General features: G+C 65.8%; 53 protein-coding genes and 1 pseudogene (1 of these 54 running past the window's edge). 22 read left to right on the top strand and 32 right to left on the bottom strand.

The features are described 5' to 3' along the window. The 3 genes in view from WG923_RS26790 to WG923_RS26780 are tightly spaced (at most 5 nt apart) and all read left to right on the top strand, a layout consistent with a single transcriptional unit that may run on beyond the window. A protein-coding gene (locus WG923_RS26790; RefSeq protein WP_340354082.1) for an ornithine cyclodeaminase family protein crosses the window boundary here: on the top strand, positions 1-506 show its final stretch. It extends 508 nt beyond the left edge of the window; only the last 506 of its 1014 coding nucleotides appear in the window; its start codon lies off the left edge, out of view; the stop codon is at positions 504-506. A 5-nt stretch (positions 507-511) separates the two neighbouring features. After that, positions 512-1315: a phosphate/phosphite/phosphonate ABC transporter substrate-binding protein gene (locus tag WG923_RS26785; protein ID WP_340354081.1), complete on the top strand. Its 804-nt coding sequence runs from the start codon at positions 512-514 to the stop codon at positions 1313-1315. A 1-nt stretch (position 1316) separates the two neighbouring features. Continuing rightward, positions 1317-2282 (top strand): Bug family tripartite tricarboxylate transporter substrate binding protein, encoded by a 966-nt coding sequence (locus tag WG923_RS26780; protein WP_340354080.1) that lies wholly within the window; start codon positions 1317-1319, stop codon positions 2280-2282. 505 nt (positions 2283-2787) lie between these two features. Here WG923_RS26780 and WG923_RS26775 read toward each other — a convergent pair. Next, entirely contained in the window at positions 2788-3735 is a 948-nt protein-coding gene (locus WG923_RS26775) for a PDR/VanB family oxidoreductase (RefSeq protein WP_340354079.1), read from the bottom strand. A 757-nt stretch (positions 3736-4492) separates the two neighbouring features. Between WG923_RS26775 and WG923_RS26770 the strand changes: the two genes are divergently transcribed. Continuing rightward, the gene (locus WG923_RS26770; RefSeq protein WP_340354078.1) at positions 4493-4951 is read left to right on the top strand and encodes a MarR family winged helix-turn-helix transcriptional regulator; all 459 of its coding nucleotides are present in this window, start codon (positions 4493-4495) and stop codon (positions 4949-4951) included. A 6-nt stretch (positions 4952-4957) separates the two neighbouring features. Here WG923_RS26770 and WG923_RS26765 read toward each other — a convergent pair whose 3' ends face one another. The 3 genes from WG923_RS26765 to WG923_RS26755 form a co-directional block, all read right to left on the bottom strand. Beyond that, positions 4958-5950 carry a Bug family tripartite tricarboxylate transporter substrate binding protein gene (locus tag WG923_RS26765; RefSeq protein WP_340354077.1) on the bottom strand — a complete coding sequence of 331 codons (993 nt, stop codon included), beginning with the start codon at positions 5948-5950 and terminating at the stop codon, positions 4958-4960. Between the two features lie 118 nt (positions 5951-6068). Next, positions 6069-7346: a Rieske 2Fe-2S domain-containing protein gene (locus WG923_RS26760; RefSeq protein WP_340354076.1), complete on the bottom strand. Its 1278-nt coding sequence runs from the start codon at positions 7344-7346 to the stop codon at positions 6069-6071. Between the two features lie 96 nt (positions 7347-7442). Then, positions 7443-7787, bottom strand: coding sequence for a hypothetical protein (locus WG923_RS26755; protein ID WP_340354075.1), 345 nt, complete (start codon positions 7785-7787; stop codon positions 7443-7445). A 46-nt stretch (positions 7788-7833) separates the two neighbouring features. Between WG923_RS26755 and WG923_RS26750 the strand changes: the two genes are divergently transcribed. Then, positions 7834-8202, top strand: coding sequence for a DUF4148 domain-containing protein (locus WG923_RS26750; protein ID WP_340354074.1), 369 nt, complete (start codon positions 7834-7836; stop codon positions 8200-8202). A gap of 240 nt (positions 8203-8442) precedes the next feature. Here WG923_RS26750 and WG923_RS26745 read toward each other — a convergent pair. From WG923_RS26745 to WG923_RS26690, 12 genes and pseudogenes are all read right to left on the bottom strand, one after another. After that, positions 8443-8666: pseudogene (locus WG923_RS26745) on the bottom strand (LysE family translocator); the annotation flags it as partial. Between the two features lie 217 nt (positions 8667-8883). Next, entirely contained in the window at positions 8884-9840 is a 957-nt protein-coding gene (locus tag WG923_RS26740) for a cupin domain-containing protein (RefSeq protein WP_340354073.1), read from the bottom strand. Positions 9841-9905: 65 nt separating this feature from the next. Further along, the gene (locus WG923_RS26735; protein ID WP_340354072.1) at positions 9906-10349 is read right to left on the bottom strand and encodes a GNAT family N-acetyltransferase; all 444 of its coding nucleotides are present in this window, start codon (positions 10347-10349) and stop codon (positions 9906-9908) included. A gap of 112 nt (positions 10350-10461) precedes the next feature. Beyond that, positions 10462-11379 (bottom strand): NADP-dependent oxidoreductase, encoded by a 918-nt coding sequence (locus WG923_RS26730; protein ID WP_340354071.1) that lies wholly within the window; start codon positions 11377-11379, stop codon positions 10462-10464. A 23-nt stretch (positions 11380-11402) separates the two neighbouring features. After that, a complete protein-coding gene (locus WG923_RS26725; RefSeq protein ID WP_340354070.1) occupies positions 11403-11948 on the bottom strand; it encodes a carboxymuconolactone decarboxylase family protein in 546 nt (181 codons plus the stop codon). 70 nt (positions 11949-12018) lie between these two features. Beyond that, positions 12019-12720, bottom strand: a complete 702-nt coding sequence (locus WG923_RS26720) for a nitroreductase family protein (RefSeq protein ID WP_340354069.1) — start codon at positions 12718-12720, stop codon at positions 12019-12021. A 673-nt stretch (positions 12721-13393) separates the two neighbouring features. Next, a complete protein-coding gene (locus tag WG923_RS26715) occupies positions 13394-13612 on the bottom strand; it encodes a hypothetical protein (RefSeq protein WP_340354068.1) in 219 nt (72 codons plus the stop codon). After that, complete coding sequence (locus WG923_RS26710) at positions 13602-14573, bottom strand: TauD/TfdA family dioxygenase (RefSeq protein WP_340354067.1); 972 nt, start codon at positions 14571-14573, stop codon at positions 13602-13604. Before WG923_RS26710 ends, WG923_RS26715 begins: the two co-directional genes overlap by 11 nt. Before the next feature lie 2 nt (positions 14574-14575). After that, complete coding sequence (locus WG923_RS26705) at positions 14576-15652, bottom strand: ABC transporter substrate-binding protein (RefSeq protein ID WP_340354066.1); 1077 nt, start codon at positions 15650-15652, stop codon at positions 14576-14578. Beyond that, the gene (locus tag WG923_RS26700) at positions 15645-17639 is read right to left on the bottom strand and encodes an acetoacetate--CoA ligase (RefSeq protein WP_340354065.1); all 1995 of its coding nucleotides are present in this window, start codon (positions 17637-17639) and stop codon (positions 15645-15647) included. The genes WG923_RS26705 and WG923_RS26700 overlap by 8 nt, the downstream gene beginning before the upstream one ends. Beyond that, a complete protein-coding gene (locus tag WG923_RS26695) occupies positions 17636-18373 on the bottom strand; it encodes a CoA-transferase (RefSeq protein ID WP_340354064.1) in 738 nt (245 codons plus the stop codon). Before WG923_RS26695 ends, WG923_RS26700 begins: the two co-directional genes overlap by 4 nt. Continuing rightward, positions 18370-19188 carry a CoA transferase subunit A gene (locus tag WG923_RS26690; RefSeq protein WP_340354063.1) on the bottom strand — a complete coding sequence of 273 codons (819 nt, stop codon included), beginning with the start codon at positions 19186-19188 and terminating at the stop codon, positions 18370-18372. Before WG923_RS26690 ends, WG923_RS26695 begins: the two co-directional genes overlap by 4 nt. A gap of 45 nt (positions 19189-19233) precedes the next feature. Here WG923_RS26690 and WG923_RS26685 point away from each other — a divergent pair, with 45 nt between their 5' ends. Further along, a complete protein-coding gene (locus tag WG923_RS26685; protein WP_340354062.1) occupies positions 19234-20670 on the top strand; it encodes an aminotransferase-like domain-containing protein in 1437 nt (478 codons plus the stop codon). A gap of 4 nt (positions 20671-20674) precedes the next feature. On the opposite strand, the gene WG923_RS26680 is transcribed toward WG923_RS26685, so the two are convergent. Further along, complete coding sequence (locus WG923_RS26680; RefSeq protein WP_340354061.1) at positions 20675-21637, bottom strand: tripartite tricarboxylate transporter substrate binding protein; 963 nt, start codon at positions 21635-21637, stop codon at positions 20675-20677. A 1334-nt stretch (positions 21638-22971) separates the two neighbouring features. On the opposite strand from WG923_RS26680, the gene WG923_RS26675 reads away from it, so the two are divergent. The 5 genes from WG923_RS26675 to WG923_RS26655 all read left to right on the top strand — a co-directional run bounded on the left by WG923_RS26675 (position 22972) and on the right by WG923_RS26655 (position 28542). Continuing rightward, positions 22972-23724, top strand: coding sequence for a response regulator transcription factor (locus WG923_RS26675; RefSeq protein WP_340354060.1), 753 nt, complete (start codon positions 22972-22974; stop codon positions 23722-23724). Between the two features lie 76 nt (positions 23725-23800). Beyond that, positions 23801-24490: a response regulator gene (locus WG923_RS26670; protein ID WP_340354059.1), complete on the top strand. Its 690-nt coding sequence runs from the start codon at positions 23801-23803 to the stop codon at positions 24488-24490. A 4-nt stretch (positions 24491-24494) separates the two neighbouring features. Then, a complete protein-coding gene (locus WG923_RS26665) occupies positions 24495-26654 on the top strand; it encodes a PAS domain-containing hybrid sensor histidine kinase/response regulator (protein WP_340354058.1) in 2160 nt (719 codons plus the stop codon). Between the two features lie 251 nt (positions 26655-26905). Continuing rightward, positions 26906-27820, top strand: a complete 915-nt coding sequence (locus WG923_RS26660; protein ID WP_340354057.1) for a LysR family transcriptional regulator — start codon at positions 26906-26908, stop codon at positions 27818-27820. Between the two features lie 110 nt (positions 27821-27930). Further along, positions 27931-28542: an MEDS domain-containing protein gene (locus WG923_RS26655; protein WP_340354056.1), complete on the top strand. Its 612-nt coding sequence runs from the start codon at positions 27931-27933 to the stop codon at positions 28540-28542. 154 nt (positions 28543-28696) lie between these two features. On the opposite strand, the gene WG923_RS26650 is transcribed toward WG923_RS26655, so the two are convergent. From WG923_RS26650 to WG923_RS26630, 5 genes are all read right to left on the bottom strand, one after another. Then, positions 28697-28831, bottom strand: coding sequence for a hypothetical protein (locus tag WG923_RS26650; protein ID WP_340354055.1), 135 nt, complete (start codon positions 28829-28831; stop codon positions 28697-28699). A gap of 300 nt (positions 28832-29131) precedes the next feature. Further along, the gene (locus WG923_RS26645) at positions 29132-29614 is read right to left on the bottom strand and encodes a hypothetical protein (protein WP_340354054.1); all 483 of its coding nucleotides are present in this window, start codon (positions 29612-29614) and stop codon (positions 29132-29134) included. Between the two features lie 10 nt (positions 29615-29624). After that, a complete protein-coding gene (locus WG923_RS26640) occupies positions 29625-30314 on the bottom strand; it encodes a haloacid dehalogenase type II (RefSeq protein ID WP_340354053.1) in 690 nt (229 codons plus the stop codon). 73 nt (positions 30315-30387) lie between these two features. Beyond that, on the bottom strand, positions 30388-31923 hold the full coding sequence (locus WG923_RS26635) for a solute symporter family protein (RefSeq protein ID WP_340354052.1): 1536 nt from the start codon (positions 31921-31923) through the stop codon (positions 30388-30390). Further along, positions 31920-32297: a DUF485 domain-containing protein gene (locus tag WG923_RS26630; RefSeq protein ID WP_340354051.1), complete on the bottom strand. Its 378-nt coding sequence runs from the start codon at positions 32295-32297 to the stop codon at positions 31920-31922. The genes WG923_RS26635 and WG923_RS26630 overlap by 4 nt, the downstream gene beginning before the upstream one ends. A 335-nt stretch (positions 32298-32632) precedes the next feature. On the opposite strand from WG923_RS26630, the gene WG923_RS26625 reads away from it, so the two are divergent. The 6 genes from WG923_RS26625 (at position 32633) to WG923_RS26600 (ending at position 41677) form a co-directional block, all read left to right on the top strand. Further along, positions 32633-34027 (top strand): sigma-54 interaction domain-containing protein, encoded by a 1395-nt coding sequence (locus tag WG923_RS26625; RefSeq protein ID WP_340354050.1) that lies wholly within the window; start codon positions 32633-32635, stop codon positions 34025-34027. Positions 34028-35643: 1616 nt separating this feature from the next. Continuing rightward, positions 35644-36189 carry a hypothetical protein gene (locus tag WG923_RS26620; protein ID WP_340354049.1) on the top strand — a complete coding sequence of 182 codons (546 nt, stop codon included), beginning with the start codon at positions 35644-35646 and terminating at the stop codon, positions 36187-36189. Between the two features lie 719 nt (positions 36190-36908). Next, the gene (locus WG923_RS26615) at positions 36909-37421 is read left to right on the top strand and encodes a spore coat protein U domain-containing protein (protein WP_340354048.1); all 513 of its coding nucleotides are present in this window, start codon (positions 36909-36911) and stop codon (positions 37419-37421) included. Between the two features lie 11 nt (positions 37422-37432). Further along, entirely contained in the window at positions 37433-38215 is a 783-nt protein-coding gene (locus WG923_RS26610) for a fimbrial biogenesis chaperone (protein ID WP_340354047.1), read from the top strand. Between the two features lie 226 nt (positions 38216-38441). After that, a complete protein-coding gene (locus WG923_RS26605; protein ID WP_340354046.1) occupies positions 38442-41174 on the top strand; it encodes a fimbria/pilus outer membrane usher protein in 2733 nt (910 codons plus the stop codon). Continuing rightward, the gene (locus WG923_RS26600) at positions 41171-41677 is read left to right on the top strand and encodes a Csu type fimbrial protein (RefSeq protein ID WP_340354045.1); all 507 of its coding nucleotides are present in this window, start codon (positions 41171-41173) and stop codon (positions 41675-41677) included. Before WG923_RS26605 ends, WG923_RS26600 begins: the two co-directional genes overlap by 4 nt. Before the next feature lie 235 nt (positions 41678-41912). Here the strand turns inward: WG923_RS26600 and WG923_RS26595 are convergent, their stop codons facing one another. Beyond that, positions 41913-42191: a hypothetical protein gene (locus WG923_RS26595; RefSeq protein WP_340354044.1), complete on the bottom strand. Its 279-nt coding sequence runs from the start codon at positions 42189-42191 to the stop codon at positions 41913-41915. A gap of 613 nt (positions 42192-42804) precedes the next feature. Between WG923_RS26595 and WG923_RS26590 the strand changes: the two genes are divergently transcribed. Next, a complete protein-coding gene (locus WG923_RS26590; RefSeq protein ID WP_340354043.1) occupies positions 42805-43431 on the top strand; it encodes a response regulator transcription factor in 627 nt (208 codons plus the stop codon). A 33-nt stretch (positions 43432-43464) separates the two neighbouring features. After that, positions 43465-43863, top strand: a complete 399-nt coding sequence (locus WG923_RS26585) for an Hpt domain-containing protein (RefSeq protein WP_340354042.1) — start codon at positions 43465-43467, stop codon at positions 43861-43863. A gap of 374 nt (positions 43864-44237) precedes the next feature. Here the strand turns inward: WG923_RS26585 and WG923_RS26580 are convergent, their stop codons facing one another. Both WG923_RS26580 and WG923_RS26575 read right to left on the bottom strand, forming a co-directional pair. Then, positions 44238-44876 carry a hypothetical protein gene (locus tag WG923_RS26580; protein WP_340354041.1) on the bottom strand — a complete coding sequence of 213 codons (639 nt, stop codon included), beginning with the start codon at positions 44874-44876 and terminating at the stop codon, positions 44238-44240. 119 nt (positions 44877-44995) lie between these two features. Then, positions 44996-45628, bottom strand: coding sequence for a response regulator transcription factor (locus tag WG923_RS26575; protein WP_340354040.1), 633 nt, complete (start codon positions 45626-45628; stop codon positions 44996-44998). A gap of 287 nt (positions 45629-45915) precedes the next feature. On the opposite strand from WG923_RS26575, the gene WG923_RS26570 reads away from it, so the two are divergent. Beyond that, positions 45916-46299 carry a response regulator gene (locus tag WG923_RS26570; RefSeq protein WP_340354039.1) on the top strand — a complete coding sequence of 128 codons (384 nt, stop codon included), beginning with the start codon at positions 45916-45918 and terminating at the stop codon, positions 46297-46299. Here the strand turns inward: WG923_RS26570 and WG923_RS26565 are convergent, their stop codons facing one another. Further along, on the bottom strand, positions 46300-47547 hold the full coding sequence (locus WG923_RS26565; RefSeq protein ID WP_340354088.1) for a sensor histidine kinase: 1248 nt from the start codon (positions 47545-47547) through the stop codon (positions 46300-46302). Between the two features lie 391 nt (positions 47548-47938). Between WG923_RS26565 and WG923_RS26560 the strand changes: the two genes are divergently transcribed. Next, on the top strand, positions 47939-50623 hold the full coding sequence (locus WG923_RS26560; RefSeq protein ID WP_340354038.1) for a PAS domain S-box protein: 2685 nt from the start codon (positions 47939-47941) through the stop codon (positions 50621-50623). A 218-nt stretch (positions 50624-50841) separates the two neighbouring features. On the opposite strand, the gene WG923_RS26555 is transcribed toward WG923_RS26560, so the two are convergent. From WG923_RS26555 to WG923_RS26535, 5 genes are all read right to left on the bottom strand, one after another. Further along, complete coding sequence (locus tag WG923_RS26555; RefSeq protein WP_340354037.1) at positions 50842-51735, bottom strand: LysR family transcriptional regulator; 894 nt, start codon at positions 51733-51735, stop codon at positions 50842-50844. Then, positions 51726-52496: a hypothetical protein gene (locus WG923_RS26550; RefSeq protein WP_340354036.1), complete on the bottom strand. Its 771-nt coding sequence runs from the start codon at positions 52494-52496 to the stop codon at positions 51726-51728. Before WG923_RS26550 ends, WG923_RS26555 begins: the two co-directional genes overlap by 10 nt. Before the next feature lie 1400 nt (positions 52497-53896). Then, positions 53897-54217, bottom strand: coding sequence for a hypothetical protein (locus WG923_RS26545; protein ID WP_340354035.1), 321 nt, complete (start codon positions 54215-54217; stop codon positions 53897-53899). A gap of 187 nt (positions 54218-54404) precedes the next feature. Further along, a complete protein-coding gene (locus tag WG923_RS26540; protein ID WP_340354034.1) occupies positions 54405-55709 on the bottom strand; it encodes an MFS transporter in 1305 nt (434 codons plus the stop codon). 102 nt (positions 55710-55811) lie between these two features. Further along, positions 55812-56435, bottom strand: coding sequence for a glutathione S-transferase family protein (locus tag WG923_RS26535; protein ID WP_340354033.1), 624 nt, complete (start codon positions 56433-56435; stop codon positions 55812-55814). A gap of 311 nt (positions 56436-56746) precedes the next feature. Here WG923_RS26535 and WG923_RS26530 point away from each other — a divergent pair, with 311 nt between their 5' ends. After that, positions 56747-56935: a hypothetical protein gene (locus WG923_RS26530; protein ID WP_340354032.1), complete on the top strand. Its 189-nt coding sequence runs from the start codon at positions 56747-56749 to the stop codon at positions 56933-56935. 503 nt (positions 56936-57438) lie between these two features. Here WG923_RS26530 and WG923_RS26525 read toward each other — a convergent pair. Continuing rightward, positions 57439-57671: chlorhexidine efflux transporter (locus WG923_RS26525; protein WP_340354031.1), on the bottom strand; the 233-nt coding region annotated here is incomplete at its 5' end.

The raw sequence follows: 57671 nt of genomic DNA, 5'->3' as shown, positions 1-57671 counted from the left end.
CGCGCCGGCCGGAAAGCCGCGACGCGTTTGCCGCCCGGCTGCAGCGCGACCTGGGCAAGAAGGTCATCGCCACTCCGGACTGGGAGTCCTGCGTGCGCGACGCTGATATCGTGGTGGAGGCCTCGCGCCTGGACAAGCCGACGCCCTTGCTGAAGACCGAGTGGATCAAGAAGGGCGCGCTGGTCATCCCCTACGGCACCAACAGCGCAGTGGAGCTGTCGCTGACGGACATCATGGACAAGATGGTGATGGACGACTGGGGCCAGGCGAAGGCCGGACCCTTCGGCGCACTTCGGGCGCACGTCGATAGCGGACGCCTGAACGAAGGCAACCTGCACGCCGAACTGGGCCAGATCGTCGCCGGCGTGAAGCCGGGGCGCGAAAGCGACCACGAGACCAACCTGTTCTGGCACCGCGGGCTGTCGCTGTCGGACATTGCCCTGGGTGCCTTCATGCTGCAGAAGGCCCACCGCATGGGCCTGGGGCAGACCCTTCGCTTCCGCTGAGCGCCATGCCCGTCGCCAACGCCCGCATGTACTCCGCCACTCCGCGTGTGAAGCATGCGTGGCAGCGGCTGCTGTGCTGGGTCCTCGCCGACGCTGCGCTGCCTTGGGAGGTCGTCGACCACGACGCTCCCGCGCCGCTGAACGCGTTGTGGGCGCGCGACGACCTCGGCCTCGCCATGATGTGCGGACTGCCTTGCGCCCGGCGCACTCCGGCGCCCCAGGTCATCGCCGCGCCGATTCCGAGTCCGCCGCGGTACCAGGGGCTGGCCCGGTACTGCACGGACCTGGTGGTGCGCGCCGATGCTCCATTCCAGCGGCTGGAGGACACCTTCGGCGGCATCGCCGCCTACACCCTGGCGGACTCGATGTCGGGCGGCGTCGCATTCAATGCGCACCTGCAGGCCTTCCGCTCAACTGATCGCCCGCGCCTGTATGCCCGCAGCGTCGGCAACCTCGTCAACGCGCGCGGCGTGATCGATGCGCTGGCGCGAGGCGAGGTCGACGTCGGTCCCCTGGACAGCTACTTCCACGACCTGCTGCGCCAGGACGATCCCGCTTACGCCGGCCAGGTGCGGACGATCGCGTCGACGCGCTGGACACCGATTCCCCCACTGGTGGCCACGGCCACCCTTCCGCTCGAGCAGGTCATGAGCCTGCGGGCCTCGTTGCGCCACGCGCTGGCGCATCCGGATCTGGCGCCCGAACGCGCTTGCCTTCTGCTTGCCGGCTTCGCGACCCCCGAGGCGTCCGAATACGACGTGCTCGGACGCATGGCCGACGAAGCCTTACCGCCTTTTGAGGAGCTTTGACATGAAGAGACGACTGCTGATCGCCCTCGCACCCATGCTGGCCTGCGCCCCGTGGCTCGCGCACGCCGACAACTGGCCGGCCAAGCCTGTGCGCATGGTGGTCCCGTTCCCGCCGGGTGGTCCAGCGGACCTGCTGGGTCGCATCGCCGCCCAGGCGATTACCGACAGCCTCGGCCAGCCCGTGGTGGTGGAGAACAAGGCGGGAGCCGCAGGCAACATCGGTGTCGACGCCGTCGCGAAGTCCGCGCCGGACGGGTACACGCTCGGCATCGTACCGGTAGGCAACATTGCGGTGAACCCATCGCTGTTCGCCAACCTGCCCTACAAGGCGTCGGATCTGGCCCCGGTGGCTCTGCTCGCCACGGTCGAAAACGTACTGGTCGTCAACACCGCGCTTGCGGTGGCAAACCTGCAGGACCTCATCGCGGCCGCCCGGAAGAAGCCGGACACCCTCAGCTTCGCATCCCCCGGAGCGGGCAGCCAGGCGCACCTGGCGGGTGAACTGATGGCGCTGCGCGCCAACTTGAAGCTGGTGCACGTCCCGTACCGGGGCGTCGGCGCGGCCCTCACCGACGTGGTCGGCGGCCAGGTCAGCATGATGTTCGTGCAGACTGCCGCAGCCGTGCCGTTCGTGCGCGAGGGCAAGCTCAAGGCGCTCGGGCTCGCCAGCCCGCGGCGCTCGACCGCGCTGCCGCAAGTGCCCACCATCGCCGAACTGGGGTTCCCTGACTTCCAGGCGGTCTCCTGGTACGCCTTGATGGCGCCGGCGGGCACGCCCAGGCCGATTGTTGACAAGCTGAACGAACAGATGAACCGGATGCTGGCCAAGTCTGATACCCGGGAGCGGTTCGTCGCACTGGGCATGGAACCAGGCAGCGGCACGCCCGAGCAGCTGGCGCAGCGCATCGCCACCGAGACCGCACAGTGGTCGGAAGTGGTGCGCAAGCGGAACGTGAAGGTCGATTGAGGCAGGTCTGGCGCGCTCCGAGTCTCAACATAGGTGGCGTGACGCTCCTCAGATTCGGCTTGGTGCACTTGCCGGGTTCGATTCGCGCCCTGCGCCCTGCTCCACCTGCGGTTGAATGGAGTCATCGCCCCGCCGACTTCCGCCCTTGATGCATGCCATCACCCTGCGCATGCCCAAGGAACACCGCGATCGCCACTACGCAGTCTGCGCAACGACAGCAGTCGCCGTGAGATCACCGTTGACCAGCGGATAGCGCTGCCTCGAGAGCAGCGCCGAATCCGCCTCCACTGCATACCGCCAGCGCTGAGGGGGCGAAGGCCAGACTCCGCAAGCTGAAGCCCCTGCACCGCCGACGCCGACGTGGCGACCGACGTCGGGGGAAACCCCAGCCAGGCGGCAGTTCGGCTGTGGCGCCATTCGTTTGCACCAGAACGAAAGGAACAAGCGCTCGGCCACCGCCATGCGTCCATGGCAGCGGCGCAAGCATGCGCGTGGGGCGCAGGGCTCAGAGGTCCAGTGTCAGGCGATCGCCGCAGGCGCGCGAGACACAAACCATCATCGTGTCGCCGCGCTCCTTCTCCGCGTCGCTCAGGATGGAGTCCCGATGCTCGATGCGGCCGGCGCACACCCGCGTTTCGCAGGAGCCGCACACGCCTGCGCGGCACGAGGTCGGTACAAACACTCCGCGCGCGTCGAGCACGTCGACGATGCTCTCTGCAGCGCCGACCTCGAGTGTCACGCCGCTTCTGGCCAGCACCACGGAGAAGGCTCTGTTCTCGCCCCGCCGGCCCGCAGGTGCTGCCGAAAACCGTTCGAAGTGCGGCACCGCACGGCCCAGGCGTTCGCTCTCCGCCTGGACGGCGGCAATCAGACCTTCAGGGCCGCAGCAGTACACCGCCGTGCCGTGAGCGGCCTCGGCGAGCAGCGCGCTTACCGGCAGCACGCCCGCTTCGTCCTGCGGGAACAGCCGAACGCGGTCGGAGCGTGCCGCGAGTTCGTCCGCGAAGGCCATCGCGGCCCGGCGACGCCCGCCATAGGCGAGCCGCCAGGGCGTGCCAGCCGAATCCGCGGCCTCGATCATCGCCCGGATCGGCGTGATGCCAATGCCGCCTGCGATGAACAGATATTCCGGCGCCGGCTCGAGCGAAAAATGATTTCGCGGCAGCCCGACGCGGATGCGGTCGCCCGGCCGCAGGGCACCATGGATGTGGCGCGACACGCCCCGCCCCTGGGGCTGATGCAGCACGGCGACGCGCCAGCAGCGGTCGCCGCGCGGGCCGCACAACGAGTATTGCGCGGTGCCGATACCTTCGAAGACCAGGTCCACATGCGCGCCTGCGCTCCAGGGCGGCAACTCGCCGCCTTGCGGATGCTCCAGCGTGAGTGACAAGACCCCATCCGCCGCGCGCTCCATGCACCGCACCCGCAGCTCGAGCGTCGCTTCAGCTTGCATCACGCCGCCTTCGCGATTCGCGCCGTGCGCGCAGGCGCGGCGTCAAGGCTCCCTCGCGCAACCAGTTGCAGGTACTCATTCGTCGGCCAGCTTGCTCGTCCTGGACATCTGCTTCCGGCAAACCAGCAGTCGCGTTGCGCGACGGCTTGACCTGGCTGTGCAAACCGGCCCGACGAGTGATCCGCCAAGCCAGTCGCGGCCAGCGTTCGCAGCGGGAACGCTGGCCCGAGCGCATTGACGCTCATGGGGCCGACTCCGGCGCGCACCCGATTTGCAACTCCAGGCTTCAACCCAATGCCTGCAGTTCTGAAGTCGGACTTCCGCACTGAAGATCCTTCCTCCGCCGCAGGACTGCGCACTCCTGCCGGTGCGCCGCAACGTGCCCGTGGTAGCTGTGAGCGTTCCCGCCATGCCTTGTCACTTTGCAATTCAATCCGATGGCGATGATCGTTCCGGCGTGACTCGCAGCCGGCTTGGCTCACCACCAGCACCTTGGTGACCAGGTCCGGGGCCAGCTCCGCTCCTGGAGCGTGACAGGCGCGTACCGGCGTGCAATGTCTTCGGGCCCATCCAGGTCGATGTGGGAGCCGGCGGAAAACGGTCGCGACCATCATTGCTTCGCGCGATCAAAACAAGAACAGGGTGAAGTCGGGGCGGCGCACGCTGCGCGCCCGAGACACTCGCGAGCACGCTGTCATGGCTTGCCTCTCGTTCCCATGGACGCCGTGCGCGATGCCTCGCTCCTTACAATCCAGACATGCCCAAGGCTGCCCGTGTCCTTCTTGAAGACAGAATTTCATACCGATGTCTTTCAGTTGCCGCCCGCATCACGCGCTATCTTTCGCCGCGGTGGAAGGCCGAGTTCGGTCTGACCGTCATCGGCTGGCGAGTCATGGCCGTCATCGGCCGGTTCGAACCGATCTCAGCCACACAGCTGGCGGCGCGCACGAGCACGGATGCATTCTTCGTCGCCCGCGCCATAGAGAAGCTGGTGGAACAAGGCTACGTGCTGAGAGGCGTAGATGCGGAAGACAGGAGACGCCTGCGACTGAGCCTCACGATCGCGGGAAAGAAGGTCCACAGGCAAGTGGAGGACATGATCAATCAGGTGGAGGCCGACCTGCTTGCCGGGATTCCCGAGGCCGATGCCGAGATCTTTTTTCAAGTCATGTCACTGCTGGAAGACCGAGCCGCCGCGCTGGGCACCACCGCATGATGGCGTTCAATTGTTCACGGTGATTCCGGCCTTCTGGATCACGGCACCCCAGCGCCTGTACTCCGCCTTCAGGTAGGCGTCAAACTGCTCGGGCGTTGGGTCGCGGCTTTCGACACCAAGTTCCCTGAACTTCTCCTGCACCTCACGCTGGCCGAGCACGTGACGCATTTCATCGGCAAGCTTTCGACGGATCTCGATGCTGGTCCCCGCGGGCGCGAGCACCGCATACCACGGGCCTGACACAATCTCCGGATAGCCTGCCTCGGCGAACGTGGGCACGTCGGGAAGTACGGCACTACGTTTCGCGGACGCGATGGCAATCGGCCGCAGCTGGCCGGAGTGGATCCGCGGCAACAGGTTGATGGTGTCGCCGATCATCATCCCTACCCGTCCCGCAAGAACATCGGTCAGCGCCCTGGGAAAGCCTTGGTAGGCAACATGAGTAAGACCGATTCCGGTTCGCTGGTTGATCAATTCTCCGGTGACGTGGCCCGTCGTTCCAACGCCCTGGGTTGCGAATGTCATCTTGTCGGGATTGGACTTCGCGAAAGCGCGCAGCTCGACGAAACTCGAGACGGGGAAGTCCAGGTTCGAGACCAGCACGTTCGGCGCTTCGGCCACCATCGTGACAGGCGTGAAGGCGGTTTCGGCCCGGTACGGTAGGTGCTTCATCAGGAACGGGTTGAGCACCAGTGGCCCTTGCGCAGTGAACAGGAAGGTGTACCCGTCCGCGGGCGCTCTCGCCACAAAATCTGCCCCGACCGTTCCCCCGGCGCCCGTGCGGTTTTCAATGATGAAGGACTGTCCCAGTCGCGCCTCAAGGTGGCGACCCATCAGGCGCGCGAGGACATCAATCGAGCCACCGGCCGCGAACGGCACGACAAAGCGGATCGGCTTCGAAGGCCACGCGTCCTTGCCTTGAGCTTTAGCGCCAAAGGCACAAAGGGGCACCAGCACGATCGCTAGGAGCCTGAACATCCAGCCGAACGTCGTATTCATTCTCACTGTAGTGGCCTTCAAGGTTGAATGGGTGAGGTCCCGACCGGGCAGTTGCCGACTTCACGGCGGGACCCCGCCCGAAGCGCCGCGCAGCGGCAGATTGCGTGCTGGAGCGGCATCAGGCCGTCGGGACCGTGGCCGGGTGAGTGCCTGCCTGTTCCGCCGTCACTTCCTTTGGAAGCAGCATCGCCACGGCCCTGCGCTTGTAGAGATCGCCGCGGGCAACCGCGACGGGGACGACCCCCTCGTTGAGGAACGTTTTTGCGGAGGCGATCAGACGCCGGCGGCACCTGACGATTGCGGTGTCAGAGGTACCCAGGTGCTCCTTGGTTCGGTCCGCAATCGCCCCCTGACTCTCCTGCACAGCGATGTCCTGCAACTGCGCGCTCGGAATGCCCGTGAAGGATCCGCTCTTCTGAAGGCCGCGATCCATCAGGTAGTCGTTGGCCCGGCTGCCCTCCGGGACGTAGGTTCCCGGCACCAGCTTCGCGTAGTCCAGCGTTCCGTGCTTGTACTCGGCGAGCTCATCGCCGGTGAGAGGGCGGCGGACGTGGTAGCGCACGCGATACCACCAGCAGTTCTCGTCGTCGATAGGAATGAACAGATTCGCCCTGCAGACCAGGTCCTCGCCGGTGGGAACCAGGACCGTCGTGGGCATCAACCATTGCGTGATGCGCCAGTAGTAGGAGTCCAGCCCTCCTTCCCGGCGCGCCGAGATCCGCATGCCGTAGTCGGTGTCCTCGCAGAAGAATCGGGGCGCCCCATCGGCATCGCCGAACTCCTGCAGCTCGCCAACGGCGAACACGTCCTTTTCCATGGGCGCCATGGACCGATGGAGGAAGGTCAGGTGGGCGGTATCGATGCTGCCTTCCAGTGCCTGCTGGAAGTTGCACCTCATCAAGCACTTTGAGACATACACGTTCTCGGCCGGCAGGCTCATGAACTCCATCTCGGGGAGGGGAGGAATCGATTCCCGCGGGCCGAGATAGGCCCACACGAGGCCACCGGCCTCATGCACTGCGTACGCCCTCGCGCGGATGTTGGGGTTGCAGCGCATCGGGCTTCCCGCGGGCTCGCACGGGATGTCCAGCACTTCGCCCGTGACGCTGAATTTCCAGCCGTGGTACACGCAACGAAGCCCGCCTTCCTCGTTGCGACCAAAGAAGAGGTCGGCGAGACGATGAGGGCAATGTGCGTCCAGCAGGCCGACCTTTCCGGCGGAATCGCGGAACGCTACGAAGTTCTCGCCCATCAGGCGTACGCGCACCGGCGGGCAATCTGGGGCCGGCAGCTCTTCGGACAGAAGGGCCGGCTGCCAGAACTGGCGGAACAGGCCACCCATCGCAGTGCCAGGGCCCACCCGGGTCAGGATTTCATTGCTCTCGGAATTCAACAAGGCCTGTCTCCATCGAATATTACTTGCGATTCGCTATTATTGCTTCGGCCCTCCGAGACTGTCAACGGTGAAGGGGTGGGACGGCACTTTGTGCGCCTACCCCTCGAATCCGGCCGCCGTACTGACGATCTCGTGCTCGCCGTTGCGCATTCGAAAGATCGGCGCTTCGACGCGCGCCTGCCGTCCGCGCATCTCGTCGTGCCCCCTTCCCCGCAGCACATCCACATGGCGAACATGGCATGGGGGCAGCGACCTGCGCGCGCTGTACATCGTGGATTCGATGTCAGGGCACGTGCTGCGATCACGCCTGCCGGAGAGCGGCCTGCCCCTGTTCGGGCGGTCGGCGCCGGGCCGCTCCTGCGGATGACGCGGTGGATGGAATTCCTGCGGTGTGATCCTTTCGAGCACCTTATTGAGCTGATTGCGCATCGACAGTTGCATTGGTCAACCCTACAGTAGCGGCTCCCAAGCACTGAAAGGAAATTCCATGAACCGCTATGCCGCCGCCCTCCTCGCCGTCTCTGCTGCCGCCCTCTGCGGCCAAGTGCTGGCGGAAACCCCCACCGCCGTGCCCGAGCAGCCGTTCGTCTCTGTCAAGAGCCGGGTCGACGTGCAGGCGGAGCTGGCCCAATACAAGCAAGCAGGCGTGAACCCCTGGTCCATGCACTACAACCCGCTGCGCGCTTTCAAGAGCAACACCAGCCGTGAAGCGGTGACGGCCGACTACATCGCCGCCCGTGACCAGGTTGCCGCGTTCACCGGCGAAGACAGCGGCGCCGGCTACCTGGCGGCCAACCGGAGCCGCGTGCCGGCTGCCACCAAGCTGGCCAGCCAGGGGGACGCGATCGTCCGCTAACTGCCCGTGCCACTGCGTTGGCCGCCGCGGCGTGCAGCCGCATCAGGCTCCCCTCGCGCCGCGGCGCGGTGGGAGCCTTGCTTCTTTGTGAAACGGCCAAGCCGCCCCGGCCTCCCGGGCGTCGAGCTGCTGGCCTTCACGGACCCCCAGCAGTCCGCTGTCGCCGCGCACTCCTCGGCACACACCGTCGCCTTCGAGCGTGGTGTCCGATGCATCACTTCGGAGGGAGACGTTTTGGGCAGCGTCGGACGCAAACGGCATGCGAGCAGCAGCGCGGTGCTGCCAAGTGCCGCACACAACACATCGACGACCAAGCCGAGCGCGACCTCGCCTGGCGAGATCAGCCCCGCGGCGCGCCCGGGCAGACCGAACGAGAGACCAGGTAGATCATGCCCGGGTCTTGCGTAAGCGCCATGCCCAGGTGCGACGAGGCCGAAGGCCAGGACAGAAGTGTCTTCATGCATCGCATGTCTCCATGACAACATGGTGACAACGCTGAGCGCGCGGCGCTTCGCGGCTGTCGTATCTGCACGCGTTGCGTCGCTCTGGCGCCGGGACAAAGCTGCATGTGTGAAGCCATGAACATCCGACAAGACTGCTGTGCCGAGCGGATCCCGCGAAGGCGTCGCCCACATGAAGCACAGCGCTCGGGATTCGCCAACGCCTGCGCGAGAGCTCCCGCTACCGACCGTCGCCGGTCGAACGGCGCCATTGTCCGGGCGTCATCCCCATCCATTCGGCAAACGCACGCCGGAATGCCGCCTCGGATTGATACCCTACGGACTCGGCTACACCCGCCGTTGTCATCCCCGGCTTTTTCAACTCGTTGGCGGCCAGGCTCATGCGGATATCGGTCAACAGGTCGATGGCCGAGCGCCCCAGCTTGTCCTGAAAGTGCCGCATGAAGGTCGCGCGCGACATGCTGCACAAGTCCGCCAACTCAGGCAGCGTCCACGGGCGCGCCGGATCGGCGAACAGGGCTGATATCGCCGGCGCCAGACGTGGATGGCCGGCCAATGCCAGCAAGCCTGGTGGGGCATCCTCGGTTTCGCTGGCTGCGCGCAATACGAGTGCGAACAGCGCCGAGGAAAGCGCGTTCAGCACGGCATTCCCGCCCAGTTTGTCGCTGGTGGACTCCAGCCGCATCAGGCCCATCAGACCGGTCAGGTGCTGTGAAGCGGAGCCGACAGCTTCGGCGGTGTTGCTGCCCAACGCCCGTATGACGACGTTCGTGGGCAGGTAATTGCGAATCAAGCGGTCATGCGGTTGCCTGACGAAGAACCTCCCGCACAACAGATCCAGACGCTCGCCCGGCCCATCGTTCTCACTGAGCATCCAACCTGCCGAATCTCGGCGATTGTGCGTGGGCGCCGGGGCCTGTCCACTGCCATCGTCCAGCACGTGCTTCGAGCCGTGAGGCAGCAGCACGATGTCTCCGCCCACCAGTTCCGTGACCGTGTCCATCTCCGAATCTTTGAGAATGGCCCGGCCCTTGAGCACGATGTGGTAAGGAATCTCGTTCGCTGCGGCCTGTGGCCAGGAAACACGCCAAGGGGCGCCGTAAGCGCAGCGGACCTCCAGCCGGCCGGTCACGGTGATCATTCGCAGGAGCTGGCTCAGCCAGTCGACTTCGGTCATGGAATTCGGCACGTCGCAATGCTCAACCATCGTAACGCGGAGCGCGTCGGTGGTCCCCGCGACACTCATTCCTTGGCAAGCGCTTGACCGAAATGCAGGGCTCGAGAAAGCAGCCCCTGCCTGAAGTAAAAGCGTTGGGCGAGCGAGTTGCCAAGAGCCGTATCGAGCATCAGCTGCTTGCAGCCATGCCGGTACGCCTCTTCGCGCACCGCGTTGATCAGTGCCGCGCCGATGCCGCGCGAACGCACACTGCCGGTCGTGACCAAGTCGTCGATGTAGATGAACCGACCGTAGATCAGATTCTCCTGGTGACGGTAGCCTGCCAAGCCGAGGACCTGCATTCCATCCCATGCGCCGAGTAGGCGGTAGCCCTGGTGGGCCTGCCGCTGCAGTTGCGCGATGAATGCATCGGCATCGACCAGGTGCGGCCGCAGTTCACGCATGACCGCGAAGGCAGCGTGGAAGTCCTGATTCGTTTCAACGTGGCGCAATTGCGCATTCATCTTCATCTCCATTGCGGGGCGGCACCAGCAAGACGCCGACGTAGCAGGGCAGGCGAGCTCGCCGGGCCACGGACTCACGGGATGGCGGGGAGCGCGGAACCGCGCTCCCGCCGCATCGTCACGGACGAATCCGGATGACCGTCTTCCCGTTGATCCTCTCGGTCCGGTTGAACGCGCCGACGGCATCCCCGAGCGACACGACCCTGCCGATGTGCGTGCGCAGTCGTCCGTCCCGCACGCGCTGGACGATCTCACCCAGTTGTGCGCGATCGGGCTCGACCACGAAGTCAACCGCCAAGCCGTCGGCGGGGCGCGCCTCGGACGGCCCGACGACGGACACCAACCTTCCTCCTGCTCGCACCAGGCGCGCAGACCGTTTGCCGATCTCACCACCGATGAGATCGAACACCAGATCCACCGCGCCGACGTCTTCGAGGAGCTCGTTGTCGAGGTCGACGAACGCGTTCGCGCCGAAGTCCAGAGCAGCCTGACGGTCGGCGGCGCGCCCGGTACCAATGACGTAAGCGCCGAACTCACGTGCGAGTTGGGTCACCACCGATCCAACAGCACCGGCAGCGCCGTGGGCAATCACGGTTTGGCCCGCACGAAGGCGGCCATGATCGAACAGTCCCTGCCATGCGGTGAGACCCGAGATCGGCAGGCTGGCGCCCACGGCGAAGTCGACGTCACCGGGCAGGGGCGCCAGGTTGCGGGCCTCGACCGCCAGATACTCCGCCAGCGTGCCGTCGCGGTACCAGTCGGTGATGCCGAACACGCGCTGGCCCACCGACAGTCCCGTCGTGCCATAGCCGAGGGAGCTGACCACTCCGGCGAATTCGTGTCCTGGGACGGACGGTGTTCGGTTCCGATTGACGCGATCGGTCCACGTCGAAGGCCACGCCAGCTCGGTGCCGACGAATCCCGAGGCATGAACCTGAACGACGACATCGTTGATCGCGGGCACCGGATCGGGCCGCTCCACGAGCTTCATGCCGGCCTTTCCGGCTGCCTGCTCCGTAACAACAATCGCTTTCATGAGATCTCTCCTTATTGGTTGGGTCAGATGGAGCCGGCTGGGGCCACGGCCGGAAAGTCCTGCTCCGGATCGAACACGTTGTTGAAGAAGTTGGTCAGCGAGAACAGGGCCACGAGCGCGATCATTTCCATGACGTGCGCATCGGTGTAGCCGGCATCGCGGACGGCCTGGAGATCGGCGTCGCTGACCTTGCCGCGGGCATCGACCACTTTGCGCGCGAACTGGACGGCGGCGTTCCGCTTCGGGTCGGTGGCGTGACCCCGCCGGGCGAGAATGATTTCGTCGGGGGGCAGCTTGGCCATGTGCTCGGCCATGTAGCTGTGGAGGGTCAGGCAGTAGTCGCACCCATTCACTTCGGAAACAGCCAGGCCGATGGCGTCGCGCGTCTTCACGTCGAGAGTCTTGCTCAGGGACCCGAGAAGGGTGGCCCACGAGTTGAACGCGACCGGGCTGGTTGCGAAGGTCGCCAGCATGTTCGGGGTGAAGCCGATGTTCCTGGTGAACATGTCGAGGGTCGGCTTCGAGGCGGCCGGCACCTGTTCCGGCGTGGGCAGGGTGGATCTGGGCATCGTAGGCTCCTTCAAGTTTTGAACGATTGGGGGAAAGGGGAGGAAAGGGGAAGAAACGGGCGGTGCTTGGCTAGACGAGGTCCAGCACCTCGGGGACGGGCCGGCGCGGCTTTTGCGGCCAGTTTCCCGGTCGCTCGGCTCCGATGGACACCAGCATGACCGGCACTTCGTCCTCGGCGAGCGCGAACTCGCGCACCAGCGCTTCGGCGTCGAAACCGATCATCGGCGTCGAGCCAAGGCCCCAAGAGCGGGCCACGTACATCATCGCGGTCGCGGCGATGGCGCCCGTGCGCACCGCCTCGTCTCGCTGCTGCTGCGGGTACTCGGCATAGAGACCGCGCGCGGGGTTCTCCCACTCCGGCACCATCGTCGCCGGCATGATGCCCGCCTGCACCAATGGTGCCAGGCGCTGCGGAATGACGCTGGCATCGGCCAGCTGGCCGCAGATGATGAAGGTCACGGCCGCATCCGTGATCGGGGGTTGATTCCAGGCAATCGGCTTCAACCGAGCCTTGGCTTCCGGCGTGCGTACAGCGATGAAGCGCCAGTTCTGCAGGTGGAAGGATGTGGGAGCGGTGGTGGTGATACGCACCAGCTCGTTGATTTGCTCGTCACTCAGGTTGAAGGATGGGTCGTAGTACTTGGCGGCGCTTCGGCTCAGGATGGTTTCGACGACGGGGTTGCGCGCAGGGATTGAGTCCTGGGCCAGTGCGCGGAAATTCGCGCTGGCGCCGCCGGGGGATTCGATGGCAGGAATATCGATACGGCTCATGGTTCGGCTTCTTCGTCAGGTGGTTGGAAGCCGTGACTGTAGAAGCGGTTGGTGCAAATATCGATACCGAGAAAGCTCAAGTTCCTGCTCTAAAGGATCACTCTCCCGGAACCGCGATTTCGGCTGAGGTGGCCCTGCCCCGTGAAGAAGGCGGTCCCGGCCGCGGCGGCCTGGCAGCTGACGCTGAACTGGAGGGAAGGAAAGTCGAGGCTCTCGACGCACACCTCATGCGCGAGATTCAACTGCATGCCGATGTGATCGCTGCGTGCAACGACGCGCCCTCGGGCGCCGGCCCAGCGGAAAGGACTGCGCTCGTGAGGCCTATCCGCTCATCCGCTCGCGAGCGCAGCGGAGGTGACCGGGCAAGCGGATCAGCCAAACGCTTGCCCCGTTTGCTGGGCGCGTTCGGTTCCTCAGAGCGTAAGCAGATCGAGGTGCTTGCAATCGACGCGGTCGGCACGCTTGGCGAGTGCATGGGTGCCGTAGGCCTATCGCATCCAGTGAGGCCTGCCTGGCGCAGTTCGGCGTGAGCGCCGGCTGCGGACGCTGCAGCGCCTTGCATGCGTTCACCGCGGATTCGAAAGTGCGCTGCCTGATGGCTCGCAGACGCGTGGCGCTGATGGCCGATTTGTTTCGCAGTCGGGGCAAAACACCAGCCCTCTTTTCACGCAGTTCAGGTGGTGCCGATGATCGTCCAGCGCACGTCATCGGCGAGCGTGTCGACGAATCGCCGGCCATCGCCGTTTGCTGTATCGGTGAACACCGCCTCCAGGATCGCCCTGTCGTGTTCCATGCTCATCGTGCCCTTTGCGTCGGAATGGCACGCATGGTATTCGCCGGTCCCGCCGCCTGGATCCGGCCGCGGCACGGCCTGCAATCGCTCAACCGTCATAGCCCGGCGCGCCCTGCTCCCTCAGCCACAGCCGCACCATGTGCCTCTTGCTGTGCGGAGCATCGACAAAGGCGGTCCTGCGGTGGCAAGTGCCCAGGTTGTTGACGAACTGCATTTCGCCCGCCTGCATCGCGAAGGTGTGGCACAGGGCCGGATCCGCCAGCACCTGCTTGAGCGCGTCGAGCGAACGGGCGCCCTGCGCGTCGAGCTCGTTGCCGGGCAGCCGGTAGGCGTTCAGCAGCGGAAAAAGGCCCATGCGCATCTTCAGGTCGGCGCCCGCAGCTGCGAAGATCGGCGCGCTCACTAGCGGCGGCTCGCCTGGCGCATGCTCCTTCTGGCGATCGAACAGGAAAGGTTGGTACAGCCGCGGCAGAGCGTCGGGATGGCGCCTGCGCAGCTCATTGTGGATGGTGCGGATGCTGGCCACGCCGCTTAGGCCGCCCTCGACAGCCGGCCGGATGCATAGCAGGCCGACATAGTCCGGCTGGCACCGGTTGTACGCATTGTCGTTGTGAAAGAACTGCTCCACGTTGGTCTTGTCGGGACGCACGCCCGAGCCGGGTTCCGGCTTGCGGCCGGCGTCCTGGACGTCGTAGACCCGCGCGCCGGCCATGTTCTGCGCCACTGGTCGCGCGATCAAGGAGGACAACAGCCAGTACGCCAGCGTGCTGTCCTTTTGGCCCCATTCCCGCACCGGAAGGCCGCAGACGAGTGCGAACCCGCGGCCCTCCTGCAGGGCCTGCCGCACCCGGCCCATCAGCGCGCGCGCGGCCGGCAGGCAGAAGTCCTCCGGGCGTGTTGCATCGACCGGAACATGGCTGCAGGTCGCGATCGCGATCGCCCGTTCGAGTTCAGCGAGGACCTCAGCGCCAAGCGCAAAGCGCCACTCGCTGTCCTGCAGCTCCGCTGCCCGCCATGCCATGGAACCCGCAAACAGCGGGAGCGCTTCGTCGGCCACCATGGTCACAGCAGACCGAGCCGCTCGAGCGAGCCGCCGTAGATCCATTCCCGCAGGTCAAAGTCGCTCTTGATGAAGCCATGATCCAGCAGAAATCGCTTGTGCGACTCGAGCCCCCTGACCATGGGCTCCGCCAGCGACGGCGTCAGGTCGAGGTGTGCCCGCGCGCCGTAGGCTGCTTCGGCCCATTCGAAGGAGGTCCCGACTTCGTTGGCAAAGGACTGCACCGCGGCTTGGCGATTCGACTTGCTCCACTCCGAGGCCCGCACCAGTTGCGCCACATAACGGTCGACAAGATCCGGGCGCTCACGCACGAGCTGAGCGCTGACAGTCAGGGTGGCTGGCTGCTGGTTGCTGCCGCGGATCTCAGGGTCCGGATGGAAGCCCAGTTCCGCAACGTCCTGGGCGCCCAGGAACTCACGCAGCCACAGGCCCGCGGCCCCGCTGACATAGATCGCGTCCACGGTGCCGCGAACCATGGCGAAGGCCTCGACCTGCTGGCGGCGCGCGCGATGCCCTCCGCTCCAGAGCTGGCCGCTGGATGATTCCGCGGTGTCTCCCATGTAGGCTTCGGTCACCGGCAAGTCGATGAACTCGACTTCATCGGGACTGACGCCTGCGAGCTTGAGGGCCGCGTGGGCACCGCGCAAGCACATGGCCGCGAAAAAGTCGATCTTGTCGTTGACGCGACGCGGAATACCGATGCGCCGGTTGCGAAGCTGCTTCGGCGCGGTGATGCCGGCCTCCGGCCGGGCAATGATCGCCTGGTATTCGTCCACCCAGGTCAGACCGATCAGCCGGGTGTCGCGGTGGATCGAGTGATTCCAGATCGGTGGCGTACTGCCACCCTGCCGGAAGGAATCGGGTTGGCGGTGGTCGAAATGCGACTCGCGCACATCACGGCTTGCCGAGGCGCGCAGCGAGACGACAGAGATCCCGTCTGGCGCGAACTCCCGCTCGAACATGCCTTCCTGGATGGCAATTCCGGTAGCGGTGGGCACCGGGCAGCGCGTGTACCACAGGCGGTCCAGTGCGCGCGCCACAGCGGCGCGCTCTTGGCGGTCGGCAACGGTCTCAAGCATGGCAATCTCCTTGGATCTTGGCGGTTGATGTGTGAAGGCGCCGCAAGGCGGCCAGAGAGCGGGGATTGGCAAGAGCGGCTTCGTTGCGCACGGGCTCGCCATGAATGGCCGCCCGCACCGCAGCCTCTGAGCACTTGCCGTTGCTGGTCCGTGGCAGTTCCGGAACTTCGAAGATGACTTGCGGCACGTGCCGCGGCGACGCCCCGCTGGCAATGGCTCGGTGGATGCGGTCCTTCAGCGCCTCATCCAGCACGGCACCGGGCGCCAGCACCACGAACAGCGCGATGCGCAGGACTGGCCCGTGCCTCTGGTCGACCGCGGCGCACTCGAGGATTTCGCTGATACCCCCTAGCTGCGCGTAGATCTCCGCAGTGCCGATGCGCACGCCGTTGGCCTTGAGGGTTGCATCCGATCGCCCATGGATGATGAAGCCGCCTTGCGGTGTGGTCTCCGCCCAGTCGCCGTGGCGCCAGACCCCGGCCCACGTGCTGAAATATGCGGCGTGCATCTGCGTGCCGTCGATGTCGCCCCAGAATCCCAAGGGCATCGAGGGAAATGGCCGCGTGCACACCAGTTCGCCGGGACGGCCGCGCACGGGACGACCGTCGTCGTCGAAGACATCGATGGCCATTCCAAGCGCCGGCGCCTGAATTTGACCGGCATAGCACGGCGCCGTCGGGTGTCCGCCAACGAAGAACGAGATGATGTCCGTGCCGCCAGAGGGCGATACGAGGTGCACGTCGCCCTTCAGGCGCGTGTGCACCCAGGCCGCCGTCTCCGCCGACAGCGGCGCGCCTCCGGCTGCAATACAGCGCAGGGCTGATAGGTCGTGCGTCCTCGAAGGCTCCAGACCGCTGCGCATCCACTCCTCGATCACCGGCGGCGCCAGTCCCAGCAGCGTCACGCGTTCGCGCTCGGCGATATCGAGCACCACCGGCACGGGCCGAGTGGGCGATCCGTCGTACAACACGACGGCGGCGCCGCAGGCAAGTCCCGACATCAGGGAGTTCCACAGCATCCAGCCCGACCCGGTGACGCGAAAGATCGTGTCGCCGGGCCGGACATCAAACTGCAGTACATGGTCGGCGATGTGCTTCAGCAAGGTGCCGCCGGCACCATGCACGAAGCACTTGGGCGATCCGGTGGTGCCAGAGCTGTAGAGCACGTACAGCGGATGCGAGAAATCGAAGCGCTCAAAGGGGAATGGCGACGCGTCCTCGCGCGCAAGAACGTCGTCCCAGGAAGCGAAGCGCGACCAGCTTTCAGGCGCCGGCTCGCCACTCGCGAGGTACTCCACGGCAATCACGTGTCGGACGCTGGGCAGTGCCGCGGCGATCTGCACGCCTTTGCGCCGCGCGTCGTGGACGGTTCCGCCGTAGCACGCGCCGTCGGCGAGCACGAGCACGACCGGCTCGATTTGTGAGAACCGGTTCACCACCGCTTCCGCGCCCAGGTCAGTCGCGCAGATCGTCCACACGGCGCCGATGGACGCGCATCCCAGCATGCCAATCATCGCCTGCGGAATGTTGGGCATGTAGGCGGCAACCCGGTCCCCGGGGAGCACGCCCATGCCTTGCAGGGCACGGGCCATGCGGGCGGCCGCCGCGCGCAGTTCGCCGCGGTCCATGCGCAGGCGATGCCCGGACTCATTCCAGAAGCTCACCGCCGTTGCCTCTCCGCCCCAACGCAGCAGATTTTCCGCGAAATTCAGACGCGCGCCCGCGAACCACTGGGCATGCAGCATGGATCCGTTCTCCACGAGCGCGGGCCCCGAACCGCGCTCGCCGATCACCTGTCCGAAGTCCCACACGCAATCCCAGAACGGGCCCATGTGATCCAGCGAGAACCTGTGCAGATGTGCGTAGTCGCCCAGCCGCACTCGATATCTCTGCTCGATATGGCGGCTGAGAGCCGTCACGTTGGCCGAGGCGATGCGTTCCGGGCTGGGGACCCAGCTTGGCAGCCCGGACGCGACTGCTCCGGTCATGCGGCCTCCCGCAGCCTGGCAGCGAAACCCGGGTAGGTCGCGGCCAGCGCATCGGCCACACGTCCGCGCAGAAGCTCGCGTTCCTGCGCGGTGGGCTCCGGCGTGGCAGGCGGCTCACTGTCGGAGAGATCGAACTCGAAACCGGTTTCGCGCCGGATGCCCTGCAGGTCGTTGCCGCCGTGCACGCTTTGCAGCTCGAATCTGCGTACCGCGGGACGGAAGCGGAAAACGCAGCGACTGGTGATCAGGGCCGCGGGCCCTCCAGGGCGGTGCACGCGCGGGCCGCTGGCGCCAGCGGCGCTGACGTAGTCAACGCGTGGCACCAGCACTCGCCGCGAATGTTCCTCGCGCACGAGCACCACCCGCCGGACCATGGAATACAGGTAAGGAGAGCCGAAGTTGCCCGGCCAGCGCACCGACAACGCCGGGTACTGGCCGCGGCCCATGAAATTGAGATTGGCCTCGGCATCGATCTGGCCGCCGCCGAGCAGGAAACCGTCGATGCGCCCCTGCGCCGCCGCCTCGAAGAGTTCACGGCCGCCGTCCGAGAAGAACAGCTGCGCGCGGCTGCCCAGGATCGTGACGCGCGGCTTGCCATGCAGCGCCTGCGCGAGCAGCGCACCGGCGGCATGCATTGCGCCATCGGAGCCAATGGCGACATGCCTGCAGCCGGCGAGCTCCCGGCCGATCAGCGCGGGAAGGAAGAACACGCCCAACGGGTCCGGCGCGCTCATTGCGGTGCCCCCGGCATGAAGACCTCCTGCAGGTACTGCGTGAAACCGGATTGCGTGCGCGCGGCCTGGAAGTACGCGCGAAGCTGCGCCGGATCACCGGGCCACTCGGCCCCGGCATCAAGCGGCCAGGAGCCTCCGGGGCAGTGCGCGATGGCGTCGATGTAGAGGTTGGACAAGGTACCGTCTTCGTACAGGGGAGTGTTCATGAGATCGCCATCGAAGATTCGCTCCACCGTCACCAACGTGCGGCGGCAGGCGTGGGCAAGCATCGCCAGTTCCCGTCGGCGCCCCAGCCAGACGTTTCCGAGCCGGTCGGCGAGTGGCGCGTGGAACAGGGCCACATCGGGCCGGATGGCAGGAACGAGCAGGATGTCGTGTTCAGGGTCGAACGGGTTGGCCACCACCTTCCAGTCGTTCCTTTGCCTCACCACGTCCGAGCCGATCACCCCGGCGATGGGGATGAAAGGCAGGCCTTTTTCGGCCGCCCCCAGGCCGTGGAAGATCACCGGGCAGGTGGATTCGCGCATCTGCAGGCGTCCGGTCCGCATCGCCTCGGAAAAGCGCGGCGGCGTGCCCAGTTCAGGCATCAGCATCGCGCCGCATTCGAGCTCGCTGACGCAGCCCGCGCCGATCAGAATGTCTGCCTGCATCCCATTGGAAGGCATCACCAGCAAGCGCAGGTTGCGGCGGCCAGCCCGGATCAGATGGCGGGTGACTTCCATCGCGGCGCCGGAGAAAAAAGCATTGAAGTCCACCGGCACCGCCAAGTGCGCGCCATCCGGAATGCGCGAGGCGAGTTCCTCGACGCTGATCATGATGCTGCTGCATGTATCCATGGTCTGCTACTGTAGGGACCACGCATGGACGATCCTATGGCCAAGAGCGGGCAACAAAAGAAAGCCAAGTCGACGGCTGCCGCAGGCATTGCATTGGACCGGGTGAACCACCGGCGCGCAGCGCACGGTCCCGTTTACCGGCAGTTGTACGACACCATCAAGGAGGCCATCCTTGCCGGCACCTTTCCGGATGGTGCCCGGCTTCCGTCATCCCGCAGCCTCGCCGTGCAGCTCGGCTTGTCCCGCACCACAGTTGATCTGGCTTACAACCTCTTGGCAGGCGACGGGCTCGTTCAGGGGCGCACGGCCAAGGGCACACGGGTCACCAGCGGGGTGAAGGCGCCTGTGGCCCCGCAGCGCAAAGCGCTGGCCCTTGGAGCCTCGATGTCGCCCGCCCGCTCCTTGCCGCTGGCCCCAGGCGCGGCTGCGGTCGATCTCTTTCCGCGCGCACTCTGGTCGCGGCTCGCCACACGTCACGCAAAGAGCTTGCTGCCCGACGATCTGGTGGCGCGCGACCCTGCAGGGCATCCCCGGCTGCGCGAAGCCATTGCCAACCGGGTGCGACTGGTGCGCGGGATGGCTTGTGATGCCGGCCAGGTTTTCGTCACAGCCGGGGTCGCGGGCGCCGTGCTGCTGGTCGCGAACGCCTGCGGGGCACAGTGCAAGAAGACGCTCGCCCACCGCGAGACGCTGTCCTTGCCGCTGCGCCACGCATTCGAAGCCTTGGGAATCTCGATTGAGGCACCGGATTTCTCGGCCCTCGAAGGCAATCGATGGCCTGCCGCCGCGCTTGCGGTGGTGAATGCAGAAGACCTCGAGATGCGCGCGCGGCCGAGACACGCTGCGGTGACTCGGTCACTTGTGCAGTGGGCTCGCTCCCACTCGGCTTGGATGCTGGAGGAAGACCGCGACCTCGATCTGTTCCACGAGGGCCTTCATCCAGCGTTGCTGGCGGGCAGCGCGGCGCCAGAGGTGTCGATCTACCTCGGATCCTTCGAGCGAAGCGTGTTTCCCGCCGTCGGCTGCGCCTTCGTCGTTGTCCCGCATGCATTGGTCGAGCAGTTCGCTGCCGCATCGGAACAGTCTCCCTGGACTGCGCCGCTGCAAACGCAACGGGTGCTGAGCGACTTCATCACCCAAGGCTACATTGGCCGCCATGCCAACCGACTGCGGCGCACGCACCAGGAGCGGCGCCAATTCGCGATTGGCATGCTGCGCAAGGGGCGCGCCACGGGAAGGCTGCATTTCGAGGCGGTGGGCTCATGCCTGGTGGCATCGCTCCAGCCACTGGGTCCGACCACCGACTTGCGCACGGACTTGCGGTTGTCCGGCCTCGGAGCAAAGGTGCTCTGCGCTCCTGACTTGCCGTGCGAGCTTCTGCAACTGGGTTATGCCGGCGTGCCAGCGAAGGAGCTTGGTGCTGCGATCGAGCAGCTCGACGCCCTGCTCGCGCGGCTCTGAAGCTCTATTCGATCTTGCCGCCCAAGGTCTTCACCACGCCGGCCCACTTCTTCATGTCGGCGTCAATGAAGGCCTCGAACTCCTGGGGCGTGGAGGCCACCGGCACCATACCTTGCGAGGACATCCAGGATGCGATCTTCGGATCAGCCATGGCCCGCTTGATCGTCTGCTGGATCTGGGCGAGGACCGGGGCCGCTGTGCTGCGCGGCGCGATCACCCCGAAATAGCTTTCCACGGCGAAGCCCCTGACGGTTTCGCCGATCGGGGCCACTTTCGGAAAGCCGGGCAGCCGCTGGCTGCCGCCCGCGGCGATCAGCTTGATGCGGCCGGCCTGGACCATGGGCAGCTGCGAGACAAATGAGTCGAACAGCAAGCCAAGGCGCCCGCCGATCAGGTCCGTTTGCGCAGGGGCACTGCCCTTGTATGGCACGTGCACCATATCGATGCCAGCCATCTGGTTCAACATCTGGCCGGCCAGGTGGGCGGTGGAGCCGGTGCCTGCAGATCCATAGCTCAACGTCTTCGGGTTCTTCTTGGCGTACGCAATGAGCTCCGCCACGTTGCTCACGGGAAGCGTGTTGGACGCGAAGAGCGCGATCGGCAAGGTGCTGATCTGGGTGACGGCAGCCAGGTCCTTCAACGTGTCGTATGGCATCTGCGGGTTGATGCCTGGATTGACCGCGAAGGAAGGAATGACCAGGCCGATCGTGTGGCCGTCATTCGATTTGGCGACCGCATCCGCCCCGATGATGGTGCCGGCGCCCGGCTTGTTGTCCACGATGACGGGCTGCTTCCATTCAGCCTCCATGCGCTGTGCGAGCATCCGCGTCAATCCATCGGCCGATCCGCCGGGCGGAAAGGGAACGACGAAATGCACTGGCTGCGTCGGCCATGTGTTCGCCAGGGCGGCGAGTGGCCCGGCGAACAGGCCGATGGCGAGACTGACGAGAGCGGTGCGGCGAAGCATGGTGATGTCTCCTGTTGTGGCGTATTCGTAAGCACGCCCTATGGTGTCCGATGCTAGTCCCCGGCGGCCAGCTTGCTGTACGGCCAACGCACGAGAAAAGATGCAGGCCAAGCTCATTGGGCCCCTTTAGCCGATGCAATTGAGGGTGCAATCGAACACCTCGTGTCCAGCTTGCCCGCGGCGCTGTCGCCAGGAGCCTTCTTCTCCGCGTCCTTCTTCCATCGGGTGAGCGCGACGAGGTCAGTTCCCCGTGGACGCGTCCTGAATCGGGTCACACGGCTTAGGCCATCAGCGAACCGGCTGCAGACATGGCCACGGTGATCGCAGCTGAAGATTCTTGCGCCGGCTCGGCGATACGGCGCAGCACGGCTTCCTCGGTACCGCGCGAATCGGGAACACCGCCGCCGATGATCTTCGCTCGATCTCACACGCAGCCATCCAACGACACGGGGGATCTTCCTCAGCGTGGACGGCGTCTTGCATTGCGTCGGCAGCAAGTCCGGCGAGTCGCTACCGTTCGAATGGCTGCCGGAGTCTTTACCCATTTTCCGGGCCTGGTGGCTTCTCCGACGGTCGGATGCCGGCCAGCTGTCGAGCGCACGATCGGTCGCGCCCCGCATCGCTTTGACCGGCAATCGCTCTAGCCTCACGCGCAACACCCACCTGTGGTTTTTTTCTTTATTGATCTGACGCAGTGCGTCCTGTCGCGGTCCGCGCGACTGCCCTGAACATCACGCAAAACTCCAGACCGCACACCGGCGGTGTGCGGCTGACCTGGCCAAGCCGCGCTGTCTCGCCGGCGCGCGTTTCTCAGGCGGCATGGGAGCCGACTCGCCGATGCCGCGGGGCCGGCCTTGTGTCACGGGCTCGCCATGCGGTCGATTGGGCAGGTGGTGGCTGCGTGGACGTTGGCGCAACGCAGTCGAGGGTGATTCGCTCCAGTGAGCGCGTCAGCCTCGCGAATTGGTGTCAGCCCCGTCATCAGCCACGGAAACAGGAACACGACCACCGCTGCGGCAGCGCAGTAGGAGACCATCAGGCGGGACATGATTCGGTCAGCCGGGGGCGGTGGCGCGCGAACTTCCGATCGACCGCAAGTTCCAGCTCAAGTCGAGCCCGCCGCGGAACGATCCGGATGGGGATTCGCGCGTCGGACCGGCCCAACCCTCATCTGCACAAAGGTCGGCAGACCCCCCGGCTTCCACTTGTTCCTGCGGGCATGCAGTCCGCAGCGCAGTCCTGCTGCCCGGTCCGACCGGGGGGGCCGCATGGCCGGCAGTGACCAGCGATTCCGAAACCGAATGCGCCCTACGAAATCAATTCATGGGCCGACGTTGGAACGCCGCCACCCGTTTGCATCCAACATTCAGGACCGCGCCGGCACCGCCAAGCGCGCCTTGCATCAAGACGGAGACACCCCTTCCATGGAAGTACACGATGGAAGCAAGCCCATACCCGTAGTACTCGCCGACGACCATGACATGGTGCGGGCGGGTCTGCGTCTGCTGCTAGAGGCCGGCAAGGGCTTCCGTGTCATCGGCGAAGCGCGTGACGGCTGCGAATTGCTCGAAATGCTGTCTTGCCTGCAGCGACGGAGCGAGCCGCCGAAGGTCGTGTGCGCGGACTTGTCCATGCCGAGGATGGACGGCCTCGCCGCGATTGTCGAGATCCGCAAGTTGCATCCGCGAGTCCGGACCCTCGTCCTCACGATGCACGACACCCTGGAGGCGGTCCGCAGTGCCGTTCTCGCAGGCGCAGAGGGCTACCTCGTGAAGGACGCCGCCGTGCAGGACCTGGAGCACGCCGTGCGGACGCTTGCCGCCGGGGGCACCTTCTATAGCAACAGCGCGACGCGCCGCTTGCTCGACGGCGAGAAGCCAGCGTCCGCCGAAGAACTCACGCCGCGCCAACTGGAGATTCTTTCGCTCCTGGCCCGCGGCTGCTCTTCGAAGAGCACGGCCCTTGAGCTGGGTCTCAGCCCCAAGACCATCGACGTGCACCGCGCACGCATCATGGACCGGCTGCAGATCCGCGACATCGCCGGCCTGACGCGGTATGCGATCCGCAGGCGCCTGATCCCGGCCTGACCCTTCGATCCCCGCCGCGGCGGGGCCATCCCACTCCGTTTCCGCAGCTCCTCGCTCCGAAAAGATGAAGGCCTTGATGATCGACGATGACCCGCTTGCGCGGTCATGGATGCGTGACGTCTTGCGGCATCACGTCAGCGAACTCCTGGTCGCCGAAGACGGCGAGCAGGCGTGGCAATTGCTTCAGGCCGGCGCACGGCCGGCGATTTGCTTCTGCGATGTGGCGATGCCGGGCATGGATGGCCTGGAGCTGCTGCATCGGATCAGGGATGAGCCCCTGCTCGACGACCTGCCCTTCATCCTGCTTTCAGCAACCGTCGAACGCGATGCCGTGGATGCCGCCGCGGCGCGCGACGCTTCGGCGTACCTGCTCAAGCCTTTCCTCTCCGCGCAGGCGCACCCGGTCATGGCCAGTCTGGTGCGCAAGTGCCGGCTGGCGCGCTCGGAGCATTTCCTGGTCACCCTGCGGCGAACCGGTGTGCCTTTCGAGGCGCTGGAACATGCGCTGCGCGAGTTGCTGCTTGCATTGCGGCTGGCGATCGCCTGCAGATCCAGCCATTGCCTGATCCATCCTGGCGAAGGGGCCCTGCACCTCGGGCTGTACCGCTGCGCACGGCTGATGGCACTGGCTGGAACGGCGGGCTTGGGCACCGAGCGTCGGCGCGTACTGCTGCGCGAATGCGCAGCCCTCGTCGAGGACCAGTTGCGGGAGATGGGCGCGCTGTCGCCTGACCGCACGTCGGCCAGCACGAATTGGGGGAGATAGCAGCATGCAGGACGCGGGATGGACTGAAGCGGCAGAGTGGGCCGAGCTGGTTCCGGTCGCCTTGATCGGCCTGGATGCCGAGGGCCGACTCGTGAATGCAAACGGGCATTGGAACAGCCTGGCCGGACGCTGTGGCGAGAAACTGCTGCACCTGCCGTGGGTGGCCGCAGTGCACCCGAAGATGCGTTGGGAAATCGACGCAGCATGGAAGGCGGCTGCCGCGCAGGAAGAGAGTTTTGTCACCTGCTTTCGCGCCTGCGGCAGGCCCGGCTCCCAGCCCTGGGTCCGGATCCGCATCTCGCCGCTGGTGCCGCCGCGCGGGGCCACGGCATTCATCGGCGCAGCAGTCGATGCGTCCGAAGGCGTGCGGTTCAAGCAGGAACTGGAGACCAGCAATCAACGGCTCGCGCGCGCCGTTGACGCAGCGGGGCTCGGCCTCTGGGAGGTCGACCTGCGCAGGCGCGAGGTGTACCTGTGCAGCGGGTGGGCAAAGCTGGTGGGTTTTGCGCGGCAGGACCGCGTGATACGGCTGGCCGAGCTCCTGCCGCACATCGAGCAATGCGAGGATACGCAAGCCATCGGAGCTGCCTGGAACCGGCTGCTCACCGGCGCGGCGGACCGCGTCGCCCTCGAGCACAGGATCCGGCGTGCACCCGATGGGGTGGTCTGGCTGTACACCCAGGCGCAGGTGAGCGAGCGTGCCGCCGACGGCCGCCCGCTGCGCATCCACGGGACCTGCAAGGACGTGAGCGAGCGCAGGCGGTCTGAGGGTGCGCTGCGGTCCGCACTCGCCGCTGCGGACAAGGCGAACCGTGCCAAACGCGAGTTCTTGGCCAGCATGAGCCACGAGATCCGCACCCCGCTGAACGGCGTCGTCGGTCTCACCCGTCTGCTCGCGCAGGGAACGCTTGCGCCCGCCGAGCTTGATGCGGTCTCCATGATCGACAGCTGCGCCAAGGCTCTCCTGGGTCTGGTCGACAACATCCTCGACTTCTCACAGATCGAGGCCGGACGGCTGGCGCTGCATCCGGTGCCGACGGACCTGCGGCGGCTGCTCGGCGAAATTGGCGACGTGGTCGCCGTCCAGGCGCGACAGAAGGGGCTGATCTTCCACCTGGGACTCGATCCGGACCTGCCGCCCTGTGTCCGGCTGGATCCCGGGCGGGTCCGGCAAGTGTTGCTCAACCTGCTCGCGAATGCCCTGAAGTTCACCTCCCACGGAGGATTCTCGCTGTCGGCGCGGATCGCCCGGGGTGCCATGTCATCCCACCTCTTCCTGCAGGTGACCGATACAGGCATCGGCATCGCCGCTACCGACCAGGCGAGCTTGTTCATGCCCTTCACCCAGGTGGATGCCTCGGCGAGCAAGAAGTACGAAGGCACGGGCCTGGGCTTGGCCATCTCGCGTCAGCTGGCGCAGCTGATGGGGGGCCAACTGTGCTTGGTCAGCGAACCAGGTCGAGGGTCGGCCTTCACCCTGCGCCTGCCGCTGGACGTACTTGAGCCGTGCACCCTCGCCGCCGCGCCAGCCCCGAGCGATCGCAATGCAGGCGCCATCCTGCTGGTGGAAGACAACGAAGTGAACCAGATCGTCGCCCGGCGCATGCTGGAGAGTCTCGGCCATCAGCGAGTGACTGTCGCCGGCAACGGAAACGAAGCCATTGCGGCATGCCGCTCAGGCCCGTTCGACCTGATCCTGATGGACTGGCATATGCCCGAAAAGGACGGCCTGCAGGCCACCCGCGAGATTCGCGCGATGGGACTGCGAACACCCATCATTGCGCTCACCGCGAGCGCCACTTGCGGGGATCGCGAGCGCTGTCTCGAAGCCGGCATGAACGACTTCCTGAGCAAGCCGGTGGAGATGGCGGTGCTCGCCGAGAAGTTGCGCCGCTGGCTGCGCGCCGAGGTGCCGGTGCCGGTGCATGGCTCCGTCGCCAACGAGCCGAGCTGCAACTCCCTTCCCGCGTTTGACCGTGGGACGCTCGGCCAGAGCATGGACCCTGACTTCGAAACTATCGCCTGGTCATTGCGCATGTTCGAGCGGCAGACCGGCCCCGCACTGGACGCGCTGGAGCAGGCGCTTCACCCCGGGGAGCTCGAGCGCGCGCGCAGCCTGAGCCACCGCATTCGCGACGGCGCAGGCATGCTGGGTGCGCTTTGACTCGCGCAGAGTTGCGCCGAATCGAGCGCAGCCGCGCTACCGAGCCCGTCGTGCTTGCCGATCTGCTGTTGCTGGCCCGACGGGACTACGCAGAATTCCTCGAAGAATCCGCCCTGCTTCGGACGCCCGCGATCGAATGCGAGCCGGCGTGAAGCGGTCTGACCGGGGAGGACCGACCGCTGCTTGCAGCTGCGTGCAATCCACCGCATGATTGGCGCAGTGCGCCATCGGCCTTTTTGCGTTCGAACCCCATGGGAATAGACCTGGATCTGCGACGCCTGCGGTTCTTCGTCGAGGTCGTCCAACAGGGCGGTTTTTCCGCGGCCGCGAAGAAATTGTTCGCGACCCAGTCTACCGTGAGCAAGGCGGTCAAGCAGCTGGAAGAGGAGTTGGGCGTCGTGCTGCTGCAGCGAAGCAGCGTGCGCACGGACCTTACCGACGAGGGAAGAGTCGTGTTCGCCAAGGCCGCGGAACTGCTGGCCGCCTCCGATCGGCTCAAGGCTGAATTGGACGAGTTGAAGGGGCTGCGCCGCGGCCTTCTGACCCTGGGCTTGGCGCCGCTGGGAACCAGCACGCTGCTGGCGGATGCGCTGGCATCCTTCAAGCTGCGCCATCCCATGGTCGACCTCAAGGTGGAAGTGGCTTCGGTCCTTGACCTGCACGAACAGCTGCTGGACCTCGATATCGAAATTGCCGCGCTGTTCGAGTCCGAGGATGAACGACTGGAATACCAGTTGTACATCGAAGACCACCTCATGGTGCTGCTTCCCGCGTCCAACCCTCTGGCCACCACGCCGACGGTCGATCTGCGCGCCCTCCAGGGCTTGCCCTTGTTCCTGTACGACGAAGATGTTCCGGCCAGCCGCGCCATCGCGAAGGCCTTTGAGGCGGCGGGCGTCAGCCCCCATGTGGCCGCGCGCAGCAGCCATCTCGAGTTGCTGTACGAACTGGTCAAGTCCGGGGCGGGCGCGTCTTTCGTCCCCAGCCGTTTCGCGGCCAGCCGGCAGCATCGCGCCACGGTTGCAGTGCCGCTTGCGGACATCCGTATTCCCTGGCGGCTGGGGTTCGCATGGCTGCGTAGCCGCTACCTCTCCCACGCGGCGCGCGCCTGGCTCCACAGTGCGGGTCCGCCCCAGCCCAATGCGATGTCCGAGCCCGTCGGGTAGCGGCGCAGCCGCATGACCTTACGGTCAGCAGGACGCAACCCCGGGATTTCCTTTGCTGGCGATGCGCCTAGGGTGGTTGTAGGATTTCCCGCAACCCACTGCAGGCTGCCATGAATTCCCAGTCGCCTTCGCCCGAGGCACTCGGCGAGCCGAGCGCGCGCTCTCGCCACGCATGCGCATTCTTCGAATCCTACGATGAGGAATATCGGACGCTCTTGCCCTTCGCGAACGAGTGCGTGCGCTGCAACAGCCGGTGCTTCCATCTGCACAATCCGGAGCAGGCAAGCGAGCGCGCGAACCTTCTGCTGCAGGCTGGGGCGACTTCGGATGGCGTCGCCGGCGCGCAGGAGATGCGCCCCTGGGAGGAAACCACCGTCCATGGCGGCGCGTTCAACATGAACGACATGCTGGCCCTGTTCCGCGAACTTGTCACCAGCGGCAGCGTGTGGGCCAACATGGAGTGGGCCTTACGCGAGTCAACCGGCGCGGACGACTTCATCGAGTTTGAAGCCCGGATCAACCCCGTCATCTCGGCCCACAACGTCTTCGTGATCTGCACTTACCAGGCGGGCCGCCACCAGCCTGCCGTCATGCTGGATGTGTTGCGCGCGCATCCGATGATCGTGGTGGAGGGTAAGGTCGAGCCGAACCCGCTTTACGTCCCGACCGAGACCTTCCTTGCTGAGTTGCGGCAGCGGCGCACGGCGGCCCAGGGCGGATAGCTGGCCGACGACAGCGCTGCGGAGGCGCTTGACGCCCTGTGAAGCACGGGCGACCACGCTGAAAGAACGCGTGCTGCCCGCCACTGCGAATGCCCTCCACGCCCGCTCCTTATTCGCTTAGACCACGGAGCAGGAAATGGCCGAAGGATTGTCCTCACTTTTCTAGCCCGCTTAGAAGCTTCGCGTTCGGCGCGGCCAGTTCAAAGCTGAAGCCGCCTGGCACAGCGAAGGACAGAGGCAGCCTGGCCGCCCAAAGGTTGTCGGTGGTCCGCAGCGCCTGCAGGCGCATGGCCAACTTCTTTGCCAACGCCGCCACGTGTGAGCCGCACGGCAGGCTCCTCTGGCGGCCCGGGAAGAAGGCACAGCGGTTCCTGATATCGGCTCGGCCTCGAAGGAGCGATCGCGACAGTCTCTCAGGCGGCGCACGGGGATGCGCGACTCGCGCTCGCACCTGGCATTTCTCGGGCGCACGACCGCGATGCGCATCGTGCAGGCATGCATTCCGGTGCGGCGCATTGCGGCATTCGGGCCTGAGGATGGGGCGCCAGCGGAGCGCCGCTAACCACGTGCCCGGGACCCCGTCCAAGATTCACGGTCGATCACGGCGCGCGGCGCTGCGGTGCGCCACCGGACACCGGCGTGCGCGTGGCTGGCACCAGTCGCCCGCCGGTACCGTCGCCCTGCTCTCCAGCCGCGCCATCAATCGGGGCATGAGCCACGGAAACAGGAACACGACCACCGCTGCGGCAGCGCAGTAGGAGACCAGCAGTCGGGACAGGACCGCCCGCCATGCGAGGCCCGAGACGCCTTCGAGCAACGCTGTCGTGACGGTCCCTGCCGTGCAGGTCAAGGCGCTGCCGATCAAACCTAGCGCAATCACGCGCCCGCGCCCGGACAGCCGCGCGCCTGGCGCGGCTTGCTTCGACGCGGCCGATCCGGTGGCCGCAAGGAGCAAGCCCGGGATGCCAGCAAGGAGCAATGCGGACCAGAGGACACGCGCCGGCATGAGCAGCCAGGGCAAAACGCCGCTGAGCGCCGGGTACGCGCCAAGGACGAGCCCCATGACGCTCATGCCGGCTTGTTCAGGCTGGATGGACCGCGGCGTGCAGCGCCGGCGCGATTCGGCCCAGGTGCGGGACCTCCAGGTCCGGAGAACGACCCAACTCGTCGAAGCAGCCACGGGCCCGGTTCACCCAGCAGGTCGAATAGCCGTAATAGGCGGCTCCTGTGGCGTCCCAGCTGTTGGAGGAGACGAACAAGATGGCGCTGCGCGCGACGCCGAGCCGTCGCTCGGCAAGCTCATAGACCCGGTGGTGCGGCTTGAATATGCCCACCTCGTCCACGCTGATAAGCTCGTCGAAATACGGCGCGATCCCTGCATGGGTGACCACAGCGTCGATGGACCGCGCCGAGCCGTTCGAGAGCACCGCAAGCTTCAGATCCCTCGCCTGCAGTTCCTTCAATGCGCTGGGAACCTCCGGAAAGGCGGCAAGGTGCAGGTACGCATCGCACAGCTCCTGCTGGAGCGGCCCGGCAAGTTCCAGGCCGAGCTGGCGGCAGGCGAACGCCAAGGCGTCGTAGGTGGCCTTCTCGAAGTTCTCGTAGCACCCCATCAGGCTGCGCATCCACGTGTACTCCAGCTGCTTTTGCCGCCACATGACGCTGATCTCGCGACCGCGCCCGGGAAAGCGGGTGTCGCAGGCCGCAGCCACGGAGTGCACGTCGCACAGCGTGCCGTACAGGTCGAAAACGAGGGCTTCAACTTTGTTCATGGGATCTCTTTCTTCAGGAGTGGAATCTGCAGGGCGGGATAAGCAGTTGCAGTGCATGGTTGTCGGATCCTGCTCAGGGCGAGGGGCCAGCGCCGTAACCGGTCTGCGCGCGGAAGAACACCTCGCCGAAGCGCGCCTCCACCTTGCGGTCGCGTCCACCGAGGAAGGTGCACAGCACCGCGCCCAAGAGCCCGATGGGCATGCTTACCAGGGTCGGATTGAGGAGCGGGAACAGCGCGTGGGAACCCATGAAAGCCGGCCCGGCGAGAGCCAGCCCGATGGAGGAGGCCAGGCCTGCGGCAACACCGCCGATGACGCCGGCCGTGTTGAAGCGGCGCCAGAACAACGACAGCAGGATGATCGGAAAGTTCGCCGACGCGGCGACCGCGATGGCGAGGATCACCAGCACACCGACGTTGAATCCCTGAGCAAACAGCCCGAGGCCAATGGCCAGCGCGCTGACCAGCAACGTGGCCATCTTGGCGACGCGCACCTGCTGCCGCTCGGAAACATTGCCTCGCTTGATCACGTTGACATAGAGGTCATGCGCCACCGCCCCAGACGTTGCCAGCGTCAAGCCCGCCACCACGGCCAGGATGGTGGCGAACGCCACCGCGCAGACCACTGCAAGGAAGATTTCGCCGCCCAGGGTTCCCGCGCCGCCCCCCAGGTACTGGGCCAGAAGCGGCAATGCGAGGTTGCCTCCGCGGTCGGCGGCACGGATCGCGTCCTGGCCGACGAGTGTGGCGGCTCCGAACCCAATGAAGGTGGTCACCAGGAAGAAGCTGCCCGCCAGGAACATCAGCCAGACCACCGAATTGCGCGCGGTGGTGGCATCCGGAACCGTGAAGAAGCGCGTCATGATGTGGGGCAGGCCGGCGACCCCCAACATGAACGACAGCATCAGCGACAAGGGATCCAGCGGGTGCTTCAAATAGCCGCCCGCCTGCAGCATCCGACTGCCGTAGGTGGACTCCACTGTGGAGAACAGGCGCAAGGGCTCGAAGTCGAGGCGCACGAGCAGCACTGCGACCAGGACCGCGGCGGTCGTCAGCAGCAGGATCGCCTTGATGATCTGCACCCAGGTGGTGGCCACCATGCCGCCGAACAGCACATACACCAGCATGCCGAGGCCGACGATGAAAATGGCCGTGGGATAGCTCACTCCGAGCATCAGTTTCATCAGCGCCCCGGCTCCGGCCATCTGCGGAACCATGTAGGCGATGTTGACCACCATGGTGCCTACCATCGCCGCCAGCCGCGCCTGCGGTGTCTGCATGCGGTAGGCGATCACATCCCCGAGCGTGAACCGGCCCGTGTTGCGCATCGGCTCTGCAACGACCATCAGGATCACGAGGAACCCTGCCAATGCGGCAACGGCGTAGAGCGAGCCGTCCATGCCGTAGAGGGAGACAAGCCCGGAGAAGCCCAGAAAAGCCGCGGCACTCATCCAGTCGCCCGCCAAGGCGAAGCCGTTCTGCTTTGCAGTCAGCGCACCGCCTGCGGCGTAGAAGTCACTGGTGGTGCTGGTGCGCTTGGCTGCCCACCAGGTGATCAGGAGCGTAAGCGCCAGGATGAGGGCGAAGATCAGCAGCGTCAGCGTCTTCACGGGCGCACTCCCCGGCGGACGACATTGGCGGCGGCGCGCGCCTGGGCGTCGAACTGAATGTTCGCCGCACGCACGTAGGCGAGCGACACGATCCAGCACAAGACATAGGTGAGAAAGACGAGCAGATAGCCCACGTTGGTCGCACCGACAACTTTCACCGCCATGAGCGGTTTGGCGTAGCCGGCCAGCAGCGACATGCCCAGAATGAACAGGAAACTCGTGGCCAGCAAGGGTCCGACGGTGCGGACCTTGAGGGCGATCAGCTCACCAAAGGCCCGCGTGCGCGTGGCCTCGTCCCAGAAGCCCTGCGCTGGGTCGTCGTTGGCGGCCAGTTCGAAATCCAGTGGGTAAGGTAATCCGGTGCGCGCATTCACGATGTCTCCTTATGGTGATGCGAGCAGCGGCGCAACATGCGTGCCTGGTTTTGCGAGGGTTTTCCCCGTACATGCGGCCCGCGATGGGAGTCGATTGCCCTCCGTGCTCCCCTTCGGGACGTGCAAACCGCCTTGATGAGGTCAACACCGAGATCCTTTTGCCGCCCATTCCCGTCGACTGATTCCGAAGTGAATCAGTGAACCACGCATGAATCAGCTCCCGCCGTTCCGGCTCTCCCTCTGAAACTGGAGCTCATTGCCCCGCCTGAGAAGGCCGCCGATTCACGGGTGACTCGGCGCTGCCTATACTGCGCTCCTCATCCCGCGGAGTCCGTATGGACGATCACCCCAGCGCCGAACTCGAGCACCTGCGGCAAACCTGTCGCGACTTGCAGGAGATCTTCCGCACCTCCTTCGACGGCATCTTCGTCGCTGACGGCAACGGCATGACCTTGATGGTCAACGAGGGTTGTGAGCGCAACTACGGCCTCAAGGCTGCCGATCTGGTCGGTCGGCACGTGTCGGAATTCGAGAAGAAGGGCTGGATCCGGCCCGTGATCGCCGGCAAGGTGGCAGAGACGAGGCAACGCATGTCGGCCACCCAGCTCACACACGAAGGCAAGACCATCCTGGTGACGGGCATCCCGCTGTTCGATCAGGGCGGACAAGTACGACGCGTGGTCATCAACTCGCGGGACATGACGGAGCTGGTCCACCTGCAGCAGGACTTGGCGATTGCGCGCGAGAACCTGCGCCGCGCCGATGGCGAGCGCGAGGAGCTGCGAACGCAGTTGCTCAGTCTTGAGGGCGTCGTCCTGCAAAGCCCGGCGATGCGCCGCATCGCCGAACTCGCGCTGCGCGTGGCCAAGGTGGACTCCACCGTGCTGGTCACCGGCGAATCCGGCACGGGCAAGGAAGTCCTCACCCGCCTGATCCACAAGGAGAGTGCGCGGGCTGAGGGCCCCTTCATCAAGATCAATTGCGGGGCGCTTCCCCGCGACCTGCTGGAAAGCGAGCTGTTCGGATACGAGCCGGGCGCCTTCACCGGGGCACAGCGCCAAGGCAAGCATGGCCTCGTCGAACTCGCCTCCGGTGGCACGCTGTTTCTGGACGAGATCGGTGAGCTGCCGCTGGACTTGCAGGTGAAGCTGCTGACAGTGCTGCAGGACCGCCAGCTGGTGCGCCTGGGTGGCACCAAATCCGTGTCCGTGGATGTGCGGGTGGTGGCGGCGACGAACCGGGACCTTGCATCGATGGTCGCGGAGCGCAAGTTCCGAAGCGACCTCTTCTACCGGCTGAACGTGGTGCCGATCCGGATTCCTCCGCTTGCCGAACGCCGCGAGGACATCCTGCCGCTGGTGAGGCAGTTCGTGGACGAATTCAATCGACAGTACGGCTTCAGCAAGCGCTTGGCCGAAAGACTCCTGGGTCGCTTGCACGCCTCATCCTGGCCGGGCAACGTGCGCGAACTGCGCAACGTGGTCGAGCGCCTGCTCGTGACCAGCCCGGGCGACCTGATCGGGCTTCAGGACCTCGAGGCCGTGCTGCCGGCGTCCGGCGGTTCGGACACTGCAGGAATGAAACCGAAGGTCCAGGAGCTCGAACGCAGGCTGGTCGAAGAGGCGATGCGTGAGCACAAGAGCACCCGCGCGGCCGCCATCGCACTCGGTATCAGCCAGTCCACCGTGGTGCGACGACTGCGCGCTCCGCAGCCCATCAAGGGCGCGTGACTTCCGAGCGGGGCGGCAGCCGGTCCGCCCTGGCGGCGTGTCAGCCAAGGCCGCGCACGGTCGACGCAGCCGCAGATGCGCAGAGGGACACCTGCGGCATGGCGACCGCTGTCCTCCGGGAAGATCGGTGTCGGTATCGGTGTCGGGTGTCTTGAGGAGTTGGTGAACACCGTCTGCACTATCGGCCGCGAGATCTGCGCCAGCTGCGCCCCGACGTAGCCGGGCTGCCGGAAGCTGAAAGGCGTAGGCACTGGCAGAACCGGCGCGGTGCTGCAAAATGTCACGTTCGACATTCGTACGGCTCATTCAGAGCAGCCTCGGCCGGGACAGCGTTCGAGCTGCCCACGCACCTGCGAAGGCGCTTGGCGGCAGATGCGCGGAGCAAAGCACTTATGAGCACCCACGATGTCGCGAGTCGCTCGGCCGTCACCGGATGGCCGGTTTCCGGTGGGTCTTCGCGCAACACCTGGGCCGGCGGAGAAGCCCAGTCAGTTTGTCGCACGCCGTCAGCCATGGCCTATCCGCGAGAGCATTCCGCCGGAGCAATCCCTCCCATTCCTCAAACGCATAGGATTCGCGGCCAGAAGTAGGCAAGCTTGCAGCACTCCCGTATACGGCGCGCGAGCAAGGCTCCGTCAAGGAGAGATGAGCGCGAGGAAAGAATTCGATGGCCGTCGTGATCAGTTCTCAGCCGCGACCTCAGCTCGTCGCCGCGCGGCTTACCCACCGTGCGCGGGGATAACGCTGAGGATAACTTCGGAGCGCGCGCGCGAAAGCGTGCACCGGCGCGGGCTGCGCTTCGGTTGCGTATTCGCTAGGCACTTCGCCGGCTGCGAACGTGCGGCCTGGAGGATTGCGCCAACGGCCGTGCAGCAATTGGCAGCAGCATGGTGACGAGAGACCGAATGGACCGCCGGTGCAAGGGCTCCGCGCGCGGCCGAGCGGCGGCTTGCTCCAAGATACGAGCACTGAAGCAGCGGATCGCCGACCCGGCAACTCCGCTGCAAGACGACGTTGCCGACGAGACCCCAGGTCGTACGGCATGCGCGGGCCTTCGTATGCAGGAGATGGCCACGACCGCTCTACGAGCAGCATCCGCGCCGTGGCCGGAGCGCCGCTGCCGCGATGGCGCCACTGGGGCACGCAGCGTTTGATCTCACCGCTACTCGCCGACACATGCCCCATGAACCAGATGGCGGCAACGCCTTCGGGTGGACCGCAGAAAGCGGACGTTCCGCGCCTGCGACCCCACTGACCATCCCGGCGAGCTGCTGAACTCGCACGGCCGGAGCACGGGCCTGGCTTGTTCGGCGCGTGCCGGCGTGCGGCACGGGAAGCGAGATGCACCTCGAATACGCGCAAAGATTGGCTTGGATTGCGCCCGACGTTGAACGTACTCCAACCACCTACGAAACTCGCCTCCTTTGACCTATCGGGAAGAATTGGAGCGTCGTCTAATCCTGCCGGAGCAGCCAACAGCAACCAGGCCCGGGCACATGTCCTCGAATGCGCACGGCGCTGGCCGCCCAGGGACGGCTATCAGGCGCCACGCGGGCACCGCAGGCGGCGCCGATGGCAGAACGCCGCGCTGCCGCCACAGACCGAGGAGGAGTCGAATGGGATTAGTCACACGCCTTTTTGGCAGGAAGAGGAGCGAGGCAAGGGAGGCCGGTTTATCACACCTGCAGATCGCCACCCGGGAGCAGACCAGGCGCGAGTTGATCGCGCTGGCGCTACGCGATACGCTCAAGAGGCACGGCCTCGCGGCTGGCTGTATCACTGCAGAAGCGCTACCGAGCGTGGTGGGACGCCGTCGAGGACTGCATATCCAGCTCGTGTTTCGGGATTGGCAACCAAGTCTCCTGTCCTACGTTGTGGCGCTGGAGGCAGCCGTCAAGGCCAGGCTCGCGCACCTCGACCCGCTGTCGACGTCGTGGCTTATGGGGATGTCATGGCGCTTCGAGCCGACGGAGCGCTCTCTTTGGCCGCAGTTGCCCGCACCTGAACTGCGAAGCCGCTCCCCACCCGTGCTGCGGGACGCCATTGGCGCCGCTCACCGGTTCCCCAAGGACAACTTGCTGCCGGCGGGTGACGACCGCTTTCAGGACAGTATTGCGGCGCGCCCCGACTTCAGTCCGACGCTGCCCATGGCGAAGAATTAGGAACACGCGTGCGCGGCAACACTGCGATCGCGGTGCGGTGACAGCGCCCAGGGCGTGCGCTCGCACTACGCGGCGGCAGCCTGCCGGCAGGCGAGCGCTGCAACGTGTTTCGTGCAACTCACGATGCCCGGCCCGCAGCGCCGGCTGCCGATCCTTCGATCATGCGGGGAGCGCACCCGCCACCGATCGCCTTGTGAGGGCCCCGTGCGGCGGCCACTCCTGACGCACGTCGCCCCCAGGCTTGACGTTTCCGGATCAACTGCCTGCGCCCGCGCTGACATGCCGCTATTGCGCGGGCTCCCTGCTGCGGCCGTGACACGTTCCAGCCACTGTGTTCATCACCGGTTTCAACTGAGAACCCGGGTGCATGAGGGTTCGCCGGCTGCAGCCGGGCAGCTTCCTTGACGCGGTCACGGGATTTTGTGCTTGGCCAGAGCAACTGCGCTAAGTCGCGTTCGATGGGCGCGCGGGTTCGCTCATTCCCCCGTATCGCAACAATGCGATGGTCGCGAGCCGGCGAACAGCCTGCCAACTTTCAGGCCTAGAACGCGACGTCGGTGATACGCAATCAAGGTGTTCGCGGCTAAAGAATCGACCTATGCCACAACCCGGTCGCAATGGTCCACTTCGGTGCCTCAGGCGCTTGCACAGCCGCTCGCCTGAGACATCGAACCAGACTGCTTTACTTTTTCCTAGGGGACTCCAGCATGAAGATCAAATTGAGCAAACTCGCCGCGGCCTGCGCGGCCGCCCTGCTGTCCGTCGGCGCCTTCGCAACCGACAGCGGCAGCGGCACGATGGGAGTGACGGCCTCGATCGCCGAGGAGTGCTCGGTGGGCAACACCGTGACGCTGGACTTCGGCCAGCTCAGCATGCTGTCGAACGGTGCGGCATCAAGTGCACCGAGCGCTTCCGTGGCCGGCGGCACGCTCGACGCAATCTGCACCAGCGGCACAACCACGCCGAAACTGAAGTTCTCCTCCGCCAACTCGAACGGGACGGACTTCCGCCTGGTCGGCGCGGATGCCACCACCTACATTGTGTACACCTTGGCGGAGTCGGGTGGCGCCGCGATCGCATACAACACGGCCGCCTCGTTCACCGGTTTCGCCGCGGATGGTTCCACCAAGAGCCTGGCAATCGCCGGCTCCATCGCTGCAACTGAGAAGACCGGCAAGGCGAAGCAGGCTTACAGCGACACCATCACCATCACCAGCACCTACGGCATCTAGGGAGGGCGGCCATGAAGCGCATTCCGTCGCCCACTGCAGTGCGAGGCGAGCGCGCTTCATGGCTGATTCGCGCTTGTACCTTTGTGATCGCGCTGCTCGGCGCCGCTGCTGCCGCAGCGCAAGCCCTGATCAGCCCGGTTGTCGTGGAGTTCGCACCAAAGCAAAGGATTGCCACGGTCCGCATCACGCTCAGTGACAAGGCCATCAAGCCGATGCGCTTGCAGACGCAACTGCTGCAATGGCGTCAAGATCTCCACGGCGCACCCGTGATCCAGCCGAGCGAAGACCTCATCGTCACGCCGCGCATTGCGGAACTCAAGCCTGGGCAGCAGCAGGTGCTGCGGCTTGCGCTGCGAGGCTCCTTGCCAGCGGAAACCGAGAGGGCCTATCGGCTTGTGCTGGAGGACATCGCCCCACCCTCGGCTTTGGACCTGGGCGGCAGCGCCGCCGTCAACTTTCGCATGGCTTATGACCTTCCGGTGATGGTCGCTCCTCGGGCCACGGTAGTCAACGCGCTGCGCTGGCGCGCCTGTCCGACCGCGAACACGTCGTCGAGGTCCGCGGGTGTATGCGTGCGCATCGCCAACGTCGGTAACCGCCGGGTGAAGGTTCAGTCCATGACGATCCGCGGCGACGGCTGGCAACACGTGCTCACCCTGAAGGAAGCCGACGCGTTGTTGGCCGATTCCGAGCGCGAATGGGTGGTACCGGCAACTGTGGCCGGCCCATTGCGCGAGGTCGAAGTACGCACCACCACTGGCGACGTCGTGCACGCCGAACCCGCCGGCGGATGAGGGGTACCGTCAGCGTTGCATTGCGAGCCATCCCATCGAGTTTGCCTTGGCCGCCGGCTCTGCGTTGCACCTCACTTGAACTTTGAGCAGGGCCCCTCCCTCATCGTCGCAACGTCTGCGCCGGAGTCCCGCGGTGCTGACCGCGATCGCGGCCGCGGCGTCCTGGAGCTGTCCCGCGGTGTGCACCCCCCTGTCGGTCAGGCTGGTCCACGAGGCAGGGGCGCCCGTGCAACTTCGCATCGACGTTTACTCCGCCAGCGAACCTGTCCTTGCCTGGAGCGGAACGGCAGGCCCGGGACCCTACCCGTTGGCGCTCATTTGGTCCGGCGCTTCCCTGCACCTGTCCGCGCCGCTGCCGATCCTGCCCTCCTTGGCGGCGGGTCCGGTGCAGTCGATGTCGCTGCGCAACGTGGGCACCAGTGACAGGTTGGAGATGCTGGTGCGCGAGCCGGTCTACCCAAAGTTGCGCCATGCCGGCAGCACGTGGGTGCTGGAGTTGGAGCCCGAGCCGATGCGCACAGCGGCGCCGCCCGATGCCAGCGGTAGCGACGCCGCAACTGCCACGGCTGCCGCGCCGCAGCCTCCCGCGCTGCCGCGCGAGGCCGGACCGGTCGCGAAGGTCTTGCCGCAGCGCGGCCCCTCTTCCGTCGCCGGCGATCGGTCGAATCCTGCCGCTGCCGCTTCTACACCGCACCCTGAGCAACTCCTGGTCGACCTGACCGTCAACGGACTGCGTCAAGCGGACATCGCCCGCGCCGAGCAGCTATCCGATGGTCGCGTCCTGCTCGCCAGAGAAGACTGGCAACAAGCCAGGCTCGTTGAGCCCGGCGAGCCAGTGCCCCTGTCGGACGGCACCCCCGGCTTCGCGCTCGACGCCATCGCCGGTCTGCGCTTCCGCGTGGACAGGCAGCGAATGGCCATCGACGTCGAGGCGCCGGCGAGCGCCTTCGCGGTCTCCAGCATGGACACCGCTCAGGCGCTGCAGGCTTCGCCCGCTCGACCCTCACCCGGTGCGCTCCTCAACTACGACTTCACGTTATCGCATCCTTTGAATGCGCCGACGACTGCCGCGGCCACGTTAGAGGCGGTCGGCTTCGGGCGTTTCGGCACGGCCGTCACATCGGCCCTCGCGAGCAAGGACGGCGAGCGATCCAGGCTGGTGCGGCTGGACAGCTACTGGCAATTCGATACACCTGAATCCATGCACACCCTGGTGCTCGGCGACACAGTAGGTGTTGCAGGCGGATGGAGCCGCCCTGTGCGGTACGGCGGGCTGCGTTGGGGCCGTGACTTCGGGCTACGCCCCGGCTTCGTGACCATGCCGTTGCCATCGCTGCGGGGCGAGGCTGCGCTCCCGTCGACGGTGGATCTGCTGGTCAACGACTCGCGCAGGTTCAGCCAGTCCGTGGGGCCAGGTCCGTTCGACATCAGGAATGTCCCGGTGATCACCGGAGCAGGCGAGATGAACCTGGTCGTTCGTGATCTGCTGGGTCGTCAGACGGTGCTTCAACAGAGCTACTACGCTTCCCCACGCCTGCTCGCAAGGGGCCTGAGTGATTTCTCGCTCGAGGGGGGGTGGATGCGCACCGGATTTGGCGCGGAGTCCCAGTACGGTACCCCCTTCGGCGCCGCGACGCTGCGGCGAGGCATCACGCCTGGGCTGACCGGCGAAGGCAGGCTGGAGCTGCAGCGTGATCGCCAGGCCGCCGGCGTTGAAGTCGCCACTCTCATTGGCACATGGGGCGTCGGGCGGATGGCGATGGCGGCTTCTCGTGACCGCTTCCAGGAAACGCCGGAACGCGGAGCGCTGGTGAAGTTCGGAATCGAGCGCAGCACCGCCCGCGCCGGCGGTGCCTTGCAATACGAGTACGCTACACGCGGCTTCGCACCGCTTGGTGAGTCGCGAGATGCGGGTGTACTGGCCCGTCGCAGTCGGGAGCAAGTCCTGGCCACCATCGGTGGACGCTTGTGGGGGCCCCTGAACGCCGGGCTGAGTTATGTTCGCCGTGTGCAGTGGAGCAGCGAACGCATTAGTTCGTTGGGACTGACCCTGCATATCCCGCTGGGACAGGCAGCCGCCCTCACGCTCTCGGCGAGCCGTCGCCTGGACGACGGCGGGCATGGGTGGAGCGGCAGCATCAACCTGAACGTGCCGCTTGGCGGCGAGCTGTACACCAGCGCGCGCGTGGAGCGCCCGGAGAACGGACACACAGTGTCCAGCGTGATTGCGCTGCGCAACCCGCCTGCAGGCCCGGGCCTGGGCTGGCGTGCGGAGTCGTCCACCGAGCCGCGACAGCGCGCACGCGGCGGGCTGCAGTACAACACCAACCACGGCGACGTGACCGTCGACGTGGTGGCGGATGCGGCCGCACGCGTGAGCACCCGGGCCAGCGCACGCGGGACGGTGGGCATGATGGCCGGCCTGCCGTTCGCTTCCCGGCCGGTAGGACAGGGCAGCTTCGCCGTGGTCCAAGTCCAAGGGGTGGCGGGCGTTCCCATCAAGCGCAGCAACCAGGTCGTCGCAGTCACCGACGATCGCGGACTCGCCTTCGTGCCAGGGCTTGTTCCCTGGAACAAGAACGTGATCGAGATCGACGCTGCAGACCTGCCGCTGGACGCCGAAGTGCAGGCCGTAACACGGGAGGTGGTGCCCTACGCGCGAAGTGGGGCACTGGTCCACTTCGACGTCCGGCGCACCCGCCAGGCACTGCTGGTGCTCCACCGCAGCGACGGGCAACCCGCGCCGCTCGGAGCCCGCGTGCGCCTGCTCGCCTCGGGCGTCGAATTCGAGGCGGGTCGACGTGGGGAAGTATGGCTCACAGACTTGACGAGCGATCAGCAGCGCGTGGTCGTGAGCTGGCCGGGTGGCGGCTGCGAGCTCGACCTGCGCATACCACCAAGCGAGGGCGGTGAGCCCATCACGCTGGAGCCACTCGTGTGCGACAGACCAGCGCAATGAAAGGAAGACCCATGCATCGGTCAAGGCGGGCCGCTGCCGTCGCACTGCTCACACTGCTAAGCACCGGGGTGATGGCGGGTGCATGCAGCGTCAGTGCCACCGCGGTCAGCTTTGGACAGTATCAAGCGCTTGATTTCGCGGGCAAGCTTGCATCCACGGACCGGACGACGAACGCGACGGTGTCCGTCGTCTGCACAGCCATCGTCGGCGGTGGGAGCTATCGCTTGAGCCTGGGTCCGAGCACGCAGGGCAACAGCATCGTTCCACGCTATCTCGCCCGCAGCGCAAGCGCGCCTGGAATGGCCTTCAACATCTACCTGGATGGGACCTACACCTCGGTATGGGGCGATGGCTTCACGGGCGCGGTGATCATCGCAAACCTGCCGGTCGGCGACAGCGTGCATACGCATACCGTGTTCGGAAAAATTCCTGCGGGACAGAGCGCGCTCACAGCCGGCGCCTATTCGGCATCGCTGACCATCACGATCACCTATAGCCCGTAAGCAACCCGACAAAGTGCAGTGGCCACTCCATGAAGTGGCGGTCCGGCTGGCCGGCGAGTGAGGAGACCAACTCGCGTGCAAGACCCGGCGCGTCGCCGCGGAGCGCATGCAAGATCCGACGCACACCGTGGGCCCGAAGCGCCTGCGCTCGCGCTGCTGGTGTCACACGCCGCAGCGCAATCAGCGATTGCCTGCCTGTTGCGTGCAGCAGGTTCCTCGCCTAGATGGGCACAGATCAGCGTTCGAAGAAGACATATGCTGCATTCAGAAACTGCATTCCCCGAGCGCTGCACCAGAAATCGTGCACCGCTCGTTCACGCGTTGCGGCGAGGCGCTCTGCATTCACTTTCGTGCCGAACGGCTCTGGCATTACGGACTCTGCGCGGATCTCGAGGCGGTTTCCCCCGCGCAGGCGCTCAAGCAGCGCCCGCACCTCCTGCACCTCCGTGCCCGATTCAAGGGAGAGGGACTTTCGGCTGAAGCTCGCCAGCGGCGACCAGCGAGCTGGTGCCACGCGGGGCACACCACTGCTGACGCTCCGATTGCTCAGCCCCGCAAGTTCCCTGAGCCCTTGCCGAGCACGGCCATGGCCTCCATCAGGCTGAGGCCCGGCTCGTAGACGGTCCTTCCGGGGTCCGTCTGCACGCGCGGTTTCCGCAGCGCTTACAGCAGGTCCATCCGAGCTCCATTTCAGCTGTTTGAAGTCTCGGTCACGGTCGCTTGGATGCCAAGCAGCACCTTGCCGGCAGGCGAGAGGCCGCCCTGGCGAACGAGTCGACCAAGAAGCGCCTACGCGCGATGCGTCAATGCATTCCGATCCGGAATATCCCTCTTGCCATCAATTCATGAGTTCCACGATCGAAAGGTGGCGAGAATCGATCTCTGTCGTTCACCATCGCTGGCGCCCATCGAATTACGTCGGAAGACTCGAAGCCTCAGGTCTGAGGCTTGCGAATGCCGGCACGTAAGCCGGCGAAACATCCCCATGCTTGTGCACCGGGCCCTGTGCCTACTCCACTTGACGCTGCGGCTTGCCGCGCGTGCCATCTGCGCTGCCAGGGTGTATGGCGGCGCACCTTTGCGCTGTCCTTGAGGTGGGGGCGTCAATCGGGCACCCTGCTGTCGGTATGCGCGTGCTGCTCGCGCAGCACCACCAGCTGATTCGAGCGGGCCTGCGGGCACTGCTCGCCACGATGCCAGGCGTCTGCCTGGACGGCGAGGCCGGCAATGCAGCTGAACTGCTCGCCTACCTCGGCTCGCGGGCGCAACCGGACCTCGTCCTCCTCGACCTCGACACGCCTGATGTCGACGGCCTCGCCTTGCTCGAGCAAGTCCGCGCGCGCTACCCCGATCTGCGCATTCTGATTCTCTCGATGCATCACTCGCTCGGCGCCGTGAATCGCGCATTCGCAAGTGGAGCCAACGGCTACATCTCGAAGGATGCGCCCAGCCGGGAACTGCAGGACGCCCTGCACAGGGTGATGCAAGGCGGACCGTTCGTCAGCGACGGGCTGACGAAAGTCCTGCTGCTGCATCGCACGCCAAGCGCATCCAATGAACTCAGCGACCGGCAGGTACAGATCCTCTGTCGTGTCGCGCAGGGCCTGAGCTCCAAGCAGATCGCGTCCGAGTTGGGATTGAGCCCGAACACCGTCGATGGCCATCGCTCCAGGATCATGCATCGCCTTGGCATTTCCGACATTGCAGGATTGACGCGCTACGCGCTGCGCAATCGTCTCGTTCAGCCGGAATGACGCCACGACAGACGACCTGTGCCCGAATACACGATGAACAAGCACGCCATCCCGCCCCGCAGCATTGACCCGGTGTTCTTCGATCCGGGTGTCATCCAGCGCATGTTTGAGGGAGACCAGTCGACGTTCTCGAAGTGCGTCGCACTGTTCGAGCAGCACACCGGTCCGGCCCTGGCGGCCATTGAGGATGCCCTTCGGGCCGCCGATCTCGAGGAGATCGGTCAGGTCGCGCACCGTGTGCGCGGGGGAGCGGCAGCGCTCGGCGCCCTCGCCCTCGCGGGCCATTGCGGCGTAATCGAGCGCATGGACAGCTTGGACCCGCAGGCGCTGCGCCAGCAACTGCACGCCGCCACAAAGGCCTATCACCACTTCCTGGTTGAAAGCCGGGTTTACCTGGTCGCGCACACGGGTGGAATACCAGAAGACGACTGAAGTTGACATCCCTGGACCCCGGTTGCGCCCACCGAGTGTGCACGTCGCGCCGCTGTGCTGGTTTTGAGCTTGCCTGCCTCGACTGAATCGCCCTAGGAGAGCGGGATGGCCACATCATCCGGATGTGTTGCCGATGCGTTCCAGGTCAGGTTGCGTTCTTTCCGATCCTGCGGCGCGTCGCATCCGAGTCAAGGTGGGTAGCGCCAGTGCGCCGGCGTGTCGACCGGGGATGCGACCTGCGTTGTCCGTTCCGCGATGCGGCGCCCGCCGGGCGAAGCACGCAGCCGAGGCGCTCGGGGCACCCAGCGCCAGATGCGCCGGCCTCGCGCCGCCCGCGTGAGCTCGCCAATGCGCTCCACCCGTTTGGACGCCGATCAGGTCAGGCCGAGACCTGCGAAGCTACTGAGTTCTGCGGACCGGTCCGGCGGCAGGGTCAGCGACACCTCCGTCAGTTCGCCCCCCTCGAACTCCGCGAGCACCACGCAGCTGCCCAAGTCCTTGCCGATGGTAGTCTGCAAGGCCTCGTAGGCTTCCGGCGCCAGTTGCAGCGTGCCCGGTGCGGCGCGCAAGGCCAGCGCCCGCACGCGCGCCCGCTCCCTGCCTAGCAAAATCATGAAATCCTGCCCAGCTGCGCTGCAAAGGGCGATCTGGCATCGGCCACTCGCCAGCGCCATGCGCAGCCGCGCGCGCGCCATCGCTCGCAGCAGCGCCACTGCCATTTGCAGCGCCGAGTGCGCGTCGGCAAAGCTGACAAACGCAAATGCATCGGTGCAGGGATCGAGCGTGCCATCGTGCTGCGGCGCCATCCTCGCCAAGCTGGCGAGTACGCCCTCGCGCTGGATGGGGCCCGACGACGGGCTTTCCACGCAGAGCAGCGTGCGGGTGGTGCTGCCGAACTCCGCCCGGCCCGAGCGTTCCTCGAACAGGCTGCGAAGCACATCGGGGACGAAGTGCTTGCGCACAAGGCCGTCGAATTCAGCCACCAGCAGACTCTTTTCTTCAGCGCAAAGCATGGGGACAGCCCTCCTCGAAGACCGCCTGTATGACACCATGACGGGTTCGCGCCTGCTTAGGTCAAATGCCGCCATTGCACCCGCCGGCGCTGGTGCCCGTCGTCGTCCTGGTTACAACTTCAGGGCCGCACCAGACCCTTGCGCACGGCATACAAGGTGAGACTGGCGACGTCCCTGAGCCCCAGGCGATCCATGATACGGGCGCGGTGCACGTCCACCGTCTTGGGGCTGAGGCCGAGGGCGAAAGCGATCTCCTTGGACGACTTCCCGCTGGCCAGCTGCGCCAGGATTTCGATCTGCCGCTGCGTCAGCTGTTCCTCCATCGCCGGCTCGGTGGGTTCCAGCAGCAGCTGCGTCACGCGCGAGTTGTAGTAGCTGCCGGTCGTGATCACGCCGCGCAGCGCGATCTCAAGTTCGATTTCGGGCGCATCCTTGCGAACGTAGGCATTGGCGCCACTCGCGATGGCCTGCTTGACCAATTCGGCCGACTGGTTCATCGACAGGACGATCACACGCAGCTGGGGATAGCGTTCATGGATGCGCCGCAACACGGTGATGCCATCCATGCCCGGCATGCTCAGATCAGTGATGACCACATCGGGATGCACCGATTCCAGCAGATCCAGCAGTCCAACTCCATCGCTTACCTCCGCGATCACCTGCACACCATCGATGGCATGCAACAACGCACGGATGCCAGAACGGACCAGCTCGTGATCGTCAGCGAGCACGACGTGGATCGCGTCGACCACGGGCATCATCGTTCGCACCTCGACGGGTCGAACCGGACACGAAAAAGTACTCCCATTGCAGGACTCCTGAGCGTTACACATTCCCAAGGCTGACGGCGAGCGCCTTTCAGAACGGAAACAGTCTTACTCTCCGCCGTCGAGCCCATCGTTAACCAATGAGCGTGTCTGTCTGCAAAGACAATTGGCAACCGTCCATCGCGAGCCGTACCCTGTGTCATCCGGCCCACCGGGGCCGTGCCCCGCTGGCGCAATGCCTTGCACCTGTTCCCTGAAGTCCATCCTTTTTCATGAACCCTATCCTTGTCGTCGACGATGACGAGAGCTATCGCGAACTGCTGGTGCTGACCCTGGAGGACCACTGCGAAGCGACCCAGGTGCACGGTTTTTCGGCCGCCGCGCCGCTCCTGCGGCACCTGGCAGGCGGCGCCGAGCCACCCTGCCTCGTGCTGCTGGATTTGCACTTGCCGGAGGTCCATGGGGTCGATCTGATCGACCAGATCCGTGTGCTGCAGCCGGCGGTGCCGATCGCATTCTTGTCGGGCGCCGCCGCCGCCGAGGCGCGCGACGCCTGCTTGGCCGCCGGAGCCTTCGCCTTTCTCTGTAAACCAGTGTCGTATTCCGATCTCATCCGGCTGCTGCAAGACTTGTTGCGCTCCCTGCCACGCGCGTAATCAGTTCGCCTCCGGGGAGCTGAGAGTGAAGCGAAAGGTCGCACCCTGCCCCGGGGCGGAATCAGCCCAGATCTGGCCCTGGTGCAGACCTACAATCCGCTTCGCCGTCGCCAGGCCGACCCCGGAGCCTTCGAACTCCGCGTCGCGATGAAGTCGCTCGAACGCTTGGAACAAGCGACCTGCGAACGCCGTGTCGAACCCGGCGCCGTTGTCCTCGACTCGGAAGATGGTCTGTCCGTCGGGCCCCCTTTCAGTCGCGAACGCGATTCGCGCGTGGGAACGCCTTGCCGTGAACTTCCACGCATTCCCCAGCAGATGCGACAGGGCGATGCGCACCAGCCTCTCATCGCACTCCTCCCACGCGTGGGGCACGCATTCGAAGCTGACGTTGCGTTCGGGCCGGCCCTGGCGCAGGGTGTCCATCAGCGAGCGCGCAATCTCCGCCACGTCGGTTCTAGTGCGTGACATGCGGGCGCGCTCCATCTCGGCGAGATACAACACGTCCTCCACGACCTGGCTTAGGCGGTGCGTCTCCTGCCGGATGGCCTTCAGGTAACGCACACCCCTGGCGTCGAGGCCATCCCCGTACTTGTCCAACAGCACCGAGCTGAAGCCGGCGATCGTGGCCAGCGGCGAACGCACTTCGTGCGCCACCGAGTGGCAGGAGGAGCGCAGTTGCGCGTTCGCGTCCTCCAGTTCAACCACGCGCGCCGCCAGCTCAAGGTTCGCGGCGTGGGCTTCCTGCTGCCTCTGACCCAATTCCTGGACGGTGTTCATTGCCTCCGCGTACGAGGAGAACAGCAGGTCGAGGATTTGTTCGCGGCCAGCCGTGATCTGGTGCATACGGCCATCAAACCCGATCTCGATCGCGCATTGCGGTCTGCGCCCGCGCAGCCTGCGATTTGCCAGCAGTAACGCGATCCGTGCCAGCAGAGCCCCGGGTTCGAACGGCTTGCGAACGAGGTCGTCGGCGCCGCAAGCCAGGGCCGTCAGCGCATCGTCGATCCGCCTGCCTGGAGTCAGGACGATCACGGGGATCTCTGCCAACGCTGCCTCCGCCCTGATCAACCGGCACAGCGCATAGCCGTCCATATCCGGCATGACCGCATCGGTGACAATCGCGGCCGGCCGCATGCGCCTCGCGACCTCCAAGGCTTCCGCGCCGCTGCCCGCGAGCGTCGCGAGGTAGCCTGCGGAGCTGATGGCCTTGCGCAGCATGGCCGCCTCCGTGCTGCAGTTCTCCGCCACCACGATCCGCGGCCGGGCGTGCTGCGCGCCAAGTATGTTCACGTTTGATTCATTCACTTCGAATTCGCGCGATCGCCGTCAGCGCTCCCCGGCTCCACTTCGAATAGTGGTCTCGTTCGGGTACGACCGCGCGGCTGCGGGTCGATCGTGCGCCCTGCATCGTAGCGTCACGGGCAACGGGTTGGACACGCCGCAAAGGTTGTACTTACCGGCGCGCGTCGCTTGCCTAATGGCAGTCACTACATGAGCTGAAGAAGTTCTTTAATGCCCTTGAGTGCCGTGAAACCGCGACAATCGCGCTTCGTCTTCGTTCTTGTTTATGCCCCGCATCGATGCGATGCAAGCTGCGAGCCCCGGCTCGCCGCTTGTACCCCTAGCGCGCGCCCCTGTGATGTCCTCATTCCTGTATCGCATGATTCCCGGGGCGCCGGACGAGGCTGCGGGTGCCATTCTGAACAGCGCGGTGCGCATGACGGGCCTCGGCTGCTGGACCTGCGACGTGGCCACCGGGAAGGGGACGCTGTCGCCGGAGGCGGCGCGCATTTTCGGCTTCGAAGGGCAGGCCTCCCTTGTTGCCTTCGCCACTTGGCTTCGGCACGTGCACCCCGACGACAGGATCATGCTGCCAAACATCGAGCAGCAGGTCCGTGCGGGACAGCGCACGTTCAGCTTCGAATACCGGTTTACCACCCCCGAAGGCGTCGAGAAACGGCTCAAGAGCGACGGCGAGGTGATCGTGAACGACAGGGGCGAGTTGCTGGCCCTGGCGGGAACCGTCCTTGACTTGACGGAGCATGCGACGCGGCGCGAAGTCCCGCTCGCCGTATCGGGACTGGTGCGGACGCCCTCGCAGCTGGAAACGGCTCACGAGTGGTTCTGGGAGCAGGACAGGGATTTTCGTTTCACGGGCTGGAGCGGCAGCGCACACCTCGGCGCCCCGCCGGCACGGCTCATTGGCTTTCGGCGCTGGGAGCTGCCCTATGCCGTGCCCCTGCGGTCCACCTGGCAAGAGCACGTCGAGGCGCTCCAGCGGCATCAGCCATTCCGCGAATTCGAGTACCGGCTCGGCCTGGGACCGCGGGCATTCTATGTGTCCACGAGCGGCGTGCCGGTGTTCGACAGCGAAGGGCAGTTTCTGGGCTACCGGGGCACCGCTCTGGACATCACCCGCCGCATCCGGGCCGAGGAGCAGGCGCGCCAGCGCAAGCTGCTGCTCGAACATGCTTCGCGACTGGGGCATCTCGGTGCATGGTCGTTGCGGCTGCCTGACATGGAGGCCACGTGGTCCGACGAGAGTCGTTCGATCCTAGGTTGCGGCAGCGACGACACGCTGTCATGGTTCGACGTCCTGCGCCTCCTCGAAGGACCTGCGCAGGTGGAGCTGCGTGGGGCTGTCCTCGACTGCATAGCCCGCGGGACGCGGTTCAGCATCGAGACTCGGGCGCAGACCCTGCGCGGGAAGCAGGTATGGCTGCGGATCATGGGCGAGCCCGAGCCAGCTCTGATGGGACCGGTTCGCCGATTGCTGGGCGCGATCCAGGACATCTCCGACAGGAAGGAAGATGAGGAGCGTCTCAGCGAGGCCAGGGAGCGTCTGACGGCTACTCTCGAAAGCATCACCGAAGGCTTCTTCACGGTGGACCGGCAGTGGCGGTACACCTACGCCAATCGCGAGGCCGAGAGGATGACGCATCGGACCCGCGAAGAGCTCCTGGGCCGCCTGTTGTGGGAGATCGTACCGTCATTTGCCGGGACCCGCTTTCAGCACGAGTATGAGCGGGCGCTGCGCGAATGCCGCAGCGTACACTTTGAAGAGTTGTTGCCTGACACCGGCACCTGGATGGAGATCCACGCCTATCCTTTCTCGCAAGGGTTGGCCGTCTATTTCCAGGACATCACGGAACGCAAGAAGGCGCGAGAAGCCCTGCAAGCCGGCGAAGAGCGGTATCGCATGCTGTTCGAGACCAGCATGGATGCGATCCTGCAGGCCGATGCCAGCGGGCGGGTGAGCGCCGCCAATGCTGCGGCCTGCGCCATATTCAGTCTCAGCCATGAACAGCTGTGCAGCCGCGGACGCCAGGGATTGGTGGCCGCGGACGATCCACGATTGGACAGCCTGCTGCAGGAACTGGAGGCAAACGGAAGGGCCGTCACCCAGCTCACTATGGTACGGGGTGACGGTAGTCGTTTCGAGGCGGAGGTCTCAGCGGCGCAATACCGTGCGAGCGACGGCAGGTCTTATACCAGCATGGTGCTTCGCGACATCAGCGAGCGCCTGCGGCAGCAGGCGGAAATCGTGTTGCTGAACAAGAGCCTGTCCGCCCGGGTGAAGCTGAGGACCGCCGAACTTGAGTCGGCCAACGCCGAACTGAAATCCTTCGCGCACTCGCTGGCCCATGATGTGCGTGCCCCCTTGGCGGTCATCGAGGGATTCGGAAGTCGCCTGCAGGCGTGCCTGCCTGACCAGGACTCGCGTGCGCGCCACTACCTCGCCAGGATGCGGGAAGCCGCGCACCGTCTGCAAACTTACGTCGAGGCCCTGCTCTCCCAAGCGCGCATTTCGCAGGCAGAGCTCCAGCCGTCTCTGGTGGACTTGAGCGCGCTCGCGGAAGCCATTCTCGCCGAGCTCAGGGAGCGGGAGCCGCACCGGCAGGTGCGCACCTTTGTCGAGCCGGGACTGATCGCGAGGGGGGACGCGACGCTGCTGCGGATCGCGCTGGAGAATCTGCTCGGAAACAGCTGGAAATACACGGGGCGAAGACCCCACGCGGAGATTTGCTTCAGCGCTGAGCGGCAGCCTGACGGAAGCTGCGCCTACTGCGTCAGCGACAACGGCGCGGGATTCAGCATGGCCTGCGCGCACAAGTTGTTCGGAACATTCCAGCGGCTGCATACGCACTCGGAGTTTCCAGGTACCGGCATCGGACTGGCGAACGTCCGTCGGATCGTCGCGCGCCATCGCGGCCGCATCTGGGCTGAAGCCGCCGAGGACCGCGGCGCGCGCTTCTGCTTTACCCTGGAGCTGGGCACGGCACCCTTGGCTGCGTCAAGCACGCGAACGCCCAAGTCGGATTGACTACCGCCAGGCACGCGAAGACCCCCTGCCGGCTGCGCGGTTGCCATTGCGGACCAACGAGGCATGCCGCGCCACGTCGCGCCAGGGAATTGCCACGCGCGCGCCAGCCGGTTCGCAGGGCGCCACCGCATCGTGGTTCTGCGCGTTCAATACGGCCTGCCGTGAAGCTTCAGGGGACAGGACGGCGCCCCGACAGCAGCCTCGCACGCGCGCACCAGCTATCGTTGTCCAGCGCCTGCGAGGAGTTGCAGCCACGCGCTGGCCGCATGCGAAAGGTAGCGTCCCCGCACCCACCCGAAACCGATCTGCCATGGAATGCGGGCATCTGACAGCCGCACGACCCGGGTGGACCGGTGCTGGAACGCCTGCGCCTGCTCACCCGGAACGAATCCCGCTCCCGCGCCCGATCCGACCAGCTCCAGCAGAAGCGGCAGCTGGCTGACGCGAGCCCAGATCCGAGGCTCGACCCCCGCATCCGCGAACGCGCGCAGGACCAGCGCGGCAGCGGGCATTTCATCCTCAAAGAGGATGAGGGGAACGGTCTCGAGGTCACGGCAGCTCACGCTATCCAGTCGCGCGAGAGGGTGGGCCGAGGGGAGCACGACAAACAGCTCGTCTACCACCGCGGGCCGGAAATCGATTCCGTTTCCCGCGGGCTCGAAGAGTGCGGCAACCTCGATGACGCCGGCGCGCAAGTGTTGGAGAAGCTCAGGTACCGAGTGCACCAGCACGCGCAGTTCCACAGCAGGGAAACTGCGCGTAAAGGCCGCGAACGCCGCTGCGAATTGCGAGCTCGTGCCCATTCCGGGAAAACCGACCGTGAGCCGTCCCGCGCGCAAGCCCTTGAGCGCATCGAGTTCTGTCCTGAGCTGGCTGCTCAGGTCCAGCAACTGCAGCCCTTTGTCGTAGACGATCCTCCCCTCGTCCGTGAGATCGCTGCGATTGCCCAAGCGCTGCAGCAGGACCGCGTCCAGGTCGTCCTCCAGATGCTGGACGGCCTTGCTGACGGTGGACTGCGTTGCAAACAGCACCTTGCCGGCGGCAGAGAAGCCTCCTTGCCTGACAACTTCGACAAAGAAGCGCACCCGGCGCAAGTCGAGATCTACCGGCATGTGCTACTTCGCACCCGAGGTGAAAGCGTGTTGGGATTCGCCGATCCACAGAGCCCGTTCCGCCTCGTCCACGAACAGCGCCGCTGCGGCCACCGCCTCGGCGGCGAACTCGTGCTTGCCACGTCGGTCTGCTCCCATCGCGTTGACACGCGTACCGGGAGCATCCAGCCGTGCTCGATCAGCGCCTGCCCGGACGGCGTGAGGGTGACCAGCACGCCGGCAGCCCCAGCGACGTTCCGCGGGCAATCCTTGACTTCGAATGCGAGTCCCAGCGCCACGACCTGGCGCCCGAAATCCTGCAGCCGCGAGGTGCAGGGGTCCCAGGCGCAAACGCGCTCGATCGGGCGGACCAGCAGTGTCGCGTCGAGCTGGAACATCGCCTGGCTACCGCAGCCGATGATGCCGAGGCTGGTGCTGTCCGGGCGCGCGAGGGCCTGGGTCGCGATCGCCGCTGCCGCGGCGGACCGCAGTGCCGTCAGATACACCGCGCTCACCAGCGCGACCGCGCTGCCGGTGTCTGCATCGAACAGGATCGCCGTTGACTGGTGGTTCGTGAGCCCGAGGGCCGAGTCGCCTGGCCAGCAGCCTCCCGAAGTCACCCCGAGCAACGGGCGTAGCACGCTGGCGCCGGCCTTGACGCCGAAGTCGGCGTCGCAACCGATTGGCTCGCAGATGACGGGATGAATATGCGCTTGGTCGCGAGCCTTCTCGGCGAAGACCGCTGCGACTGCGCACATCGCCTCCTCGGCTCCGTTCAACATGCGTGCATCGTTCTCGGAAAGTATCAGCATCCGCATACCCCGGCAGCCGCTCTCCGAGTTCCTCTTGTCTGGCGAGGCCGGACGTTCCCCCAGATCGCGGCAACGCCCGGACCACGTGTTCGTTCTCCGGCGGCAACGAGGATTCGAATCAGCCACGCGTGGGCGACATGACTCCTGCCTGTTCGCAGTGCACAGCGCTCCTTGTGCTTCGCGACGCGTGCATGCTTTACGCTGCGAACTTTGACTTCGCCGGCCGACGCCGTCTCCTCACCAGCGTCGAACTTTCGCATCGACGGCACCCGGATCCGCAAGCCTGGACATCGATGCCTGATTGGACGGCAGGTGCGAAGCCAATCGCACTTGCGGCTCGCAGTCGACCACCAGGACGTCAGCCACAGGAGGCGGCTGCGGACAGGCGCGAATTCGGCCGCGTCGCGAGCTGCGCCGAGGATCCGGACGTCTTCGATCACGCTGATCAACGCCCTGAGACCAGCATGTATGAAGGTATGGCCATCAGGAACGACGCCCCGGACCCGATCTGTGATGTGGCCCCTTGCAGCACCCATTTCACCCGCGGTCGGAACAGGCGGTGGCGAATGCATCGGGGACAGATTTCCGGCACGCGCCGCTGGGGATAGGGGAATTGAAGCGAGTTGCCCCGATCAGGACTTCGTTCATCACTCACCAACTGCACTCTCTTGTTGTTTTGCTCCCGTGCTTCGCACGAGGAGCAGTTCAGGTACTGCCAGCTGCTTCAAGGACGCCGGCCTGCTCGCCAACGGCAGCCGACGATTGTCTTAGGGCAACGCCGGGCATCGCATGAAAAGTTGGCATGCTCGCATTCACCAAAGGGAATGCGACCGTTGGAGCAACCATCCCGACAGTTCCAGTTTCGCCGGAATCCACATCGCGCGCGTCCGGAAAAGGTTGCGCCCAGTCCCGGGGTGCAGACCCGGGTCCAGAAATCGTTGTGTCTCCGTGGAGCGACGTGACTTCAAGGAACGCGGTGCATCTGGATCCGCGCCCCTGCGCCTGCTCGGCTCATGCCTCCATCCGACTGCACCATTGCAGCGCGCCGCATGAAGATCTCCTGAAATCCTCTGCATGCTACGGTCACGGCATCCGACCGAACAGACCCAGGCGAGCTGAAACCGGCCGTATCAGTTTCCGCGGCCCGCCGGCGTGCTGCCGTTTGCCGGTCTGGCCTCCCGGCATTGCCAACGGCCGGAGCCTGGGCCCAGGCTTCCCAGCATGGCATTGCCCGCCGAGAGCGGCGCAGGCTTTTCAGGCGCGTGACGTGCGCTGTTCGCCGAAGTGGCGGTCCGCGCACGCCCGTGCATTGACTCCGGCGCTGTCGCGCGGCGCGTCGGATGCCCTCAGCCTGCCGCCTTGGCGAGGAACTACGAAAGTAGACCGTTCACTGCATCGGGTTGCTCCTGACGTGCGACATCACGGGCCTCTTCGTGGATGCTGCGTGCGATCTTGCGATGCGCCGCGTGCAGCACTGCTGCTTTGGCGCGCAGCTGCCGCAGTCCTGGTTTCGAGCTCTGAAGAAAACCGTGCCCGCATTCTTGCGGCCGGCCGGTGCTCGTGAGTTCCCTGCCGCCAGGGCATTCGTACGTGTTGCTGTGCGTGTCGAAGCGGAAGTCCGGCCGACTGAATGTTCCATCGCTGCGAATCGATTTCCCCCACACGAGGATGTGCGGCTCCATCTTCTTCATCTTGACGACCCAGTCCAGGTCGGCGCAGCGCCCCAGGCGGTGTCGGCGACCAGGCACCTGGGGGCTAGACCGGAGCGCTACTCGACGCGCTCAATCATCGTCCGCGTCCATTCGACTGCTTCGTCGGGCGGGCGTGGTTTCTACATTCAAAATGATCCCGGCGTCCAGATCGATCAGCCACCCGCGCTCACGCCTGCGCTGCCCGAACCCGGCCCGCAACCACGCGCACGCCGCTGGGGGCGGCACGCCAGACGGCGAACGCCGACAGCAGGGAGCAGCCGATCGCAACCCAGAAAGCCAGCGTGTAGCTGCCGCTGCGGTCATGGACGAACCCCATGAACCACGGACCGACGGCGCCGCCCGCCAGTGCGCTGAGCATCAGGGTGCCGAAAATCGGCCCGTAATGCCTGCCCTCGAAGATCTCCGCGGGGATGGCGCCGACCACCGACGTGAGACCGTAGCCGATCGCCCCCTGCGCGAGGACCATCACATACAGCAGCGGCATTCCCGGATAGGCAGGCAAGGCGAGCAGCGCGAGGTAGGTGATGCAGAACCCCAGGTTGCCGATCGCCCACACGATCTCGCGGCCGATCCGATCGGACAGCCAGCCGAGCGCGATCTGCCCCGGCACGCCTGCAAGGCTCACCCAGCCGAGCGCCCAGGCGGCGTCTCTCGCGCTGAAGCCGGTCTCCGTGAGGTACTTGGTCTGGTGCACCTGCACCGCGTACCAGGAAAAGAGCGCAGCGAAGTACGCTACGGCGATCCACCAGAACCGCGCGGTGCGCATCGCGCGCGCGAGCGTCCAGTCGACGGCAGCCCACGTGGCGTCGACCACGTTCACCCGGCGGGCCTGCGCGGCCGCGGGCGTGTCCGCGTCCCCGTCGGGGGCTAGTCCGAGCTGCTCCGGCCGCTGCCTGAGCAGCAGGTTCAGCGGCGCCAGCACGACGAGTGCCAGCACGCCCAAGAGCGTGCAGCCGGCGCGCCAGCCGTTTCGCTCCACGAAGGTCTGCAAGGCCGGGAGCATGACGATCGAGCCGAATCCCACTCCGGCAAAGGCGACGCTGATTGCCAGCCCCCGGCGTCGAACGAACCAGTTCGGCAGGAAGAGCGCCTGGCCGGTGTAGCCCGTGAAGGTGGTACCTGCCCCCACCAGCATGCCGAGCGTGAGGTAGACGTGCCAGGGCTGGCCCGCGAACGTCGCGAGCAGCAGGCCCGCGGCCGTGGCGGCGACGCCGAGCTCCATCACAAGGCGCGGACCATGGCGATCCATCAACCGTCCAAGCAACGGGCTGAGCACGGCGGAGACGACGAAGCCGAACGAGAACGCGCCAGCGGTGACGCCGCGCTCCCATCCGAACTCGTCGAGGATCGGGGGAAAGAGCAGCGAGAAAGCAGTGCGCGCGTTCACGCAGATCGCCATCGTCACGAAGACGACGCCGACCACGATCCAGCCGTAGTAGAACGGCAGGCGCCGGGCCAGCTTCTCGATCACCCGGCGTCCCCTCGTTCAGGCTCGCTCAGCGCGTGCCGCACGGGCATCGACGCTTGCCGGTGAAACGTGCGCCCGCATCGGGTTGCGCCACCTGCGGCAGCCTCACACGCTCAACCCGTGCTGCTTCGCGACCGCGGCGTTGCGCGCATCCGCGCGCTGCAGGGCGGGACGCGCACCGAGCCGGTCGCAGTACGCGATGAATGCGGGCCTCGCCTCGAGCATATTGAAGCGCAGCAGGTAGCGCAGCGTGCCGCCGAAGATCACGTCGGCCATCGAGAAGCGGTCGCCCAGGAGGAACTCGCGGCCGGTCACCGCACTCTCCATTGCACGCAGCATCGACGCATGGTCGCCCCAACCCGCCTGCGAGGGCTTGAACTCCCATTGGGCTGCCTTCGCCATCGAGCCGGGCTCGATCACGGACGGCGCGAAGAAGGACCACCGCAGGTACGTCGCGCGCGCGACGTCGTCCGGTGCGGGCGCGAGCCGGCCCAGCGAATAGCGGTCCGCCAGGTAGAGCCCGATGGCCGCCGACTCGGTCACGACGGCGTCGCCGTCGACGAGGATCGGGAGCTTGCCCATGGGGTTCAGCGTGACGAGCTCAGCGGCCTTGTGGGCCCCTTTCATGATGTCCACGAAGTGAAGCTCGTACGGCACGCCAAGCTCCTCGAGCATCCAGACGACGCCCGCAGCGCGCGAGAAGGGGTGGTGGTAGAGCACGAGCGACATGGCGCTGACCTCTCTTTCAGGGGCGCAGTCTAGCGTCTGGACGGCTCGGCGAAGGTGGAGCTTCACGACGCAACGGCCGATCGTGGACCGGACCACCCATCCGCCGGATGCTCGGGCGTAACCCTGGGGCATTCTCGCACCGATGTGCGATTGCCCCTTGCGGCCAGCGGCGCACACTGCGGCACGCAGGATGGATGCCCGCATCCTGCGGGCGCCGCCCTGCGATCACCGTGAGGGCACCATGAACCCACGTCATTCGCTCACCGTCCTCTCTGCCGCGTGATCCGCCGTGCACCATCGCGCACTGGGGCGTGGCGGCCATCCTGATGGGCAACCCGCTCGCAGGCCAGGGCGCACTCCCCAAGGATGCCGCCGCGGCGCAAGCCGCAATCGACGCGGGCAGGCAGGTGCCGCCGAAGACGCAGCGCGAATGCGACTACATCGAGGCGGCTGCAGCCTATTACCGCGATTTCGCGACCCGCTGCGAACGGGCACGCTAGCAGTCACGTTCCGAGGCATTCCAGGCACACTGCGGGTAAGGGTTACAACGCGGGTGTGCGATCGCCCCTAAGCGATCCTGGAAGCCGGCACCGAAACGCACATCGTGACGCCCGGCCCCGTCCTGCCTGCCCGCGAACTGCTCGGCGAAATGCTGCTGGAGCTGCAGCAGCCTGCGGCGGCAATTCGCGAGTTCAAGGCTTCGCAGGTTCGCGAGCCGAACCGCTTCCTCAGTTTCTGCGGCGCCGCCCGCGCCGCCGAGGAATCCCGCGACGCGCCAAGGCGGGCCTGTCCTCTGGCAAGCTCGTGGAACTGGCCAACGGCGCGGCGCGCTTCGAGGAGGCGTCGAGTGTCAGCAGCTCGATCCACGATGCTCTCATCGGTCCACGTCTGATCAACTTCCAGCATGTTGCACCGGTATAGCTCGAGCAGAGCATGCGCTACCAGCACCATGTCTGCCTCCGAGCGGAGACAGCCGCCCAGTTCGAAGTTTCTTGCCGACGCGTCAACTGCCTTGGGAACTCACCACTGCCGATGCAGGCAGTCCAAAGGCTCGATCAAAAGCCCACGTGAACGCGACGGCGTAGGCGAAGAAGAATACGAGTAGCCCCAGATTGGCGACGAACGCTGCTGCGGGAGAAATGTCCAGCCACAGCGACATGACTGGAACGAGGATGACCGCCAGGCCTGCCTCGAAACCGGTCCCGTGTGCAAGCCGCCTGCCGAACGAGCGCCCGT

This window comes from Ramlibacter sp. AN1133 (assembly GCF_037890035.1).
Classification (GTDB): Bacteria; Pseudomonadota; Gammaproteobacteria; order Burkholderiales; family Burkholderiaceae_C; genus Ramlibacter.
The sequence above is the reverse complement of the archived record's forward strand: the minus strand, read 5'-3'. Positions and strand labels throughout refer to the sequence as shown.

Coding starts and splice junctions, on each gene's coding strand:
- WG923_RS26570 (WP_340354039.1), top strand. CDS start 45,916: ATGAACCCTATCCTTGTCGTCGACGATGACGAGAGCTATCGCGAACTG.
- WG923_RS26700 (WP_340354065.1), bottom strand. CDS start 17,639: ATGACCGGAGCAGTCGCGTCCGGGCTGCCAAGCTGGGTCCCCAGCCCG.
- WG923_RS26715 (WP_340354068.1), bottom strand. CDS start 13,612: ATGACGGTTGAGCGATTGCAGGCCGTGCCGCGGCCGGATCCAGGCGGC.
- WG923_RS26725 (WP_340354070.1), bottom strand. CDS start 11,948: ATGCCCAGATCCACCCTGCCCACGCCGGAACAGGTGCCGGCCGCCTCG.
- WG923_RS26580 (WP_340354041.1), bottom strand. CDS start 44,876: ATGCTTTGCGCTGAAGAAAAGAGTCTGCTGGTGGCTGAATTCGACGGC.
- WG923_RS26590 (WP_340354043.1), top strand. CDS start 42,805: ATGCGCGTGCTGCTCGCGCAGCACCACCAGCTGATTCGAGCGGGCCTG.
- WG923_RS26730 (WP_340354071.1), bottom strand. CDS start 11,379: ATGAAAGCGATTGTTGTTACGGAGCAGGCAGCCGGAAAGGCCGGCATG.
- WG923_RS26735 (WP_340354072.1), bottom strand. CDS start 10,349: ATGAAGATGAATGCGCAATTGCGCCACGTTGAAACGAATCAGGACTTC.
- WG923_RS26545 (WP_340354035.1), bottom strand. CDS start 54,217: ATGAAGAAGATGGAGCCGCACATCCTCGTGTGGGGGAAATCGATTCGC.
- WG923_RS26765 (WP_340354077.1), bottom strand. CDS start 5,950: ATGAATACGACGTTCGGCTGGATGTTCAGGCTCCTAGCGATCGTGCTG.
- WG923_RS26770 (WP_340354078.1), top strand. CDS start 4,493: ATGCCCAAGGCTGCCCGTGTCCTTCTTGAAGACAGAATTTCATACCGA.
- WG923_RS26740 (WP_340354073.1), bottom strand. CDS start 9,840: ATGACCGAAGTCGACTGGCTGAGCCAGCTCCTGCGAATGATCACCGTG.
- WG923_RS26720 (WP_340354069.1), bottom strand. CDS start 12,720: ATGAGCCGTATCGATATTCCTGCCATCGAATCCCCCGGCGGCGCCAGC.
- WG923_RS26780 (WP_340354080.1), top strand. CDS start 1,317: ATGAAGAGACGACTGCTGATCGCCCTCGCACCCATGCTGGCCTGCGCC.
- WG923_RS26775 (WP_340354079.1), bottom strand. CDS start 3,735: ATGCAAGCTGAAGCGACGCTCGAGCTGCGGGTGCGGTGCATGGAGCGC.
- WG923_RS26680 (WP_340354061.1), bottom strand. CDS start 21,637: ATGCTTCGCCGCACCGCTCTCGTCAGTCTCGCCATCGGCCTGTTCGCC.
- WG923_RS26600 (WP_340354045.1), top strand. CDS start 41,171: ATGAAAGGAAGACCCATGCATCGGTCAAGGCGGGCCGCTGCCGTCGCA.
- WG923_RS26655 (WP_340354056.1), top strand. CDS start 27,931: ATGAATTCCCAGTCGCCTTCGCCCGAGGCACTCGGCGAGCCGAGCGCG.
- WG923_RS26695 (WP_340354064.1), bottom strand. CDS start 18,373: ATGAGCGCGCCGGACCCGTTGGGCGTGTTCTTCCTTCCCGCGCTGATC.
- WG923_RS26785 (WP_340354081.1), top strand. CDS start 512: ATGCCCGTCGCCAACGCCCGCATGTACTCCGCCACTCCGCGTGTGAAG.
- WG923_RS26665 (WP_340354058.1), top strand. CDS start 24,495: ATGCAGGACGCGGGATGGACTGAAGCGGCAGAGTGGGCCGAGCTGGTT.
- WG923_RS26535 (WP_340354033.1), bottom strand. CDS start 56,435: ATGTCGCTCGTGCTCTACCACCACCCCTTCTCGCGCGCTGCGGGCGTC.
- WG923_RS26705 (WP_340354066.1), bottom strand. CDS start 15,652: ATGCTTGAGACCGTTGCCGACCGCCAAGAGCGCGCCGCTGTGGCGCGC.
- WG923_RS26690 (WP_340354063.1), bottom strand. CDS start 19,188: ATGATCAGCGTCGAGGAACTCGCCTCGCGCATTCCGGATGGCGCGCAC.
- WG923_RS26555 (WP_340354037.1), bottom strand. CDS start 51,735: ATGCCGGTAGATCTCGACTTGCGCCGGGTGCGCTTCTTTGTCGAAGTT.
- WG923_RS26625 (WP_340354050.1), top strand. CDS start 32,633: ATGGACGATCACCCCAGCGCCGAACTCGAGCACCTGCGGCAAACCTGT.
- WG923_RS26550 (WP_340354036.1), bottom strand. CDS start 52,496: ATGTTGAACGGAGCCGAGGAGGCGATGTGCGCAGTCGCAGCGGTCTTC.
- WG923_RS26620 (WP_340354049.1), top strand. CDS start 35,644: ATGGGATTAGTCACACGCCTTTTTGGCAGGAAGAGGAGCGAGGCAAGG.
- WG923_RS26640 (WP_340354053.1), bottom strand. CDS start 30,314: ATGAACAAAGTTGAAGCCCTCGTTTTCGACCTGTACGGCACGCTGTGC.
- WG923_RS26685 (WP_340354062.1), top strand. CDS start 19,234: ATGGACGATCCTATGGCCAAGAGCGGGCAACAAAAGAAAGCCAAGTCG.
- WG923_RS26660 (WP_340354057.1), top strand. CDS start 26,906: ATGGGAATAGACCTGGATCTGCGACGCCTGCGGTTCTTCGTCGAGGTC.
- WG923_RS26560 (WP_340354038.1), top strand. CDS start 47,939: ATGTCCTCATTCCTGTATCGCATGATTCCCGGGGCGCCGGACGAGGCT.
- WG923_RS26650 (WP_340354055.1), bottom strand. CDS start 28,831: ATGCGCCTGCAGGCGCTGCGGACCACCGACAACCTTTGGGCGGCCAGG.
- WG923_RS26750 (WP_340354074.1), top strand. CDS start 7,834: ATGAACCGCTATGCCGCCGCCCTCCTCGCCGTCTCTGCTGCCGCCCTC.
- WG923_RS26670 (WP_340354059.1), top strand. CDS start 23,801: ATGATCGACGATGACCCGCTTGCGCGGTCATGGATGCGTGACGTCTTG.
- WG923_RS26710 (WP_340354067.1), bottom strand. CDS start 14,573: ATGGTGGCCGACGAAGCGCTCCCGCTGTTTGCGGGTTCCATGGCATGG.
- WG923_RS26585 (WP_340354042.1), top strand. CDS start 43,465: ATGAACAAGCACGCCATCCCGCCCCGCAGCATTGACCCGGTGTTCTTC.
- WG923_RS26610 (WP_340354047.1), top strand. CDS start 37,433: ATGAAGCGCATTCCGTCGCCCACTGCAGTGCGAGGCGAGCGCGCTTCA.
- WG923_RS26645 (WP_340354054.1), bottom strand. CDS start 29,614: ATGAGCGTCATGGGGCTCGTCCTTGGCGCGTACCCGGCGCTCAGCGGC.
- WG923_RS26755 (WP_340354075.1), bottom strand. CDS start 7,787: ATGCAACTGTCGATGCGCAATCAGCTCAATAAGGTGCTCGAAAGGATC.